Raw genomic sequence first — 55,715 nt, forward strand, 5'->3', positions numbered from 1 at the left:
TACTAATTGCCCGTGAGGCTTGACCATATAACACCCAAGCAATTTGCAACTGCAGATTGTGGTGGTGAAGACGAAAGACCCGAAAGTTCGCAACTTCACAAGATCACATATCCGAATTGGCTGGGTTGTCTGCTACTAATTGCCCGTGAGGCTTGACCATATAACACCCAAGCAATTTGCAACTGCAGATTGTGGTGGTGAAGACGAAAGACCCGAAAGTTCGCAACTTCACAAGATCACATATCCGAATTGGCTGGGTTGTCTGCAAAGACAGACCGGCAACCGAATTTCTTGACGACCATAGAGCATTGGAACCACCTGATCCCATCCCGAACTCAGTAGTGAAACGATGCATCGCCGATGGTAGTGTGGGGTTTCCCCATGTGAGAGTAGGTCATCGTCAAGATTCATTTCGCAAAACCCCTATCTGCACATGCAGGTAGGGGTTTTGTCTTTGTGCGGTAAAAAATCCTGCCTTCCCGTAGGCGCCGGCTTGCTGGCGAACACCGGTAGCGCCGCTGCCAACCCCGCGCACCCCGCTTCGCCAGCAAGGCTGGCTCCTGCGGGTTGAACGGTAGCCCTTTTCCTATGCAAGCTCTCGAGGCGTGGCTATCATGCCAGCCTAATTCCAAGTCGAGACTGGCATGCTGAAGTTGTTGAATCTCCTCAAGGATGGCCGGTTCCATTCCGGAGAAGCTCTGGGGGCCGCCCTTGGAGTGAGTCGCAGCGCCGTATGGAAGCAGCTGCAGCACCTTGAGAGCGAACTGAATCTGACTATTCACAAGGTCCGTGGGCGTGGCTATCAGCTGGCAGTGCCGCTGAATTTGCTGGAATCACACGCGATCGCCGCTTTCTCGCAGGGCGCGCAGTGGCCTGTCTTCATCCATGAAGAGATCGATTCAACCAACGCTGAGGGGTTGAGGCTTGCCGGAAAAGGGCAGGCCGCTCCTTTCCTGGTTCTCGCAGAGCGCCAGAGCGCAGGGCGGGGCCGGCGTGGGCGTGAGTGGGTCAGCCCGTTCGCGGAGAATCTCTATTACAGCCTGGTGCTGCGCATCGATGGCGGTATGCGTCAGCTTGAAGGCCTGAGCCTGGTCGTGGGGCTGGCAGTGATGCGCACCCTGCAGGCTTTCGGTCTTGCAGATGTCGGGCTCAAATGGCCGAACGATGTCCTGGCCGGCGGCCGAAAGATCACCGGCATCCTGTTGGAACTGGTGGGTGACCCTGCGGATGTGTGTCATGTGGTGCTAGGGATAGGCATCAACGTGAACATGCAGTCCAGCGACCAGATCGACCAGCAGTGGACGTCCATGCGCAGTGAAACTGGGCGGGTCGTCGACCGTAATCAGCTAGTAGCGCTGCTCAGTCAGCAGCTGCAGCATGAACTGGCGCGCCACCGACGTTATGGCTTCGCCGCTTTCCAGGAAGAATGGGAGCAGGCGCATCTGTGGCAGGGGCGGAAGGTATCGCTTGTTGCCGGTACTACTCGTATCGATGGCGTCGCGCTGGGTGTGGATGGTCAGGGTGGGTTGCGCCTTGAGGTTGATGGTGTGGAGAAGAGCTTCAGCGGTGGTGAGCTCAGTTTGAGGTTGCGTAATGATTCTTGAGCTCGATTGCGGTAACAGCTTTATCAAATGGCGTGTTATCCACGCTGCTGATGCTGCGATTACGGGAGGCGGTATCGTCGACTCCGACCAGTCTCTGCTCGCTGCCGTCGCTTCGCTGCCATCGCTGCGTCTTGCAGGGTGCCGGATGGTCAGCGTTCGCAGCGAGGAAGAAACAGCAGCGCTTTGCTCCCAGCTTGAGCAGGCCTTCGCGATCAAGGTAATGGTTGCTCAGCCGGCGCATGAGATGGCCGGAGTAAGTAATGGCTACGAGGACTTCCAGCGCCTGGGCATGGACCGTTGGCTAGGTGCGCTGGGTGCCTATCACTTGGCAAAAGGTGCGTGTCTCGTCATTGATCTTGGCACCGCAGCCAAAGCTGACTTCGTGGCTGCCAATGGTAAACACCTGGGTGGGTACATTTGCCCGGGTATGCCGTTGATGCGCAGCCAGTTGCGTACGCATACCCGGCGCATCCGTTACGACGATGCCTCTGCCGAGCGCGCCTTGAGCAGTCTTGCTCCTGGGCGCTCTACCGTCGAAGCGGTGGAGCGGGGTTGTGTGCTGATGCTCCAGGGTTTTGCTCGTACCCAGGTCGAGCAGGCGAAGGCGTTGTGGGGCGATGACTTTACGGTCTTCCTCACCGGCGGCGATGCGCCATTGGTGCGTGAGGCTGCTCCGCAGGCGCGTATCGTGCCAGACCTGGTATTCGTTGGCTTGGCCATGGCCTGCCCCCTGAGTTGAGGTGTGTATGCGCTGGTTGTTTCTGCTACTGATCGTGCTGAACGTCTTCTATTACGTGTGGCATCAGCAGGAAGCTCCTCTCAAGGCCAAGGAGGTCGCGCCACTTTCCTTGTATAAAGGTAGCCAGCAAGAGATTCGCCTGTTGCGTGAAACCGGGGTTTCCGCACCGGCGAGGCGTCGGGATGAGTGCCTGGTGGTCGGGGGTGTCCCGCAGCGAGAACAGCTCGACGCCCTGCGTCAGCGCCTGCTGACGCTCGATATCACTGCCACGCCTATTACGGGGCAGCTGCCGGGTGCCGATGGTTTCTGGCTCAAGGTCGCTCCTGAAAGCGAGCGTTTGCTGGATCAATCCGTGCTCTCGGTTCTTTCCAAGGATTTCAAAGACTTAAAACACAAAATAATTTTGTGCGAGGGTATTGCAACTGCTGAATAGCTTGATAGAATGGCGCCCGCTTCACAGGGAACGCCACTCAGGTGGCAGAGCTGGAAGCGGTGTCAAAGTGGCTAAGTTTCAGATTTGATTGAAAAAATTTGAAAAAAAGCTTGACACTGAGGCGGCATCTGAATAGAATGCCGGCCACATCTGGAGGGATTCCCGAGCGGTCAAAGGGGACGGACTGTAAATCCGTTGCGAGAGCTTCGAAGGTTCGAATCCTTCTCCCTCCACCAGTTTTAGCGAGAGCCGCAAGCTCCGCGGGTATAGTTTAGTGGTAGAACCTCAGCCTTCCAAGCTGATGATGCGGGTTCGATTCCCGCTACCCGCTCCAAGTTTGCAGGGTTTTGCGCAATGTGTTTCGCTCTTGTAGCTCAGTTGGTAGAGCACACCCTTGGTAAGGGTGAGGTCAGCGGTTCAAGTCCGCTCAAGAGCTCCATATAAACAAGGCAGATATGAAAATATCTGCCTTTGTTTTATCAGCGGTGTGACTATTTTCTTCTGCGGAGGATTGTATCGATGGCTAAGGAAAAGTTTGATCGTTCCCTACCTCACGTGAACGTTGGCACTATCGGCCACGTTGACCACGGTAAGACCACTCTGACTGCAGCGCTGACTCGCGTCTGCTCCGAAGTTTTCGGTTCGGCCGTCGTTGAGTTCGACAAGATCGACTCGGCTCCGGAAGAAAAAGCACGTGGTATCACCATCAACACCGCGCACGTCGAGTACAACTCGAACATTCGTCACTACGCTCACGTTGACTGCCCAGGTCACGCTGACTACGTGAAGAACATGATCACCGGTGCTGCCCAGATGGACGGCGCGATCCTGGTTTGCTCGGCCGCCGATGGTCCGATGCCACAAACCCGTGAGCACATCCTGCTGTCCCGTCAGGTTGGCGTTCCGTACATCGTGGTGCCCAGGTCACGCTGACTACGTGAAGAACATGATCACCGGTGCTGCCCAGATGGACGGCGCGATCCTGGTTTGCTCGGCCGCCGATGGTCCGATGCCACAAACCCGTGAGCACATCCTGCTGTCCCGTCAGGTTGGCGTTCCGTACATCGTGGTCTTCCTGAACAAGGCTGACCTGGTAGACGACGCTGAGCTGCTGGAACTGGTCGAGATGGAAGTTCGCGACCTGCTGTCCACCTACGACTTCCCAGGCGACGACACCCCGATCATCATCGGTTCGGCTCGTATGGCGCTGGAAGGTAAAGACGACAACGAAATGGGCACTACCGCTGTCAAGAAGCTGGTAGAAACTCTGGATGCCTACATCCCTGAGCCAGTTCGTGCCATCGACCAGCCGTTCCTGATGCCGATCGAAGACGTATTCTCGATCTCGGGTCGTGGTACCGTTGTTACCGGCCGTATCGAGCGTGGTATCGTCCGCGTTCAAGACCCGCTGGAAATCGTTGGTCTGCGTGACACCACCACCACCACCTGCACCGGCGTTGAGATGTTCCGCAAGCTGCTGGACGAAGGTCGTGCTGGCGAGAACTGCGGCGTCCTGCTGCGTGGTACCAAGCGTGACGACGTTGAGCGTGGCCAGGTTCTGGTCAAGCCAGGTTCGGTCAAGCCGCACACCAAGTTCACCGCAGAAGTCTACGTCCTGTCGAAGGAAGAAGGCGGTCGTCACACTCCGTTCTTCAAAGGCTACCGTCCTCAGTTCTACTTCCGTACCACTGACGTGACCGGTAACTGCGAACTGCCGGAAGGCGTTGAAATGGTAATGCCAGGCGACAACATCCAGATGACTGTCACCCTGATCAAGACCATCGCAATGGAAGACGGTCTGCGTTTCGCCATCCGTGAAGGCGGTCGTACCGTCGGCGCCGGCGTCGTAGCAAAAATTATCGAATAAGTAGTTGATTTACTTGATCAGGCCGGTATAATGGCCGGCCTGATACAGCGTTACAGGTCAGTAGCTCAATTGGCAGAGCGACGGTCTCCAAAACCGTAGGTTGGGGGTTCGATTCCCTCCTGACCTGCCATTCACCTCGGTGTGATTGGCTTTCTTCTTACAGGATCCTCCTTGATGACCCCCAAAACTGAAGCCCAAGAATCGCGTTTTGATCTGTTCAAGTGGCTGGCTGTCGTAGCTTTGGTGGTTGTTGCTGTCGTGGGTAATCAGTACTACTCGGCATCTCCGATCCTGTATCGCGTTCTCGCACTTCTTGCTCTGGCTGCGGTTGCAGGCTTCGTTGCTCTGCAGACTGCGAAGGGCAGGTCGTTTTTTGCGTTGGCGAAGGAAGCTCGTACCGAGATCCGTAAAGTCGTGTGGCCGACCCGCCAGGAAACCACGCAGACCACGCTGATTGTCGTGGCTGTTGTTTTGGTTATGGCACTGCTGCTGTGGGGTCTTGATTCCCTGCTCGGCTGGGCGGTCTCCTTGATTGTTGGCTAAGGGTGTCCCGTGGCTAAGCGTTGGTACGTAGTGCATGCTTACTCGGGTTACGAGAAGCATGTGATGCGCTCCCTGGTTGAGCGCGTCAAGCTGGCAGGCATGGAAGACGAGTTCGGCGAGATCTTGGTCCCGACCGAAGAAGTCGTTGAAATGCGTAACGGCCAGAAGCGCAAAAGTGAGCGCAAGTTCTTCCCTGGCTATGTGCTGGTTCAGATGGAAATGAACGAAGGGACTTGGCACCTTGTCAAGGATACCCCTCGGGTCATGGGTTTCATCGGTGGTACCGCAGACAAGCCTGCGCCGATCACTGATAAAGAAGCTGAGGCCATCCTGCGTCGCGTAGCCGACGGCAGCGACAAGCCGAAGCCGAAGACGCTGTTCGAGCCCGGTGAAGTGGTTCGCGTCATTGACGGTCCGTTCGCTGACTTCAATGGCAGTGTCGAAGAAGTTAACTACGAAAAGAGCCGTCTGCAGGTTGCAGTGCTCATTTTCGGTCGCTCTACTCCGGTGGAGCTCGAGTTCAGCCAGGTCGAGAAGGTCTAGCCGAACGAAGCATCCCATACCCCGCAGCCCTATGTGCTGCGGGGTTTTGTCGTCACTGGGATAAAACGCAAGTCATCCGGGGAGCCATCTGGCGTTCGTACCCGATTTTGGAGTAGCTCATGGCTAAGAAGATTCAGGCTTACATCAAGCTGCAAGTAAAGGCCGGCCAGGCCAACCCAAGCCCACCCGTTGGTCCAGCACTGGGCCAACACGGTGTGAACATCATGGAATTCTGCAAGGCCTTCAACGCCCGTACTCAGGGTCAAGAGCCAGGTCTGCCGACTCCAGTGATCATCACTGTCTACAGTGACCGTAGCTTCACCTTCGAGACCAAGAGCACCCCTGCCTCGGTTCTGCTGAAGAAAGCTGCTGGCCTGACCAGCGGTTCGGCTCGCCCGAACACCGTCAAGGTCGGTACCGTTACCCGTGCTCAGCTGGAAGAGATCGCCAAGGCTAAACAAGCCGATCTGACTGCCGCTGACCTGGACGCTGCTGTACGCACCATCGCCGGCTCCGCCCGTAGCATGGGCCTGAACGTGGAGGGTGTGTAATGGCTAAGCTGACCAAGCGCCAAAAGGCTATCGCCGAAAAAATCGAAGCAGGCAAGGCCTACAACTTCGAAGAAGCTGCAGCCCTGCTGGCTTCGCTGCCGACTGCCAAGTTCGTAGAATCCTACGACATCGCCGTTAACCTCGGTGTTGACCCGCGTAAATCCGACCAGGTCGTTCGTAGCGCTACCGTGCTGCCGCACGGCACTGGCAAGACCGTTCGCGTTGCTGTCTTCACCCAGGGTCCAGCTGCTGAAGCCGCTCTGGCTGCCGGCGCTGACCGCGTAGGTATGGACGATCTGGCCGCCGAAATGAAAGGCGGCGACCTGAACTATGACGTCGTCATCGCATCGCCTGATGCCATGCGCGTTGTGGGTCAGCTGGGTCAGGTCCTGGGTCCTCGCGGCCTGATGCCTAACCCGAAAGTCGGTACCGTAACCCCAGACGTAGCCACTGCCGTGAAAAACGCCAAGGCTGGTCAGGTTCGCTACCGTACCGACAAAAACGGTATCATCCACACCTCCGTTGGCAAAGTCGGCTTCGAAGCTGGCAAGCTGAAGGAAAACGTTGAGGCCCTGATCGCTGATCTGAAGCGTATCAAGCCGGCTTCTTCGAAAGGTATCTACGTCAAGCGCGTTACCCTGAGCACCACCATGGGCCCAGGTCTGATCATCGATCAGAGCTCGCTGAACGTGTAAGAACATGGCGGCGCGACCTGTCGCGCCGCCAGCAAAAATTGGGGTCCCTGCCTGGCGGGGGCTATCCAAGACCGTAGGCGGCGCAAGCCTTAAACCAACAGCCTACGCAGATGGTGCTCCCGATTCGTTTACGAATCAGACACCAAAACGACATCCGGCCTCGGCCAGATGAAACGGTAGAAACCAGGAGTAAACCCGTGGCAATTAAACTCGAAGACAAGAAGGCCATCGTCGCTGAAGTCAACGAGGCTGCCAAAGTCGCTCTGTCCGCTGTCGTGGCTGATGCCCGTGGTGTGACTGTAAGCGCAATGACCGGACTCCGTAAAGAGGCCCGCGAAGCTGGCGTATACGTGCGTGTCGTACGTAACACCCTGCTCAAGCGCGCTGTTGAAGGCACCGAATTTTCGATCCTCAACGACGCGTTCAAAGGCCCGACCCTGATTGCTTTCTCCAACGAACACCCGGGCGCTGCTGCTCGTCTGTTCAAGGAGTTCGCCAAGGGTCAGGACAAGTTCGAGATCAAGGCAGCTGCGTTTGACGGCAATTTCATTGCCGCCAACCAGATCGATGTACTGGCTACCTTGCCGACCCGTGACGAAGCTATCGCACGTCTGATGAGCGTTATTCAAGGCGCTACCAGCAAGCTGGCTCGTACTCTGGCGGCCGTTCGCGACCAGAAAGAAGCTGCTGCTGCCTAAGGCCGCGTAACCTCTTTCAAAATCATATGTTTAATTTGATGGCTGCGTAGGCTGTCACCCCAATACAGGATTTAAGTCATGTCCCTGACTAACGAGCAAATCATCGAAGCAATCGGCCAGAAAACCGTTCTGGAAGTTGTTGAGCTGATCAAAGCTATGGAAGAAACCTTCGGCGTTACCGCTGCTGTTGCCGCTGCTGGCCCAGCTGCTGCTGCTGCCGTTGTTGAAGAGCAGACCGAGTTCAACGTTGTCCTGGTTGAAGCTGGCGACAAGAAAGTGAACGTGATCAAAGCCGTTCGCGAACTGACCGGTCTGGGCCTGAAAGAAGCCAAAGAGAAAGTCGACGGCGCTCCTCAGGTTGTAGCTGAAGGCGTTTCGAAAGAAGCCGCTGAAGACGCTAAGAAGAAGCTGGAAGAAGCAGGCGCTAAAGTCGAGCTGAAGTAATTTCGACTTTGCGATGCCAGCCTGAGCGTTAAGCGAAAGGCTGATGGCTGGTGGCTTATGCCACCGGCCTTTTTCCGTTATTGGCGGCCGACCAGGTCGGCCCCGATAACGAGCGGCAACCACCATAAGGGTGGCGCAAACCATGGGGTTTGCACGATTTTCTGGCTGCTCCCGCCGGGAGATGCCAAACAAGCAGGTGACCAAGCTGGGGAATGCTGATGGCTTACTCATACACTGAGAAAAAACGTATCCGCAAGGACTTTAGCAAGTTGCCGGACGTCATGGACGTGCCTTACCTCCTGGCTATCCAGCTGGATTCGTATCGCGAATTCCTGCAGGCCGGAGCATCCAAGGACCAGTTCCGCGACATCGGCCTGCATGCGGCCTTCAAATCGGTATTCCCGATCATCAGCTACTCCGGCAATGCTGCCCTGGAGTACGTCGGCTACCGCCTGGGCGAGCCGGCCTTCGATGTGAAGGAATGTGTCCTGCGTGGTGTGACCTTCGCGGTCCCGCTGCGTGTGAAGGTGCGCCTGATCATCTTCGACAAGGAATCGTCGAACAAAGCGATCAAGGACATCAAAGAGCAAGAAGTCTACATGGGTGAAATCCCCCTGATGACTGAGAACGGTACCTTCGTTATCAACGGTACCGAGCGTGTGATCGTCTCCCAGCTGCACCGTTCGCCAGGTGTGTTCTTCGACCACGACCGTGGCAAGACCCACAGCTCGGGCAAGCTGCTGTACTCCGCGCGCATCATCCCTTACCGCGGTTCGTGGCTGGACTTCGAGTTCGACCCGAAAGACTGCGTGTTCGTGCGTATCGACCGTCGCCGCAAACTGCCGGCCTCGGTACTGCTGCGCGCCCTGGGTTACAGCACTGAAGAAGTGCTCAACACCTTCTACACCACCAACGTCTTCCACATCTCCGGCGAAAAACTGAGCCTGGAGCTGGTGCCGCAGCGTCTGCGTGGTGAAGTCGCGGTCATGGACATCCATGACGGCAGCGGCAAGGTCATCGTCGAGCAAGGCCGTCGCATCACCGCGCGCCACATCAACCAGCTGGAAAAGGCTGGTGTGAAAGAGCTGGACGTGCCGCTGGAGTACATGCTGGGCCGCACCACTGCCAAGGCGATCGTGCACCCAGCCACCGGCGAGATCCTGGCCGAGTGCAACACCGAGCTGACCACCGACTTGCTGGTCAAGATCGCCAAGGCTCAGGTCGTTCGCATCGAAACGCTGTACACCAACGACATCGACTGCGGTCCGTTCATCTCGGACACCCTGAAGATCGACACCACCAGCAACCAGCTGGAAGCCCTGGTCGAGATCTACCGCATGATGCGTCCAGGCGAGCCGCCAACCAAGGACGCCGCCGAGACCCTGTTCAACAACCTGTTCTTCAGCGCCGAGCGTTACGACCTGTCCGCCGTTGGCCGCATGAAGTTCAACCGTCGTATCGGTCGCACCGAGATCGAAGGTTCGGGCGTGCTGAGCAAGGAAGATATCGTCGAGGTCCTCAAGACCCTGGTCGATATCCGTAACGGCAAAGGCATCGTCGACGACATCGACCACCTGGGTAACCGTCGCGTCCGTTGCGTCGGCGAGATGGCCGAGAACCAGTTCCGTGTTGGCCTGGTGCGTGTAGAGCGCGCGGTCAAAGAGCGTCTGTCGATGGCCGAAAGCGAAGGCCTGATGCCGCAGGACCTGATCAACGCCAAGCCGGTTGCGGCGGCGGTGAAAGAGTTCTTCGGTTCCAGCCAGCTCTCGCAGTTCATGGACCAGAACAACCCGCTCTCCGAGATCACCCACAAGCGCCGCGTCTCCGCACTCGGCCCTGGTGGTCTGACCCGTGAGCGCGCCGGCTTCGAAGTCCGTGACGTACACCCGACCCACTACGGCCGTGTGTGCCCGATCGAAACGCCGGAAGGCCCGAACATCGGTCTGATCAACTCCCTGGCAGCCTATGCCCGCACCAACCAGTACGGCTTCCTGGAAAGCCCGTACCGCGTGGTGAAGGAAGGCGTGGTCAGCGACGACATCGTGTTCCTGTCCGCCATCGAAGAGGCCGATCACGTGATCGCCCAGGCTTCGGCCGCGATGAACGACAAGAAGCAGCTGATCGATGAGCTGGTAGCCGTTCGTCACCTGAACGAATTCACCGTCAAGGCGCCGGAAGACGTCACCCTGATGGACGTTTCGCCGAAGCAGGTTGTTTCGGTTGCAGCGTCGCTGATTCCGTTCCTCGAGCACGACGACGCCAACCGTGCATTGATGGGTTCGAACATGCAGCGTCAGGCTGTACCGACCCTGCGCGCCGACAAGCCGCTGGTAGGTACCGGCATGGAGCGCAACGTCGCCCGTGACTCCGGTGTCTGCGTGGTTGCTCGCCGCGGTGGTGTGATCGACTCGGTCGACGCCAGCCGTATCGTCGTTCGCGTAGCCGACGACGAAGTCGAGACCGGCGAAGCCGGTGTGGACATCTACAACCTGACCAAGTACACCCGTTCGAACCAGAACACCTGCATCAACCAGCGCCCGCTGGTTAGCAAAGGTGACGTGGTCGCACGTGGCGACATCATGGCCGACGGCCCGTCCACCGACATGGGTGAACTGGCACTGGGTCAGAACATGCGCATCGCGTTCATGGCGTGGAACGGCTTCAACTTCGAAGACTCCATCTGCCTGTCCGAGCGTGTGGTTCAGGAAGACCGCTTCACCACGATCCACATCCAGGAACTGACCTGTGTGGCCCGTGACACCAAGCTTGGCCCAGAGGAAATCACCGCGGACATCCCGAACGTGGGTGAAGCTGCGCTGAACAAGCTGGACGAAGCCGGTATCGTCTACGTAGGTGCCGAAGTCGGCGCCGGCGACATCCTGGTCGGCAAGGTCACCCCGAAAGGCGAGACCCAGCTGACGCCGGAAGAAAAACTGCTGCGCGCGATCTTCGGTGAGAAGGCCAGCGACGTCAAAGACACCTCCCTGCGCGTACCGACCGGTACCAAGGGTACTGTCATCGACGTACAGGTCTTCACCCGTGATGGCGTCGAGCGCGACAGCCGCGCCCTGGCCATCGAGAAGATGCAGCTGGACGAGATCCGCAAGGACCTCAACGAAGAGTTCCGCATCGTCGAAGGCGCAACCTTCGAGCGTCTGCGTTCGGCTCTGAACGGCCAGGTGGTCGACGGTGGTGCGGGCCTGAAGAAAGGCACCGTGATCAGCGACGACGTGCTCAACGGTCTGGAGCACGGCCAGTGGTTCAAGCTGCGCATGGCTGAAGATGCACTGAACGAGCAGCTGGAAAAGGCTCAGCAGTACATCGTCGACCGTCGCCGTCTGCTGGACGACAAGTTCGAAGACAAGAAGCGCAAGCTGCAGCAGGGCGATGACCTGGCACCGGGCGTACTGAAGATCGTCAAGGTCTACCTGGCCATCCGCCGTCGCATCCAGCCGGGTGACAAGATGGCCGGTCGTCACGGTAACAAAGGTGTGGTCTCGGTGATCATGCCGGTCGAAGACATGCCGCACGACGCCAACGGTACCCCGGTCGACGTCGTACTCAACCCGCTGGGCGTACCTTCGCGTATGAACGTCGGTCAGATCCTCGAAACCCACCTGGGCCTCGCGGCCAAGGGCCTGGGCGAGAAGATCGATCGCATGATCGAAGAACAGCGCAAGGCTGCCGAACTGCGTGGCTTCCTCACCGAGATCTACAACGAGATCGGTGGTCGTCAGGAGAACCTGGAAGAGTTCACCGACGCAGAAATCATGGCCCTGGCAAACAACCTGAAGAAAGGCGTGCCTATGGCCACTCCAGTCTTCGACGGTGCCAAGGAACGTGAAATCAAGGCCATGCTGAAACTGGCAGACCTGCCGGAAAGCGGCCAGATGCAGCTGTTCGACGGCCGTACCGGCAACAAGTTCGAGCGTCCTGTGACCGTCGGTTACATGTACATGCTCAAGCTGAACCACTTGGTGGACGACAAGATGCACGCGCGTTCCACTGGTTCCTACAGCCTGGTTACCCAGCAGCCGCTGGGTGGTAAGGCGCAGTTCGGTGGTCAGCGTTTCGGGGAAATGGAAGTGTGGGCGCTGGAAGCATACGGCGCGGCATACACCCTGCAAGAAATGCTCACAGTGAAGTCGGACGACGTGAACGGCCGTACCAAGATGTACAAGAACATCGTGGATGGCGATCACCGTATGGAGCCGGGCATGCCCGAGTCCTTCAACGTGTTGATCAAAGAGATCCGTTCGCTCGGTATCGATATCGATCTGGAAACCGAATAACACGTGACGCGAAGGGGAGTGGGGCAGGTAATGCCCGCTCCCTGCTCCGCCAGGAGGAAAGGCCTTGAAAGACCTACTGAATTTGCTGAAAAACCAGGGTCAAGTCGAAGAGTTCGACGCCATCCGCATCGGTCTGGCGTCGCCTGAAATGATCCGTTCGTGGTCGTTCGGTGAAGTCAAAAAGCCGGAAACCATCAACTACCGTACGTTCAAGCCAGAGCGTGACGGCCTGTTCTGCGCCAAGATCTTTGGCCCAGTCAAGGACTACGAGTGCCTGTGCGGCAAGTACAAGCGCCTCAAGCACCGCGGTGTTATCTGCGAGAAGTGCGGCGTTGAAGTCGCGCTGGCCAAGGTTCGTCGTGAGCGCATGGCGCACATCGAACTGGCCTCGCCGGTCGCCCACATCTGGTTCCTGAAGTCGCTGCCGTCCCGTATCGGCCTGCTGATGGACATGACCCTGCGTGATATCGAGCGCGTGCTCTACTTCGAGAGCTATGTCGTTATCGACCCGGGCATGACCACCCTCGAGAAGGGCCAGCTGCTCAACGACGAGCAGTACTTCGAAGCGCTGGAAGAGTTCGGTGACGACTTCGACGCCCGCATGGGTGCCGAGGCTGTCCGCGAGCTGCTGCACGCGATCGACCTGGAGCACGAGATTGGCCGCCTGCGCGAAGAGATTCCGCAAACCAACTCGGAAACCAAGATCAAGAAGCTGTCCAAGCGCCTGAAGCTGATGGAAGCTTTCCAGGGCTCGGGCAACCTGCCTGAGTGGATGGTCCTGACCGTCCTGCCAGTGCTGCCGCCGGACCTGCGTCCTCTGGTGCCGCTGGATGGTGGCCGCTTCGCGACCTCCGACCTGAACGACCTGTATCGTCGGGTGATCAACCGTAACAACCGTCTGAAGCGCCTGCTCGACCTGTCGGCACCCGACATCATCGTGCGCAACGAAAAGCGCATGCTGCAGGAAGCGGTCGACGCCCTGCTCGACAACGGCCGTCGCGGTCGTGCCATCACTGGCTCGAACAAGCGTCCGCTGAAGTCGCTGGCAGACATGATCAAAGGTAAGCAAGGTCGCTTCCGTCAGAACTTGCTCGGCAAGCGCGTGGACTACTCCGGTCGTTCGGTAATTACCGTAGGCCCGACCCTGCGTCTGCACCAGTGCGGTCTGCCGAAGAAGATGGCCCTCGAGCTGTTCAAGCCGTTCATTTTCGGCAAGCTGGAAATGCGTGGTCTGGCGACCACCATCAAGGCCGCCAAGAAGATGGTCGAGCGCGAGCTGCCAGAGGTCTGGGACGTGCTCGCTGAGGTGATCCGCGAACACCCCGTGCTGCTCAACCGTGCACCGACCCTGCACCGTCTGGGTATCCAGGCCTTTGAACCGGTACTGATCGAAGGTAAGGCTATCCAGCTGCACCCGCTGGTCTGCGCCGCGTACAACGCCGACTTCGACGGTGACCAGATGGCCGTTCACGTGCCGCTGACGCTGGAAGCCCAGCTCGAAGCGCGCGCGCTGATGATGTCGACCAACAACATCCTGTCGCCAGCCAACGGTGAGCCAATCATCGTTCCGTCGCAGGACGTGGTACTGGGTCTGTACTACATGACCCGCGAAGCCATCAACGCCAAGGGCGAAGGTCGCGTGTTCGCCGACCTGCAGGAAGTCGACCGCGTATTCCGCGCCGGCGAAGCCGCCCTGCACGCGAAAATCAAGGTCCGTATCAACGAGACCGTGAAAGACCGTGATGGCAGCATCACCAAGAACACCCGCATCGTCGACACCACCGTCGGCCGCGCGCTGCTGTTCCAGGTTGTACCGGCAGGCCTGCCCTACGACGTGGTCAACACGCCGATGAAGAAGAAGGCGATCTCCAAGCTGATCAACCAGTGCTATCGCGTGGTTGGCCTGAAAGAGACCGTGATCTTCGCTGACCAGCTGATGTACACCGGTTTTGCCTACTCGACCATTTCCGGCGTTTCGATCGGTGTTAACGACTTCGTTATCCCGGACGAGAAAGCCCGCATCATCAACAGCGCCACCGATGAAGTGAAGGAAATCGAGAGCCAGTACGCCTCCGGCCTGGTTACCCAGGGCGAGAAGTACAACAAGGTCATCGACTTGTGGTCCAAGGCGAACGACGAAGTGTCCAAGGCGATGATGGCCAACCTCTCGAAAGAGAAGGTCATCGACCGCGAGGGCAAGGAAGTCGAGCAAGAGTCCTTCAACTCGATGTACATGATGGCCGACTCCGGTGCCCGTGGTTCCGCGGCCCAGATCCGTCAGCTGGCCGGTATGCGTGGCCTGATGGCCAAGCCGGACGGCTCGATCATCGAGACGCCGATCACCGCGAACTTCCGTGAAGGTCTGAGCGTACTGCAGTACTTCATCTCGACCCACGGTGCTCGTAAGGGTCTGGCGGATACCGCACTGAAGACTGCGAACTCGGGTTACCTGACTCGCCGTCTGGTGGACGTGGCGCAAGACTTGGTCGTGACCGAGATCGACTGCGGCACCGACCATGGCCTGCTGATGACCCCGCACATCGAAGGCGGCGACGTTGTCGAGCCGCTGGGTGAGCGTGTTCTGGGCCGTGTCATCGCCCGTGACGTGTTCAAGCCAGGCACCGAGGACGTCATCGTTCCTGCCGGTACGCTGGTTGATGAGCAGTGGGTCGAGTTCATCGAGCTGAACAGCATCGACGAAGTGGTCGTGCGTTCGCCGATCAGCTGCGAAACCCGCTACGGCATCTGCGCCAAGTGCTACGGTCGCGACCTGGCTCGCGGTCACCAGGTGAACATCGGTGAAGCTGTCGGCGTTATCGCTGCACAGTCGATCGGTGAGCCGGGTACCCAGCTGACCATGCGTACGTTCCACATCGGTGGTGCTGCAAGCCGTACCTCGGCTGCCGACAGCGTCCAGGTGAAGAACGGCGGTATGGTGCGTCTGCACAACCTGAAGCAGGTCGAGCGCGCCGATGGCAACCTGGTTGCCGTATCGCGTTCCGGCGAGCTGGCCATTGCCGACGAATTCGGCCGTGAGCGTGAGCGTTACAAGCTGCCTTACGGTGCGGTGATTTCGGTCAAGGAAGGTGAGAAGGTCGAAGCTGGCGCCATCGTCGCCAAGTGGGACCCGCACACCCACCCGATCGTTACCGAACTCAAAGGTACCGTGACCTTCGTGGGCATGGAAGAAAACATCACCATCAAGCGCCAGACCGACGAACTGACCGGCCTGACCAACATCGAGGTGATGGACGTCAAGGATCGCCCTGCCGCAGGCAAGGAAATCCGTCCGGCGATCAAGATGGTCGACGCCAATGGCAAGGACCTGTACCTGCCAGGTACCGACGTACCGGCCCAGTACTTCCTGCCGGCCAACGCCCTCGTCGGTGTGGCTGACGGTGCCCAGATCGGCGTCGGTGACGTTATCGCGCGTATCCCGCAAGAAACGTCGAAGACCCGTGACATCACCGGTGGTCTGCCGCGCGTTGCCGACTTGTTCGAAGCGCGTCGTCCGAAAGAAGCCTCGATTCTGGCTGAAGTCAGCGGCACCATCGCGTTCGGTAAAGAGACCAAGGGCAAGCGTCGTCTGGTCATCACCCCGACCGACGGTAGCGATCCGTACGAAGAGCTGATTCCGAAGTGGCGCCACCTGAACGTCTTCGAAGGCGAACAGGTAAACCGCGGCGAAGTTATCTCCGACGGCCCGAGCGATCCGCACGACATCCTGCGTCTGCTGGGTGTGAGCGCGCTGGCGAAGTACATCGTCAACGAGATCCAGGACGTTTACCGCCTGCAGGGCGTGAAGATCAACGACAAGCACATCGAGACCATCCTGCGTCAGATGCTGCGCAAGGTCGAGATCTCCGAGTCCGGCGATTCCAGCTTCATCAAGGGCGACCAGATGGAACTGACTCAGGTTCTGGTAGAGAACGAGCGTCTCGCCAGCGAAGACAAGTTCATCTCGAAGTTCACCCGTGTGCTGCTGGGTATCACCAAGGCCTCGTTGTCGACCGAATCGTTCATCTCCGCGGCTTCCTTCCAGGAAACCACCCGCGTACTGACCGAGGCGGCGGTAACCGGCAAGCGCGATTACCTGCGCGGCCTGAAAGAGAACGTGGTCGTGGGTCGTCTGATCCCGGCCGGTACCGGTCTGGCCTACCACAGCGAGCGCAAGCGTCGCCGTGATGCCGACAAGCCGCTGCGTGTAAGCGCCAGTGAGGTGGAAGCCGCACTGACCGAAGCGCTGAACTCCAGCGGTAACTAAGTACAGGGCAGAGCCCCGGCACGCTTCGAGCGGTCATCGGTGACATGAATTGTTGCCGATGGCCGGGCGGGGAGGGCCGGGGCTTCGTCTTGACTGGGTGCAAGATCCTCTTTAGACTTTTGTACCCTTAAATTTGGTGAGGCTCCGTCTCGCCAATTTTTGGCTTTCTTGCAAGACAATAGAGTCGCAAGACAATCAGTGGAGCTAGTAGATGGCAACTATCAACCAGCTGGTACGTCAGCCGCGTAAGCGTTCGGTCGAGAAGTCCGACGTTCCTGCGCTGCAGAACTGCCCGCAGCGTCGTGGCGTGTGCACCCGCGTGTACACCACCACGCCGAAAAAACCTAACTCGGCACTGCGTAAAGTATGCCGTGTGCGTCTGACCAACGGTTTCGAGGTTTCCTCGTACATCGGTGGTGAAGGCCACAACCTGCAAGAGCACAGCGTCGTCCTGATCCGTGGCGGCCGTGTAAAAGACTTGCCAGGTGTTCGTTACCACACCGTTCGCGGCTCTCTGGATACTTCGGGCGTCAAAGGCCGTAACCAGGGTCGTTCGAAGTACGGTACCAAGCGTCCGAAGTAATCGGCCGTTTGCAAACATCCTATTTTTTGAGTCGATAAGAGTAAGGTCGGGCAGGGGTCGAAGACCCACGTCCCGGGCTAACCTGAAGACCGTTTGAGGGCTTATCATGCCAAGACGTCGTGTAGCAGCAAAACGTGAGATCCTTGACGATCCGAAGTACGGATCCCAGATCCTCGCCAAGTTCATGAACCACGTGATGGAAAGCGGCAAGAAGGCCGTAGCCGAGCGCATCGTTTACGGTGCCCTGGATACCGTCAAAGCACGCAAGAACAGCGACCCCCTGGAAATCTTCGAGAAAGCTCTCGACGCCATCGCTCCGCTGGTCGAAGTAAAGTCCCGCCGTGTCGGCGGTGCCACTTACCAGGTTCCGGTTGAAGTTCGTCCATCCCGTCGTAACGCTCTGGCAATGCGCTGGCTCGTAGACTACGCCCGCAAGCGCGGCGAGAAGTCGATGGCTCTGCGCCTGGCCGGCGAACTGCTGGATGCTGCCGAAGGCAAGGGTGCTGCAGTCAAGAAGCGTGAAGACGTGCACCGTATGGCTGAAGCCAACAAAGCGTTCTCGCACTACCGCTTCTAATTCAAGCATCAATCATTTTGCGAGGGCTTTATGGCTCGTACTACAGCAATTAACCGCTACCGTAACATCGGTATCTGCGCGCACGTTGACGCGGGCAAGACTACCACTACCGAGCGGATCCTGTTCTACACAGGTCTGAGCCACAAGATGGGCGAGGTGCACGACGGCGCCGCGACCACCGACTGGATGGTGCAGGAGCAGGAGCGCGGTATCACCATTACCTCCGCTGCCGTTACCACCTTCTGGAAAGGTTCTGTTGGTCAGTACGACAACTACCGCGTAAACGTCATCGATACCCCCGGCCACGTTGACTTCACCATTGAAGTTGAGCGTTCGCTGCGCGTACTCGACGGCGCGGTCGTTGTGTTCTGCGGTACCTCCGGCGTTGAGCCGCAGTCCGAAACCGTATGGCGTCAGGCCAACAAGTACGGCGTTCCACGTGTTGTCTACGTGAACAAGATGGACCGTGCCGGTGCCAACTTCCTGCGCGTTGTTGGCCAGATCAAGAACCGTCTGGGTCACACCCCGGTTCCGGTCCAGCTGGCCATCGGTTCGGAAGATAACTTCCAGGGTCAGGTCGACCTGATCAAGATGAAGGCTATCTACTGGAACGAAGACGACAAAGGCACCACCTATCGCGAGGAAGAAATTCCTGCCGATATGCTGGAGCTGGCTGAAGAGTGGCGCGCCAACATGGTCGAAGCCGCTGCCGAAGCCAACGAAGAGCTGATGAACAAGTACCTTGAAGAAGGTGAGCTGACCGTCGAAGAGATCAAGGCAGGCCTGCGCGCGCGCACCCTGGCCAGCGAGATCGTTCCGGCTGTCTGCGGTTCGTCGTTCAAGAACAAGGGTGTTCCCCTGGTTCTCGACGCCGTCATCGACTACCTGCCTGCGCCGACCGAGATCCCTGCAATCCAGGGTATCAACCCGGACGACAAAGAGCTGGACAAAGAAGACCCGGCTGTTCGTAAAGACGTGCGTCACGCAGACGACGACGAGCCGTTCTCGGCTCTGGCGTTCAAGATCGCGACCGACCCGTTCGTGGGTACTCTGACCTTCGTTCGCGTCTACTCGGGCGTTCTGACCTCCGGTGACTCGGTCATCAACTCGGTCAAAGGCAAGAAAGAGCGCGTTGGTCGTATGGTGCAGATGCACGCCAACCAGCGTGAAGAGATCAAGGAAGTGCGCGCTGGCGACATCGCAGCACTGATCGGCATGAAGGACGTAACCACGGGCGAAACCCTGTGCAACGCCGACAAGCCAATCATCCTTGAGCGTATGGACTTCCCTGAGCCGGTTATTTCGCTCTCCGTTGAGCCGAAAACCAAGGCTGACCAGGAGAAGATGGGTATTGCACTGGGCAAGCTGGCCCAGGAAGACCCGTCGTTCCGCGTCAAGACCGATGAAGAAACCGGCCAGACCATCATCTCGGGCATGGGCGAGCTGCACCTGGACATCCTCGTTGACCGCATGAAGCGCGAGTTCAACGTCGAAGCCAACATTGGTAAGCCTCAGGTTTCGTACCGCGAGAAGATCACCAAGTCCGGCGTCGAGATCGAAGGCAAATTCGTTCGTCAGTCGGGTGGTCGTGGTCAGTTCGGTCACTGCTGGATCCGTTTCTCGGAGCCAGAAGTCGACGAGAAAGGCAACATCACCGAAGGTCTGGTGTTCTCCAACGAAGTCGTTGGTGGTGTGATTCCCAAGGAATTCATCGCCCCGATCCAGAAGGGTATCGAAGAGCAGATGAAAAACGGCGTTGTTGCCGGTTATCCTCTGATCGGCCTGAAGGCCACGGTATTCGACGGTTCGTACCACGACGTCGACTCCAACGAAATGGCGTTCAAAATCGCTGCTTCGATGGCAACCAAGCAACTGGCCCAGAAGGGCGGTGGCGTGGTTCTCGAGCCGATCATGAAGGTCGAAGTTGTAACCCCGGAAGACTACCTGGGTGACGTGATGGGTGACCTGAACCGTCGTCGTGGTCTGGTCCAGGGTATGGATGAGTCGGTCTCTGGCCGCGTCGTCCGCGCTGAAGTTCCGCTCGGGGAAATGTTCGGTTACGCAACCGACGTTCGTTCCATGTCTCAGGGTCGCGCAAGCTACTCCATGGAATTCTCCAAGTACGCTGAAGCTCCGTCGAACATCGTCGAAGCTCTCATTAAAAAACAAGGCTGATTCAGCCCCTTTAGGCTAGGAGTTCACTGTCGTGGCTAAAGAAAAATTTGATCGTTCCCTTCCGCACGTCAACGTTGGCACCATCGGTCACGTTGACCACGGTAAAACCACTCTGACCGCTGCTCTGACCCGCGTCTGCTCCGAAGTTTTCGGTTCGGCCGTCGTTGAGTTCGACAAGATCGACTCGGCTCCGGAAGAAAAAGCACGTGGTATCACCATCAACACCGCGCACGTCGAGTACAACTCGAACATTCGTCACTACGCTCACGTTGACTGCCCAGGTCACGCTGACTACGTGAAGAACATGATCACCGGTGCTGCCCAGATGGACGGCGCGATCCTGGTTTGCTCGGCCGCCGATGGTCCGATGCCACAAACCCGTGAGCACATCCTGCTGTCCCGTCAGGTTGGCGTTCCGTACATCGTGGTGCCCAGGTCACGCTGACTACGTGAAGAACATGATCACCGGTGCTGCCCAGATGGACGGCGCGATCCTGGTTTGCTCGGCCGCCGATGGTCCGATGCCACAAACCCGTGAGCACATCCTGCTGTCCCGTCAGGTTGGCGTTCCGTACATCGTGGTCTTCCTGAACAAGGCTGACCTGGTAGACGACGCTGAGCTGCTGGAACTGGTCGAGATGGAAGTTCGCGACCTGCTGTCCACCTACGACTTCCCAGGCGACGACACCCCGATCATCATCGGTTCGGCTCGTATGGCGCTGGAAGGCAAAGACGACAACGAAATGGGCACTACCGCTGTCAAGAAGCTGGTAGAAACTCTGGATGCCTACATCCCTGAGCCAGTTCGTGCCATCGACCAGCCGTTCCTGATGCCGATCGAAGACGTATTCTCGATCTCGGGTCGTGGTACCGTTGTTACCGGCCGTATCGAGCGTGGTATCGTCCGCGTTCAGGATCCGCTGGAAATCGTTGGTCTGCGTGACACCACCACCACCACCTGCACCGGCGTTGAGATGTTCCGCAAGCTGCTGGACGAAGGTCGTGCTGGCGAGAACTGCGGCGTCCTGCTGCGTGGTACCAAGCGTGACGACGTTGAGCGTGGCCAGGTTCTGGTCAAGCCAGGTTCGGTCAAGCCGCACACCAAGTTCACCGCAGAAGTCTACGTCCTGTCGAAGGAAGAAGGCGGCCGTCACACTCCGTTCTTCAAAGGCTACCGTCCTCAGTTCTACTTCCGTACCACTGACGTGACCGGTAACTGCGAACTGCCGGAAGGCGTTGAAATGGTAATGCCAGGTGACAACATCCAGATGACTGTCACCCTGATCAAGACCATCGCAATGGAAGACGGTCTGCGCTTCGCCATCCGTGAAGGCGGTCGTACCGTCGGTGCCGGCGTCGTAGCCAAAATCATCGAGTAATCTCTCGACCGATTGAAAAAACCCCCGCTCAGCGGGGGTTTTTTTTATTGGGTTGACACTAAATTGGGGCGTCTATAGAATCACGCCTCCTTTTAGCGGGCGTAGTGCGTCCGTTGGGAACAGCCTGGAGTCTGAAATCCAATGCAAAATCAGCAAATCCGTATCAGGTTGAAGGCTTTCGACCATCGCCTGATCGACCAATCCACCCAGGAAATCGTGGAAACCGCGAAACGTACTGGTGCACAAGTGCGTGGTCCAATTCCACTGCCTACCCGCAAAGAGCGTTTCACCGTTCTGGTCTCCCCGCACGTCAACAAAGACGCGCGTGACCAGTACGAGATTCGCACTCATAAGCGTGTTCTGGACATTGTCCAGCCAACGGATAAAACCGTTGACGCGCTGATGAAGCTTGATCTGGCGGCCGGTGTGGAAGTGCAGATCAGCCTCGGCTAAGACTTCGGTCTGGTCGTGTAACGCTCTGAAATGGGCGGCCATAGCGGGTGAAAGCCCCGTACACTCATGAGGTTTACAACATGACTATTGGTGTAGTCGGTCGAAAAGCGGGTATGACCCGTATTTTCACCGAAGAAGGTGTCTCCATTCCGGTCACGGTCATTGAGATCGAGCCGAATCGCGTCACCCAGTTCAAAACCGAAGAAACTGATGGCTACCGTGCAGTGCAAGTCACTGTCGGCGAGCGTCGTGCTTCGCGCGTGACCGCCGCTCAGGCAGGCCACTTTGCCAAGGCCAACGTTGCCGCTGGTCGCGGTGTCTGGGAGTTCCGTCTTGAAGAAGGCGATTTCCAGGCTGGCGATCTGATCAAAGCTGAACTCTTCACTGCAGGCCAGCTGGTAGACGTAACCGGTCAGTCCAAAGGTAAAGGCTTCGCCGGTACCATCAAGCGTTGGAACTTCCGTGGTCAAGACAATACCCACGGTAACTCCGTATCGCACCGTGTCCCTGGCTCCATCGGCCAGTGCCAGACTCCTGGTCGTGTATTCAAGGGCAAGAAGATGTCCGGTCACATGGGCGCTGAGCGCGTGACTGTGCAGTCCCTGGAAGTAGTACGCGTAGACGCTGAACGCAACCTGCTGCTGATCAAGGGTGCCGTTCCAGGCGCTACTGGCGGCGACGTGGTTGTGCGTCCGGCTGTCAAGGCTCGCGGGTAAGGGGAAACTGACATGCAACTTAATGTAAATGACGCTCAGGCGATCGAAGTTTCCGAACTGACTTTCGGTGGCGAATTCAACGAGACGCTGGTTCACCAGGCAGTCGTAGCCTACATGGCTGGCGGTCGTCAGGGCACCAAGCAGCAGAAGACCCGTTCTGACGTGGCCGGTGGCGGTAAGCGCCCATGGCGTCAGAAAGGTACTGGCCGTGCTCGTGCCGGTACTACCCGTGGTCCGATCTGGCGTGGCGGTGGTGTAACCTTCGCAGCTCGTCCTCAGGATCACTCGCAGAAGCTCAACAAGAAGATGTACCGCGCAGCCCTGCGCTCCATCCTCGCTGAGCTGGTGCGTAGCGACCGTCTGGTCGTGGTTCAGGACTTCGCTGTTGAAGCCCCGAAAACCAAAGACCTGCTGAACAAGCTGAACGGCATGGGTCTGAGCGACGTACTGATCGTTTCGGACGCAGTTGATCAGAACCTGTACCTGGCTGCTCGCAACCTGCCGCACGTCGACGTACGTGACGTTCAAGGTTCTGACCCGGTCAGTCTGATCGCATACGAGAAAGTGTTGATCACTGTCTCGGCCGTGAAGAAATTCGAGGAGCTGCTGGGATGAACCAGGAACGCGTATTCAAAGTCCTCCTTGGCCCGCACGTTTCCGAGAAGGCTACCGTTCTGGCTGAGAAAAAAGGCCAGTTCGTATTCAAGGTTGCTACCGATGCAACCAAGCTGGAAATCAAGAAAGCTGTCGAAGGCCTGTTCAACGTAAAAGTTGAAAACGTGTCGACTGTTAACGTTCTGGGTAAAACCAAGCGTACCGCACGTGGTCTGGGCAAGCGTAATGACTGGAAGAAGGCGATCGTCTCCCTTCAGCCAGGCCAAGATCTCGATTTCAGCAGCAGTGCTGAGTAAGGAAGGGGTGCATCATGGCAATCGTTAAATGCAAACCGACTTCCCCTGGCCGCCGTTTTGTGGTCAAGGTGGTCAACAAGGAGCTGCACAAAGGCGCTCCTCACGCACCGCTGATCGAGAAAAAATCGAAGTCTGGTGGTCGTAACAACAATGGCCGCATCACCACGCGTCACGTGGGTGGTGGTCATAAGCAGCACTACCGTCTGGTCGACTTCCGTCGCAACGACAAGGATGGCATCCCAGCCACCGTCGAGCGTATCGAATACGACCCGAACCGTACTGCTCACATCGCCCTGCTGTGCTACGCAGACGGTGAGCGTCGCTACATCATCGCCCCTAAAGGCGTGAGCGCTGGCGACCAGCTGATCGCAGGTGCCCTGGCCCCAATCAAGGCCGGTAACTCCCTGCAGCTGCGCAACATCCCAGTAGGTAGCACCATTCACGGCATCGAACTGAAGCCGGGTAAAGGTGCTCAGATCGCTCGTTCCGCTGGTGCTTCGGCTCAGCTGATCGCTCGCGAAGGTGTCTACGTGACCCTGCGTCTGCGCTCTGGTGAAATGCGTAAAGTCCTGGCTGAGTGCCGTGCGACCCTGGGCGAAGTCTCGAACTCCGAGCACAGCCTGCGTTCGCTGGGTAAAGCTGGTGCCAAACGCTGGCGCGGCGTTCGCCCAACCGTTCGTGGTGTTGCCATGAACCCGGTTGACCACCCGCATGGTGGTGGTGAAGGTCGTACCTCCGGTGGTCGTCATCCGGTATCGCCATGGGGCTTCCCAACCAAGGGTGCTAAAACCCGTGGTAATAAGCGTACCGACAACATGATCGTCCGTCGTCGCAAGTAACTAGAGGGATACGACAGTGCCACGTTCTCTGAAAAAAGGTCCTTTTATCGATCTTCACCTGTTGAAGAAGGTCGAAGTGGCGGTGGAGAAGAACGATCGCAAGCCAGTTAAAACCTGGTCGCGCCGTTCGATGATCCTGCCACAAATGGTCGGTCTGACCATCGCGGTACACAACGGTCGCCAACACGTCCCAGTTCTCGTGAACGAAGACATGGTCGGCCACAAACTGGGCGAGTTCGCCGGTACCCGCACCTACCGCGGGCACGTGGCTGACAAGAAAGCCAAGCGTTAAGGGGTAAGGAAATGGAAGTAGCCGCTAAGTTGTCGGGCGCTCGCATCTCCGCCCAGAAAGCCCGCTTGGTCGCCGACCAGATCCGCGGGAAGAAGGTGGGCGAAGCGCTCAACCTGTTGGCCTTCAGCAGCAAAAAAGCCGCTGAAATCATGAAGAAAGTCCTCGAGTCGGCCGTTGCCAACGCCGAACACAACGAAGGCGCAGACGTTGATGACCTGAAGGTCTCCACCGTCTTCGTCAACGAAGGGCGTTCGCTGAAGCGCATCATGCCGCGTGCCAAAGGCCGCGCTGATCGCATCGTCAAGCGGTCTTGCCATATCACTGTCAAGGTTGCGGACAAGTAACGGAGTCGATCAGATGGGTCAGAAAGTACATCCCACTGGCATTCGCCTGGGAATCGTCAAGGAGCACACCTCCGTCTGGTACGCAGACGGCGCGACTTACGCAGATTACCTGTTGAAGGATCTGCAAACTCGTGAGTACCTCCAAGACAAACTAAAAAGCGCGTCCGTAAGCCGTATCGATATCCATCGTCCGGCCCAAACTGCACGCATCACCATCCACACCGCTCGTCCCGGTATCGTTATCGGCAAGAAAGGTGAAGATGTTGAGAAACTGCGTCAGGACCTGACCAAGCAGATGGGTGTGCCTGTGCACATCAACATCGAAGAGATCCGCAAGCCGGAACTCGACGCCATGCTGGTTGCTCAGAGCGTTGCCCAGCAGCTGGAGCGCCGCGTTATGTTCCGTCGCGCCATGAAGCGCGCCGTGCAGAACGCCATGCGTATTGGTGCCAAAGGCATCAAGATCCAGGTGAGCGGTCGTCTCGGCGGTGCCGAGATCGCACGTACCGAGTGGTATCGCGAAGGTCGTGTGCCTCTGCACACCCTGCGTGCCGATATCGACTACAACACCTACGAAGCTCACACCACCTACGGTGTGATCGGTGTGAAGGTTTGGATCTTCAAAGGCGAAGTTATTGGTGGTCGCCAGGAAGAGCTGAAGCCGCAAGCACCAGCGCCTCGTAAAAAAGCTGCTAAGTAAGGGGTACGCCAAATGTTGCAACCAAAGCGTACAAAATTCCGCAAGCAGATGACTGGCCACAACCGTGGTCTGGCACTGCGCGGTAGCAAGGTCAGCTTCGGCGAATTCGCTCTGAAAGCTGTTGCTCGCGGTCGTCTCACCGCCCGCCAGATCGAGTCGGCACGTCGTGCCCTGACCCGTCACGTTAAGCGTGGCGGCAAGATCTGGATCCGTGTCTTCCCGGACAAGCCGGTTACCAAGAAGCCTCTTGAAGTGCGTATGGGTAAAGGTAAAGGTTCCGTGGAATACTGGGTTGCCCAGATTCAGCCAGGCAAAGTCCTGTACGAAATCGAGGGTGTTTCTGAAGAGCTGGCGCGCGAAGCTTTCGCCCTGGCTGCTGCAAAGCTGCCACTCGCCACCTCCTTTGTTAAGCGGACGGTGATGTGATGAAAGCGAATGACCTTCGTGAAAAATCGGCACAGCAACTGAATGAGCAACTGCTCGGCTTGCTGCGCGACCAGTTCAATCTGCGTATGCAGAAAGCAACTGGCCAGTTGGGGCAGTCGCACCTGCTCTCGCAAGTTAAGCGTGACATCGCTCGCGTGAAAACTGTGCTCAACCAGCAGGCAGGTAAGTGATCATGGCTGAAGCTGAAAAAACCGTCCGTACGCTGACTGGCCGTGTCGTCAGCGACAAAATGGACAAGACCATCACCGTTCTGATCGAGCGTCGCGTAAAGCACCCGATCTACGGTAAATACGTTAAGCGTTCGACTAAGCTGCACGCGCACGACGAATCCAACCAGTGCAAGATCGGCGACAAGGTTTCCATCCGTGAAACCCGTCCGCTGGCCAAGACCAAGTCCTGGGCACTGGTTGAAGTCCTCGAACGCGCTGTTGAAGTCTAAGGGCTAGGGGTCGGAGAAATTTTATGATTCAGACTCAATCCATGCTCGATGTGGCCGATAACAGCGGCGCTCGTCGCGTCATGTGCATCAAGGTGCTCGGCGGTTCGCACCGCCGTTACGCCGGCATCGGTGACATCATCAAAGTAACCGTCAAGGAAGCAATTCCGCGCGGTAAGGTCAAAAAAGGCCAGGTGATGACCGCTGTTGTCGTCCGTACCCGTCACGGTGTACGTCGCGCTGACGGTTCCATCATTCGTTTCGACGGTAACGCTGCTGTTCTGCTGAACACCAAGCAAGAGCCGATCGGCACTCGCATCTTCGGGCCAGTGACCCGTGAACTTCGTACCGAGAAGTTCATGAAGATCGTCTCGCTCGCCCCTGAAGTGCTCTAAGGAGATCCGACATGCAAAAGATTCGTCGTGACGACGAGATCATCGTGATCGCCGGCAAAGACAAAGGTAAGCGCGGTAAGGTGCTGAAGGTTCTGGCTGATGACCGTCTGGTCATCGGTGGTGTGAACCTGGTCAAGCGTCATACCAAGCCTAACCCGATGGCGGGCGTCCAGGGCGGTATCGTCGAAAAAGAAGCGCCTCTGCACGCTTCCAACGTTGCTATCTTCAACAGCGAAACCAACAAGGCTGACCGCGTTGGCTTCAAAGTAGAAGAAGGCAAGAAAATTCGTGTCTTCAAGTCGACCCAAAAAGCGGTTGATGCTTGAACACTGCTAGGTAGAAGACCATGGCACGACTGAAAGAGATTTACCGGAACGAAATCGCTCCTAAGCTTAAGGAAGAACTTAAGCTGTCGAACGTGATGGAAGTTCCGCGCGTTACCAAAATCACCCTGAACATGGGTCTGGGCGAAGCGATCGGCGACAAGAAAGTCATCGAGCACGCTGTTGCTGACCTGGAAAAGATCACCGGTCAAAAGCCGGTCGTGACTTTCGCTCGTAAATCCATCGCGGGCTTCAAAGTCCGTGAAGGCTGGCCGATCGGCGTCAAGGTGACCCTGCGTAGCGACAAGATGTACGAATTCCTGGACCGCCTGCTGGCGATCTCCCTGCCTCGGGTTCGCGACTTCCGCGGCCTGAATGCCAAGTCCTTCGACGGTCGTGGCAACTACAGCATGGGCGTGAAAGAGCAGATCATCTTCCCGGAAATCGATTACGACAAGATCGATGCTCTGCGCGGTTTGGACATCACCCTGACCACCACTGCTCGTTCGGACGACGAAGGCCGCGCTCTGCTGCGTGCTTTCAAGTTCCCGTTCCGCAACTGATTGGAGTAGGAAAATGGCCAAGAAGAGCATGAAGAACCGCGAGCTGAAGCGTCAGCTCACGGTAGCCAAGTACGCCAAAAAGCGTGCCGCGCTGAAAGCGACCATCGTCGACATGAACGCCTCTCCTGAAGAGCGTTTCGCCGCCGTTGTCGCCCTGCAGAAGCAACCACGTGACGCCAGCGCTGCGCGCCTGCGTAACCGTTGCCGCCTGACCGGTCGTCCGCACGGCGTGTACCGCAAGTTCGGCCTCGGCCGTAACAAGCTGCGCGAAGCCGCCATGCGTGGTGATGTGCCAGGTCTGGTCAAAGCTAGCTGGTAATACAGCTGGCGTGACCTCCGGCGGAAGGGGAGCGATCTTCCGACCGCCGGTGACCTCGCAACGAAACAAGCCCCTATATGGGGCTTGTTTCGTTTCTACCTTGTGTCTAGAATGACCGGCTCACCTGAGCCTGGGTTTTTTGCCCTGCCTGCTCGGGTGGTTGTGATAGCCGCAAGGCTAATAATTCTTGTATCAGGAGCATCTAGCCCATGAGTATGCAGGACCCGTTAGCGGACATGCTAACTCGCATCCGTAATGCCCAGATGGCTGAAAAGTCTGTCGTAAGCATGCCTTCCTCCACCCTGAAGGTCGCGGTTGCCAAAGTACTGAAAGACGAAGGTTACATCGCTGGCTACGAAGTTAGCGGCGAAGCCAAGCCTTCCCTGTCGATCGAACTGAAGTACTTCGAAGGCCGTCCGGTCATCGAGGAACTGAAGCGTACCAGCCGTCCTGGCCTGCGCCAGTACAAGGCCGTTACCGAGCTGCCGAAAGTACGTGGCGGCCTGGGCGTGTCTATTGTCTCCACCAACAAAGGTGTGATGACTGACCGCGCTGCGCGCGCTGCCGGTGTCGGCGGCGAAGTTCTGTGCACAGTGTTCTAAGGGGAGATAGGCATGTCTCGCGTCGCTAAGAACCCCGTTAAGCTGCCAGCTGGCGTCGAAGTCAAATTCGCCGGCCAACAGCTTTCGGTGAAGGGTGCCAAGGGCACTCTCGAACTGAACGTTCACTCGTCTGTTGAAGTTACCGAAGAAGCTGGTGAGCTGCGTTTCGTCGCTCGCAACGGTGACCAGCAAGCTCGCGCCATGGCCGGTACCACCCGCGCCCTGGTGAACAACATGGTCCACGGCGTAAGCCAAGGCTTCGAGCGCAAGCTCCAGCTGGTCGGTGTTGGTTACAAGGCTCAGGCCAAGGGCACCGTCCTGAACCTGGCTCTGGGCTTCTCGCACCCAGTGGATTACGAACTGCCAGCCGGTATCACCGCTGAAACCCCAAGCCAGACCGACATCCTGATCAAGGGTATCGACAAGCAGCTGGTGGGTCAGGTAGCCGCTGAAGTCCGCGGTTTCCGTCCGCCAGAGCCTTACAAGGGCAAGGGTGTGCGTTACGCGGATGAAGTAGTCCGTCGTAAAGAAGCCAAGAAGAAGTAGGGCCTAGCAAATGACCGACAAAAAAGTTATTCGACTGCGTCGCGCTCGCAAAGCACGCCTGAAAATGCACGAGCTCGAAGCCGTGCGTCTGTGCGTGTTCCGCTCCTCGCAGCACATCTATGCCCAGGTCATTTCGGCCGACGGCAGCAAGGTTCTGGCAAGCGCCTCGACCTTGGACAAAGAACTGCGTGATGGCGCCACTGGCAACATCGACGCGGCCACTAAGGTTGGCAAGCTGGTAGCTGAGCGTGCGAAAGCCGCCGGTGTATCTCAAGTTGCCTTTGACCGTTCCGGCTTCAAGTACCACGGCCGCGTCAAGGCGCTGGCTGATGCTGCTCGTGAAGGCGGGCTGGAGTTCTAAGTTATGGCAAATAACGATCAAAAGCGCGACGAAGGCTACATCGAGAAGCTGGTTCAAGTTAACCGCGTAGCCAAAACCGTAAAAGGCGGCCGTATCTTCACCTTCACCGCGCTGACCGTGGTAGGTGATGGCAAGGGTCGCGTTGGTTTCGGTCGCGGCAAATCGCGCGAAGTACCAGCTGCTATCCAGAAAGCCATGGAAGCTGCTCGTCGCAACATGATTCAGGTTGACCTGAAAGGCACCACCCTGCAGTACGCCACCAAGGCCGCCCACGGCGCCTCGAAGGTCTACATGCAGCCTGCCTCGGAAGGTACCGGTATCATCGCCGGCGGCGCAATGCGTGCCGTCCTGGAAGTTGCTGGCGTACAGAACGTCCTGGCCAAGTGCTACGGCTCGACCAACCCGGTGAACGTGGTTCACGCCACCTTCAAGGGTCTGAAAGCCATGCAATCCCCTGAGTCCATTGCTGCCAAGCGCGGCAAGACTGTTGAGGAGATCTTCTGATCATGGCAACCGTAAAAGTTACGCTGATCAAGAGCGTCTCGGGCCGTATCCCTAACCACAAGCTGTGCGTCAAGGGTCTGGGTCTGCGTCGCATCGGTCACACTGTAGAAGTCCAGGATACTCCCGAGAACCGCGGGATGATCAACAAGGCTTACTACATGCTGAAGGTCGAGGGTTAATCGATGAAACTCAATGATCTGAGTCCAGCGCCGGGTTCCCGTCGCGAGAAGCACCGTCCGGGCCGTGGTATCGGTAGCGGTCTGGGTAAGACCGGTGGCCGTGGTCACAAAGGTCAGACCTCCCGTTCCGGTGGTTCGATTGCTCCAGGCTTCGAAGGCGGTCAACAGCCGCTGCACCGTCGCCTGCCGAAGTTCGGCTTCGTTTCCCTCAAGGCCATGGACCGCGCTGAAGTGCGTCTGTCCGAGCTGGCCAAGGTGGAAGGCGACCTGATCACCGTTCAGTCCCTCAAGGACGCCAACGTGATCGGTCAGCACGTACAGCGTGTGAAAATCATGCTGTCGGGCGAAGTCACTCGCGCAGTCACCCTCAAGGGTATCGCCGTCACCAAAGGTGCACGTGCGGCTATCGAAGCAGCTGGCGGCAAGTTCGAGGAATAAATGGCTAAGCAAGGTGCTCTCTCTTCGCTCGGTAAGGGCGGGATGTCGGAACTCTGGGCTCGTCTGCGCTTTCTGTTCATGGCGATCATCGTCTATCGGATTGGCGCGCACATCCCGGTACCAGGCATTAACCCGGACCGTCTTGCGGATCTGTTCCGGCAGAATGAGGGGACCATTCTTAGCTTGTTCAACATGTTTTCCGGCGGTGCGCTGGAGCGCATGAGCATCTTTGCACTGGGGATCATGCCGTACATTTCGGCGTCGATCATCATGCAGCTCATGACCGCTGTCAGCCCGCAGCTGGAGCAGTTGAAGAAGGAAGGTGAAGCTGGCCGTCGCAAGATCAGCCAGTACACCCGCTACGGCACCGTAATCCTGGCGCTGGTCCAAGCCATTGGCATGTCCATTGGCCTGGCCAACCAGGGCGTGGCGTTTTCTGCTGGCCTCGGCTTCCATGTCGTCGCCGTCTCCACCTTCGTGGCAGGCGCGATGTTCATGATGTGGCTGGGTGAGCAGATCACCGAGCGCGGTGTGGGCAACGGTATCTCGATGTTGATCTTCGCAGGTATCGTTGCCGGTCTTCCGAGAGCAATCGGGCAGTCTTTCGAGTCTGCGCGCACGGGCGATATCAACATCTTCGCCCTGGTCGCTATCGGTTTGCTGGCAGTAGCGATTATCGGCTTCGTGGTGTTCATTGAGCGTGGTCAGCGTCGTATCGCCGTTCACTACGCCAAGCGTCAGCAGGGCCGCAAGGTCTTCGCTGCGCAGACCAGCCACCTGCCGCTGAAGGTGAACATGGCGGGCGTAATCCCGGCCATTTTCGCGAGCAGCATCTTGCTGTTCCCGGCTTCGCTGGGTGCCTGGTTCGGTCAGTCCGAAGGTATGGGCTGGCTGCAGGACATCTCGCAGTCGATCGCTCCTGGTCAGCCGTTGAACATTCTGCTGTTTAGTGCAGGGATCATCTTCTTCTGCTTCTTCTACACAGCGTTGATGTTCAACCCGAAAGACGTAGCGGAAAACCTGAAGAAGTCCGGTGCCTTTATTCCGGGTATCCGTCCTGGTGAGCAGTCGGCGCGCTACATTGATGGCGTCCTGACTCGTCTGACCATGTTCGGTGCTCTTTACATGATGGCCGTGTGCCTTCTGCCCCAGTTCCTGGTGGTGGCAGCAAACGTGCCGTTCTACCTTGGCGGGACCTCGTTGCTGATTGTGGTAGTGGTTGTGATGGACTTCATGTCCCAAGTACAATCGCACCTCGTTTCGCACCAGTACGAATCCCTGATGAAGAAAGCCAACCTGAAAGGCTACGGCGGCAGCGGTCTGCTGCGCTGATCTAGCCCCTTAAGGTTCGAGGAGTCGGTAATGAAAGTTCGTGCATCGGTGAAAAAGCTGTGCCGCAACTGCAAGATCATTCGTCGCGAAGGTATCGTGCGCGTGATCTGCAGCGCGGAACCGCGTCACAAGCAGCGCCAAGGCTGAGTGTGATCCGCGTTTCAAACCCAGCAGCTAGTGTGCTGCTGGGTTGATTATTCGTTTCTACAGCGATATTATCTCGCGCCCTATTTCTTGGCTTCCGGGGCGTAGGTAGCTGTCAATTGGAGTCCCACTGAATGGCCCGTATTGCAGGCGTCAACATTCCAGATAACAAGCATACTGTTATCTCGCTGACCTACATCTATGGTGTCGGTCGCACAACTGCACAGAAGATCTGTGCAGACGCTGGTGTCAACCCAGCCGCTAAGATCAAGGATCTGAGCGACGAGCAAATCGAAACCCTGCGTGGCGAAGTCGCGAAGTTCACCACCGAAGGTGACCTGCGTCGTGACATCAACATGAAGATCAAGCGCTTGATGGACCTGGGTTGCTACCGCGGCCTGCGTCATCGTAAAGGTCTGCCGGTTCGCGGTCAGCGCACCAAGACCAACGCACGCACCCGTAAGGGCCCGCGTAAGCCGATCCGCAAGTAATCGCCCAGGAATATAGACATGGCAAAACCTGCTGCTCGTCCTCGTAAGAAAGTCAAAAAGACAGTGGTTGATGGCATCGCCCACATCCATGCGTCTTTCAACAACACCATCGTGACCATCACCGACCGTCAGGGCAACGCACTGTCCTGGGCTACTTCCGGTGGTTCGGGTTTCCGTGGTTCGCGCAAATCCACCCCGTTCGCAGCCCAGATCGCTGCTGAGCGTGCTGGTCAAGCTGCGCTGGAATATGGTCTGAAAAACCTCGACGTCAACGTCAAGGGTCCAGGTCCAGGTCGTGAGTCCGCCGTTCGTGCACTGAACAGCTGTGGCTACAAGATCGCCAGCATCACCGACGTGACGCCAATCCCGCATAACGGGTGCCGTCCGCCGAAGAAGCGCCGCGTGTAATCAGGAGACAGAGAAATGGCACGTTACATTGGTCCAAAATGCAAACTGTCTCGCCGTGAAGGCACTGACCTGTTCCTGAAGAGCGGCGTTCGCGCTCTGGAATCGAAGTGCAACATCGAAGCAGCCCCAGGTATCCACGGCCAGCGCCGTGGCCGTCAGTCCGACTACGGTACCCAGCTGCGCGAGAAACAAAAAGTCCGTCGTATCTACGGTGTACTGGAGCGTCAATTCCGCGGTTACTACCAAGCGGCTGCCTCGAAGAAAGGCGCCACCGGTGAGAACCTGCTGCAGATGCTCGAGTGCCGTCTGGACAACGTCGTCTACCGTATGGGCTTCGGTTCCACCCGTTCCGAGTCCCGTCAGCTGGTTTCGCACAAAGCGATCAGCGTCAACGGCAAGACCGTGAACATTCCATCCTACCAAGTTCGTCCGGGTGACGTGGTCGCGGTTCGCGAGAAGTCGCTGAACCAGCTGCGCATTGTTCAAGCCCTTGAACTGTGCTCTCAGCGTGGCCGCGTTGAGTGGGTAGACGTGGATGCTGCTAAAAAGTCGGGCGTTTTCAAGAACGTTCCTGCTCGCAGCGACCTGTCCGCCGACATCAACGAAAACCTGATTGTCGAGCTCTACTCCAAGTAAGGGCTAGAAAATAGGTGCATCCATGCAGATTTCGGTAAATGAGTTTCTGACACCCCGCCACATTGATGTGCAGGTTGTCAGTCCAACCCGCGCCAAGATCACGCTCGAGCCTCTCGAGCGTGGCTTCGGCCATACCCTGGGCAACGCGCTGCGCCGCATCCTGTTGTCCTCCATGCCTGGCTGTGCAGTAGTCGAGGCCGAGATCGATGGCGTACTCCATGAGTACTCCGCGATCGAAGGTGTACAGGAAGACGTCATTGAAATCCTGTTGAACCTGAAAGGCCTGGCTATCAAGCTGCACGGTCGTGACGAAGTTACGCTGACCTTGTCGAAAAAGGGTTCGGGGGTGGTTACCGCTGCCGATATTCAGCTGGATCACGATGTCGAGATCGTCAACCCCGATCACGTAATCGCGAACCTGGCGTCCAACGGCGCCCTGAACATGAAGCTCACTGTAGCTCGTGGTCGCGGTTACGAGCCGGCCGACTCCCGTCAGACCGACGAAGACGAAAGCCGCAGCATTGGCCGTCTCCAGCTGGACGCTTCGTTCAGCCCGGTGCGTCGTATCGCCTACGTGGTCGAGAACGCCCGTGTTGAACAGCGTACCAACCTGGACAAGCTGGTCATCGATCTGGAAACCAACGGTACCCTGGATCCTGAAGAGGCCATCCGTCGTGCCGCGACCATCCTGCAACAGCAGCTGGCCGCGTTCGTCGACCTCAAAGGTGACAGCGAGCCGGTTGTGGTCGAGCAGGAAGACGAGATCGATCCGATCCTGCTGCGCCCGGTTGACGACCTGGAACTGACCGTACGTTCGGCCAACTGCCTCAAGGCGGAGAACATCTACTACATCGGCGACCTGATTCAGCGTACCGAAGTAGAGCTGTTGAAGACTCCTAACCTGGGCAAGAAGTCCCTGACTGAAATCAAGGACGTCCTGGCCTCCCGTGGTCTGTCTCTCGGCATGCGCCTCGACAACTGGCCGCCTGCAAGCCTTAAGAAAGACGACAAGGCGACTGCCTGATCGTCGTAATCACCGAACGTTGTGTTTGGTAAGGAATGAATCATGCGTCATCGTAAAAGTGGACGTCACCTGAGCCGTACCAGCTCTCACCGCAAAGCTATGTTCCAGAACATGGCTGTGTCGCTGATCGAGCACGAGCTGATCAAAACCACCCTGCCGAAAGCCAAGGAACTGCGCCGCGTTGCCGAGCCGCTGATCACCCTGGCCAAGGAAGACAGCGTTGCCAACCGCCGTCTGGCCTTCGACCGTACTCGTTCGAAGTCCGCTGTTGGCAAACTGTTCAACGATCTGGGCAAGCGCTACGCCACCCGTCAGGGCGGCTACCTGCGTATCCTGAAGTGCGGTTTCCGCGCTGGCGACAACGCGCCTATGGCGTACGTCGAGCTGGTTGATCGTCCAGTTGGTGGTGCTGTAGAAGCCGCCGAGTAAGACGTTCTGTCTGCTACAAAGAACCGGGCCTAGTGCCCGGTTTTTTGTTGCCTGATGAATTGTCATTTTCTATTGATTCAAGTCATTCAATGAATTTGTTCCTGTAACGCTGCTCGACAATACTCTCTCCAAGCCGATTAGCCGGCCGTTCAAGCCCCATAAGGAGAGCCCATGAGCAAGATTCTCACCACCGCCAGCGGTGCACCTGTAGCCGATAACCAGAACTCCCGTTCCGCCGGCCCGCGCGGCCCGCTGCTGCTCGACGATTTCCACTTGCTCGAGAAGCTCGCTCATTTCAATCGTGAGAACATTCCTGAGCGGCGCGTGCACGCCAAAGGCTCTGGCGCCTACGGCACCTTTACCGTCACCCGCGATATCACCGCCTACACCAGTGCCAAGCTGTTCAGCGTCGTCGGCAAGCAGACCGAGACTTTCCTGCGTTTCTCCACCGTCGGCGGCGAGCGCGGTTCGGCTGACACCGAGCGTGATCCGCGCGGCTTCGCAGTCAAGTTCTACACCGAGGAAGGCAACTGGGACATCGTCGGCAACAACACCCCCGTGTTCTTCATTCGTGACCCGCTGAAATTCCCGGACTTTATCCACACCCAGAAGCGCCACCCGCAGAGCAACCTGAAGAACGCACAGATGATGTGGGACTTCTGGTCGCATTCGCCCGAGGCGCTGCACCAGGTCACCATTCTGTTCTCCGACCGTGGCATCCCGGATGGCTACCGGCACATGCACGGCTTCGGCAGCCACACCTACAGCCTGATCAACGACAAGGGCGAGCGCACTTGGGTCAAATGGCACTACAAGACCCAGCAGGGCATCAAGAACCTGGCGCCGGCCGAAGCCGCGCGCCTGGCCGGTACCGACCCTGATTACGCCCAGCGCGACCTGTTCGAGGCCATCGAGCGTGGCGACTACCCGCGCTGGACCGTGTGCATTCAGGTGATGAGCGAAGCCGAGGCGGCGAACCGCCAGGAGAACCCGTTCGATGTGACCAAGACCTGGTCGCAGAAGGACTATCCGCTGATCGAGGTCGGTGTGCTGGAGCTCAACCGCAACCCGCTCAACTACTTCGCCGAAGTCGAGCAGGCCACCTTCGGCCCGAGCAACATGGTCCCGGGCGTTGGGCTGTCACCGGATCGAATGCTGCAAGGCCGGGTGTTCGCCTACGCCGATGCCCACCGCTACCGTGTGGGCACCAACCACCAGCATCTGCCGGTGAACGCAGCGCGCAGCCCGGTGCACAGCTACCAGCGCGATGGCTCGATGGCCATGGGCAGCTACGGCAGCGCACCGAACTATGAACCCAACAGCTACAGCGATGCCCCCAAGCAATCGCCGCGGCACGCCGAACCTTCGCTGGCATTGAGTGGTGCGGCCGATCGCTACGATCACCGCGAAGACACCGACTACTACAGCCACGCCGGAGCGCTGTTCCGCCTGATGAGCGACGACCAGCAGGCACTGTTGATCAGCAACATCGCAGGCACCATGGCCGGTGTCAGCGAAGACGTCATCCAGCGTCAATTGCAGCACTTCTTCAAGGCCGATCCGGCCTATGCGGAGGGTATTGCCAAAGCCTTGGGCATAACCCTCGCCTAACTCGAAGTGATAAGAAGAACCGCCCTCATTTGGGCGGTTTTTCAATGAAAATCACTACGGTTTAGCCGATTTTTTGCAGGCAATTGCGCATTTTCCCGTGACCATGGGCAAAAGCTGGTTCACACTATGAGGCATTGAAGCATTCACAGGGAGAAGCAGGGCGATGCAAGGTCACCCGGACGTAATCAACTACCTCGTCATGTTGCTGAAGGGCGAACTGGCAGCACGCGATCAATACTTCATCCACTCGCGGATGTACGAAGACTGGGGCCTTGGCAAGCTCTACGAACGCATCAACCACGAAATGGAAGAAGAGACGCAGCACGCCGATGCCCTGATGCGCCGCATCCTCATGCTCGAAGGCACCCCCGACATGCGCGCTGACGATCTGGAAGTGGGCAAGACCGTGCCCGAGATGATCGAGGCCGACCTCAAGCTCGAGTACAAGGTCCGCGCCGCGCTGTGCAAGGGTATCGAGCTGTGCGAACTGCACAAGGACTACATCAGCCGCGACATCCTGCGGGCGCAGTTGGCCGATACAGAAGAAGATCACACCTACTGGCTTGAGAAACAGCAGGGCCTGATCAAGGCGATCGGCCTGGAGAACTACCTGCAGTCGCAGATGTAAGTTATCCACAGCTAAAAAAAAGCCCCTGTCACTCACATGACAGGGGCTTTTTCATGGGCGCAAGGTCAGGCCCGATCGCGCTCCAGCAGCGGTTTCAGGTAATGCCCGGTATACGACTGCTTCTGCTCCACCAGCTCCTCAGGCGTGCCGCAGGCAATGATCTGCCCACCCTTGGAGCCGCCCTCAGGCCCCAGGTCCACCAACCAGTCCGCCGTCTTGATCACGTCCAGGTTGTGCTCGATCACCACCACGGTGTTGCCGTGGTCGCGCAGGCGGTGCAGCACGTCCAGCAACTGCTGGATATCAGCGAAGTGCAAACCTGTGGTCGGCTCGTCGAGGATATACAGGGTCTTGCCGGTATCGCGCTTGGACAGCTCGCGGGACAGCTTCACCCGCTGCGCCTCGCCGCCCGACAGCGTGGTGGCCGACTGCCCCAGCTTGATATACGACAACCCCACGTCCATCAGCGTCTGCAGCTTGCGCGCCAGCGCCGGCACCGCGTCGAAGAACGCCCGGGCATCCTCGATGGTCATCTCCAGCACCTCGTGGATGTTCTTGCCCTTGTACTTGATCTCCAGGGTTTCGCGGTTGTAGCGCTTGCTCTTGCACACGTCGCACGGCACGTAGATGTCCGGCAGGAAGTGCATTTCCACTTTGATCAGGCCATCGCCCTGGCACGCCTCGCAGCGCCCGCCCTTGACGTTGAACGAAAACCGCCCCGGCCCGTAGCCACGCGAGCGCGACTCCGGCACCCCGGCGAACAACTCGCGGATCGGCGTGAAGATGCCGGTATAGGTTGCCGGGTTGGAGCGCGGCGTGCGGCCGATCGGGCTCTGGTCGATATCGACCACCTTGTCCAGGTGTTGCAGGCCGTCGATGCTGTTGTGCGCCGCCGGCTCCAAGGTGCTCGCGCCATTGAGCGCAGTGGCCGCCAAGGGGAACAGGGTGTTGTTGATCAGCGTCGACTTGCCCGAGCCGGACACGCCGGTCACGCAGGTCAACAGGCCGATCGGCACTTCCAGGTCGACGTTCTGCAAGTTGTTGCCGCGCGCGCCCTTGAGCTTGAGCGACAGCTTCTTGTTGCGCGGGGTGCGCTTGGCCGGCACGACGATCTTCTTGCGCCCGGACAGGTACTTGCCGGTCAGCGAGTCGGGGTGTGCCATCACCTCGTCGGGGGTACCTTCGGCGACGATCTGCCCACCGTGCACACCGGCACCCGGGCCGATGTCCACCACGTAGTCGGCCAGGCGAATGGCGTCCTCGTCGTGCTCCACCACAATCACCGTATTGCCCAGGTCGCGCAGGTGATTGAGCGTGGCCAGCAAGCGATCGTTGTCCCGTTGATGAAGACCGATGGACGGCTCGTCGAGGATGTACATCACCCCCACCAGGCCGGCACCGATCTGGCTGGCCAGGCGGATTCGCTGCGCCTCGCCGCCGGACAGGGTGTCGGCGCTGCGGTCGAGGGTCAGGTAGTCCAGGCCGACGTTGACCAGGAACTGCAGGCGCTCGCAGATCTCTTTCAGGATCTTCGCCGCGATTTCGCCACGGCGGCCAGTCAGGGTCAGGTCGCTGAAGTAGTTGCTGGCATCGCCGATCGGCAGGTTGGTGACCGCCGGCAGGGTTTTCTCGCCCACCCACACATGCCGTGCCTCGCGGCGCAGGCGGGTGCCACGGCAGTCGGGGCAGGGCTGGGTGCCGAGGAACTTGGCCAGCTCCTCGCGCACGGTGGCCGACTCGGTCTCGCGGTAGCGGCGCTCGAGGTTCGGCACGATGCCTTCGAACGGGTGCGAGCGCTTGACGATATCGCCCCGGTCGTTGAGGTACTTGAAGTCGACGCTCTGCTTGCCGCTGCCGTGCAGGATGACCTTCTGGTCTTCGGCCGACAGCTCGCCGAACGGCTGTTCAAGGCTGAAGCCATAGTGCGCGGCCAGCGAGCCGAGCATCTGGAAGTAATAGACGTTGCGCCGGTCCCAGCCGCGTATCGCGCCCTCGGCCAAGGTGAGCTCGGCATTGACCAGGCGCTTGGTGTCGAAGAACTGCTTCACCCCCAGGCCATCGCAGGTCGGGCAGGCGCCAGCCGGGTTGTTGAAGGAGAACAGCTTGGGTTCCAGCTCGCTGATCGCATGGCCGCAGATCGGGCAGGCGAAGCGCGCGGAGAAGATCGTCTCTTCGCCTTCCTCGTCATCCATCGGCGCCACCAGGGCGATGCCGTCGGCCAGCTTGAGCGCGGTCTCGAACGACTCGGCCAGGCGCTGCTGCAGGTCGGCGCGCACCTTGAAGCGGTCCACCACCACATCGATGCTGTGCTTCTTCTGCTTGTCCAGCTTGGGCAGTTCGTCGAGTTCGTAGAGCTTGCCGTTGACCCGCGCACGGACGAAGCCCTGGGCGCGCAGTTCGTCGAACACCGCCAGGTGCTCGCCCTTGCGCTCGCGGATCACCGGCGCCAGCAGCATCAGCTTGCTGCCCTCGGGGTTCTCCAGCACCAGGTCGACCATCTGGCTGATCGTTTGCGCTTCCAGCGGGATGTCGTGGTCCGGGCAGCGTGGCGTGCCCACCCGCGCATAGAGCAGGCGCAGGTAGTCGTAGATCTCGGTGATGGTGCCCACGGTCGAGCGCGGGTTGTGCGAAGTCGACTTCTGCTCGATGGAGATCGCTGGCGACAGGCCTTCGATGGTGTCGACATCGGGTTTTTCCATCATCGACAGGAACTGCCGGGCATAGGCCGACAGCGATTCCACATAGCGGCGCTGGCCTTCGGCGTACAGCGTGTCGAACGCCAGCGAGGACTTGCCGGAGCCGGACAGGCCGGTGATCACGATCAGCTTGTCCCGCGGTAGCGTGAGGTCGATGTTCTTTAGGTTGTGGGTACGTGCCCCACGGATCAGGATCTTGTCCACTACGGCCTCGCTCGGCGGGCATAAACAAGGAAGTATACGGCGCGCTGCCAGTACGCGGCAAAGCGTCGCGCAGATGCCGTCAGGGCGTCGGACTGATAGAATCGCCGCCGGTTCACACGAGGTTAATCCATGCACGACACCCACAACGAGCGCATGAGTGGCAGCGAAACCCGCGCCGCAAGCGGCCTAGCCCTGGTCTTTGCCTTTCGTATGCTGGGCATGTTCATGGTACTGCCCGTTCTCGCCACCTACGGCATGGACCTGGCCGGCGCCACCCCCGCGCTGATCGGCCTGGCCATCGGCGCCTACGGCCTCACCCAGGCCGTGCTGCAGATTCCTTTCGGGGTGATCTCCGACCGCATCGGCCGCCGCCCGGTGATCTACCTGGGCCTGGTGATCTTCGCCCTCGGCAGCGTGCTGGCGGCCCAGGCTGACTCGATCTGGGGCGTGATCGCCGGGCGCATCCTGCAGGGCGCCGGGGCGATTTCCGCGGCGGTCATGGCGCTGCTGTCCGACCTCACCCGCGAACAGCACCGCACCAAGGCCATGGCCATGATCGGCATGAGCATCGGCCTGTCGTTCGCCGTGGCGATGGTCGTCGGGCCGTTGCTGACCCGCGCCTTCGGCTTGTCAGGATTGTTCCTCGCCACCGCAGGACTCGCCCTGGTCGGGATCGCCCTGATTGCCTTCGTCGTGCCCAACACCCACAGGACATTGCAGCACCGCGAGTCCGGCGTCGCCCGCCAGGCCCTCGGCCCGACCCTGCGCCATCCGGACCTTCTGCGCCTGGATGTGGGCATCTTCGTGCTGCATGCCATCCTCATGGCCAGCTTCGTCGCACTGCCGCTGGCCTTCGTCGAGCGCGGCGGTCTGCCCAAGGAGCAGCACTGGTGGGTGTACCTGACCGCGTTGCTCGTTTCATTTTTTGCAATGGTCCCGTTCATCATCTACGGCGAGAAGAAGCGCAAGATGAAACGCGTGCTGGTCGGTGCGGTCAGTGTATTGCTGCTGGTGGAGGTGTTCTTCTGGCAATGGGCTGACAACTTGCGCGGACTGGTGATCGGCACCGTGGTATTCTTTACCGCATTCAACCTGCTGGAGGCATCCTTGCCTTCGCTGGTGAGCAAGGTGTCGCCCGCCGGCGGCAAAGGGACGGCGATGGGGGTGTACTCCACCAGCCAGTTCCTCGGCGCCGCGCTGGGAGGAATCATCGGTGGCTGGTTGTTCCAGCACGGTGGCCTGAGCATGGTGTTTCTTGGTTGTGCGGCCCTGTGCGCCGTGTGGTTGGTGACTGCACTGCGCATGAACGAGCCACCCTACGTGACCAGCCTGCGCATGCCGCTGACACCAGAGGCGGTCCGGGAAGCCGGGCTGACCGAACGCCTGCTGGCCGTGCCGGGTGTGACCGACGCCGTGGTGGTGGCAGAAGAAGCCGCCCTGTACATCAAACTGGATACGAAAATTTTGGACCGTGCGACCCTCGAGCGTCTGGTGAACCCAGCCTCTTCGGCGTGCGAAGCCTAGGAGAACGTTATGGCCCGTGGGGTTAACAAAGTCATTCTGGTCGGCACCTGCGGTCAGGATCCCGAAGTCCGCTACCTGCCCAACGGTAACGCCGTGACCAACCTGAGCCTGGCCACCAGCGAGCAGTGGACCGACAAGCAGTCGGGGCAGAAGGTCGAGCGTACCGAGTGGCACCGTGTGTCCATGTTCGGCAAGGTCGCCGAGATCGCCGGCGAGTACCTGCGCAAAGGCTCGCAGGTGTACATCGAAGGCAAGCTGCAGACCCGCGAGTGGGAAAAAGACGGCATCAAGCGCTACACCACCGAGATCATCGTCGACATGCAGGGCACCATGCAGCTGCTCGGCGGCCGTCCGCAAAACCAGCAGCAGGGCGGTGACCCGTACACCCAGGGTGGCGGTCAGCAGCAGTACAACCAGGGTGGCGGCCAGCAGCAGTACAACCAGGGTGGCGGCCAGCAGCAGTACAACCAGGCCCCACGCCAGCAGGCCCCGCGCCCGCAGCAGGCGCCGCAGCGTCCTGCACCCCAGCAGCCGGCCCCGCAGCCAGCCGCTGACTTCGACAGCTTCGACGACGATATTCCGTTCTAAGCACCAATTGCACAAACCCCTGAAAGTTACTTTGAGGGGAGTGCTCAGCGGGTTGACGTAGAATCCCTGGCTCTTAACGAGCCAGGGATTTTTATTTGCCTGAATGGTGTGCTCTTTTAGTGTGCTGCTGGCCTTGAAGCGCATAGCGGCGCGGGTTCAAGCGGGGTGGCCCCGAGCCACGCATGCGTTTTGCCTCTGACATTTGGGTTTGGTAGAGTCCGCGCTGCGGTTCAGATGCAGGGTATCCCCATGGGGAGCATGGGCGCCGCGCAATAAGAAAGTGCCAATAAGTTCCATCACGCCAACATCGAGATACTCATGCAAATTGTCATCCCAATGTCGGGATTTGGGGAGCGCTTCCGTCGCGCAGGCTACACCGTACCCAAGCCTCTAGTTGAAATTGATGGAAAACCGATCATTGGGCATGTAATCGACATGTTTCCGGGTGAGCACGACTTTCTGTTCATCTGCAATGAAGACCATCTGCGTCATCCTGAATATCAGATGGAGGCCACGCTTCGCCGCCTGTGCCCAACGGGTCGTATCGAGTCGATCCCGGCTCACAAGCTGGGGCCGATCAATGCAGTGCGCCAGGTCGAGCACTTGCTGGACCCGGAACGGCCCGTGGTCGTCAACTACTGTGATTTCACCTGCTACTGGGACTGGCCTCACTTCAAGCAGTTCGTCAGAAGCAGTGGCTGCGCCGGGGCCATTCCGGCCTACAAGGGGTTTCATCCGCACAGTCTGGGCAGTACCAATTACGCTTACATTCGCGAGGCGAATGGCTGGATCACCGACATTCAGGAAAAGCAGCCCTACACGGATAACCGCATGGACGAATACGCCTCCAGCGGTACCTACTACTTCTCCTCGGCGCGCCTGATGAGCAAGTCGTTCAGGCACGCCATGGACGAGGATCTCAACGTCGGCGGTGAGTACTACGTCAGCCTGGCGTACAAAGCGTTGTTCAAGGACGCCCTGCCGGTTGCGGTGTACCCCTTGCAGCACTTCATGCAGTGGGGCACGCCTGATGATGTCGCCGAGTACCTGGGCTGGTCCAAGGCCTTCCGGGGCATGGCTGAGGTTGTGCAAGGGGCAGCGGCAAGAGGCAGCCTGGTCATCCCGATGGCGGGCCTGGGGCAGCGTTTCGCGCGGGAAGGTTATGACCTCACCAAGCCGCTGATCCCGGTTTCGGGAAAACCCATGGTCATCCAGGCAACGGATGACTTGCCGAAGGGCGAGCATCACGCCTTCGTATTGCGCCAGGACATGCCGGGTGTCGAACACATCAGCGCGACGCTCAGCAGCACATATCCACAGGCCGTCATCAAGTCTATCCCGGGTGTCACCGAGGGCCAGGCCTGTACCGCGCTGATCGGGCTCGACGCATTGGCCGAGACGGTTGCAGATGTTGCTGGCCCCGTGACGTTTGGTGCATGCGACAACGGCGCACTCTACTCGATGTCCAGGTTGCAGGCATTGATGGACGACGCCAGCGTCGACGTCATTGTCTGGGGTGTGCGCGGCCACGCCAATGCCGTGCGCCATCCACAGATGTTCGGCTGGATTGACAGTGAGCAAGGGCTGATCAAGCGGATTTCGGTCAAGACACCGCTCGGCCAGCCCGCTACGGATCCCGTGGTGCTGGGGACGTTCACCTTCCGGGAAGCCGAAGGGTTCAGGCGTGTCGTCGACCGTCTGATCGACGCGAATGACCGAATCAACGGCGAGTTCTACATCGACTCCTGTATCAACCATGCCATTGCGCTGGGGCTCAAGTGCGTCCTGTTCGAAGTCGACGCATTCCTGTCCTGGGGCACCCCCAATGACCTGCGTACGTTTGAGTACTGGCAGTCATGCTTCCACAAGTGGGCAAGCCACCCATACCGTCTCGAGCTCGACACCCGAGTGCCCGAGGCAAGCGTCGCGACACTTGAGGAACACTACCGGGCGCAGGTCCCCGTCGTGCCAGGCCCACAGGCATGATGAGGCGAGAGGCTCTGGTGTTCCTGGTGGTGGGGAGCCTGACGGTGCTGGTCGATTTCCTGAGCTATCGCGGTCTGGCCAGCGCTGGGTGGTTGCCTGTCGACTGGGCAAAAGGTGTCGGTTTTCTGGTGGGCACCGTGTTCGCCTACTTTGCCAACCGCTTCTGGACGTTCAATGCCAAGGTGCCCGCGCAGGGTAGTGTGGGGCGATTCGTGTGCCTGTATGCCTGCACCCTGTTGGCAAACATAGCCATCAACCGCCTCGCGCTGTCGACGCTGGGGGGCATCGTTCCGCTCGCCTTCGTCCTGGCGACAGGGGTATCGGCAGTGCTCAACTTCCTGGGCATGAAGTTCTTTGTCTTCAAGACAAGTAGTCCCGAGGGGGCGCTATGAGATTCTCGCTGGTCATTCCTTGCTACAACGAAGCGGCCAACCTTCCCTTGCTGCTGGAGCGCTGCAAGGCGCTGGGGGCCACGCCCGGGGTAGAAGTCATCCTGGTCGACAACGGCTCATCCGACAACACGCCCGAGGTGCTGAGCACACTGCTGCCGGCCTATCCGGGCTGTCGGAGCATTCGCGTGGAGCAGAACCAGGGCTATGGCTTCGGTATTCTCAGTGGGCTGCGCGCAGCCAAGGGTGAAATGCTCGGCTGGACCCACGCCGACATGCAGACCGACCCGCAAGATGCCCTGCTGGGCCTCGCGCTGGTGGAGCGGCATGGCCAGCACGTGTTCATCAAAGGGCGTCGCCATGGACGGCCATTGGCGGACACGTTGTTCACCATTGGCATGAGTGTCTTCGAAACGGTGTTGCTGCGCCAACCGCTCTGGGATATCAACGCGCAGCCCACGCTGTTCAGCCGGCGCTTCTTCGAAACCTGGGAGACGCCCCCGCATGATTTCTCCCTGGACCTGTATGCCTATTACCTGGCCCGGCAGCAGAAATACGCTGTGCATCGTTTCCCCGTTCATTTCGGTGAGCGGGCCCACGGGGTGTCTCACTGGAATGTCAATTGGGCCGCCAAACGCAAGTTTATCGCACGTACAGTCGATTTCAGTCTGAAACTTCGAAGGACGCTGAAGCCATGAAGATTATCGCTCACAGAAGGAACACGCTCCCTGAGCTTGATGCTACGGACCGCCGTTATGGTGTCGAAGTGGATATCCGCAGTTTCGGGAACAAACTGGTTATTCACCATGACCCCTTCATCGACGGTGTTTCCTTTGAAGAGTGGCTTGGCAATTACCAGCACCAGACGCTTATCCTCAACGTCAAGGAAGAAGGGCTGGAGGCCCGCCTCATCGAACTGATGAAGGCAAGCCACATCCAGGATTACTTCTTCCTCGACCAGTCCTTCCCGTTCCTCGTCAAGTGGGCGCGACTGGGTGAACGCAACTGTGCCGTGCGGGTCTCGGAGTTCGAATCCATCGAGACGGCATTGTCCCTCGCCGGCAAGGTCGACTGGGTGTGGGTCGACTGCTTCACGCATTTCCCACTGCAGCGCGAAGATGCGCAGCGGCTGAAGGCTGCCGGCTTCCGTCTGTGCCTGGTCTCTCCCGAACTGCAGGGCCGTGATGCCGAACTTGAGATCCCGCAGATGGCCAGGCTGCTGGTCGAGCGAGGTATCCAGATGGACGCGGTTTGCACCAAACGTGCCGATCTGTGGGAAGGGTTGGTTGCCCAACCATGAAACAGCTGCTTTGCAATCCTCTATTCATCGTTGGGCTGGTACTTCGTTGCACCCTGATATTCCTGGTCTCTGCCCCGGCGGTGCTGGAGTGGTATGCCCCCTTCATGGCGGTGACCACCGAGCCGTTCACGCTGTTGCCCTGGACCGCCTGGCTGTCGGCTGAAGGATCGATCATCGCGTTCCCCTACGGCTACGTGATGTGGCTGTTCCTCTTGCCGCTGACCGCGCTGTGCAAATTGCTTGGCGCCCCATTGGCCATTGGTTACGGGATCAGCCTGCTGATTGCCGACCTGGCGCTGTTTGCGCTGTTGCAGCGGTTCCTGCCAGACCGAAGGCAACTGCTGTTGTTCGCCTACTGGCTGTCACCGCTGGTCATCGTGCCCACGTATGTGATGGGGCTCAATGATGTAGTGCCCGTTGCGCTGCTGACACTGTCGTTGCATCTGCTGCGCAAGTTGCAAATGCAGTACGCGGGCATGGCCCTGGTGGCTGCCATTTCAGCGAAGCTCAGCATGTTGATGGCGCTGCCGTTTTTCGTCATCTATCTGCTGCACAACCGCTCGATTCGGCAACTCCTGCCAGCGTTCGTGAAGGGCGGCGCCATCGCGGTGCTGGTGTTGATCGTCCCCTTTGTGCTCTGCGTCGACGGGCCGCGGATGCTGTTCGACAATCCCGAGATGGCCAAGGTCTATTCGCTGGCGTTCGACCTGGGTAATCGGGTGTCGATCTATGTCGTGCCGCTGGTCTACCTGATCACCCTGTATGCCGCCTGGCGCGTGCGACGGCTCAACTACGACCTCTTCAGCAGCATCCTGGGGCTGGTGTTCCTGTTGATCGTACTGGCAACCCCCGCCTCGCCTGGCTGGTTCCTGTGGGCCGTGCCATTCCTGGTGCAGTACCAGGCCAGGAGCGACCGGACGGCCATTTTCCTCACCAGCCTGTTCGCAGGTGTTTTTGCGCTAGGCACGCTACTGGATGCCGCCCAGGTTCTGCTGCCTGAAAATTGGCAGCTGCTGCTGGTCGAGTGGCAGGGTGGGGTCGGCATGGCGCATCACATCACCTCGCTTCTGAACACAGCACTCGTTGCCATCGGCATCATCCTCGCCATACGGATTGCGCGGGAAACCATCCAGCGCAATGACTACTTCCGCTTGAGCCGGCGCCCGTTTGTGATTGGTATCGCAGGCGACTCGGGGGCGGGCAAGGACACCTTCTCCGATGCCGTCAAGCATCTGTTCGGGCAACACTCCGTGGCGACGATTTCGGGGGACGATTATCACCGCTGGGATCGGCACAAGCCGATGTGGCAAGTGATGACGCATTTGAATCCGGTGGCCAATGACCTGGAGGGCTTCTCCCGCGATCTGCTGGCGCTGGCGGATGGCAAGACCATTCATTCGCGGCATTACGACCATTCAACGGGAAAGATGAGCCGGCCCTGTCACATCAAGAGCAATGACTTTGTCATTGCCAGTGGCTTGCACGCTCTGCATATACCCATCCTCAGGGACTGTTACAACCTGAGCATCTACCTGGATATAGACGAGGGGCTGCGGCGTCATTTCAAGCTGGAGCGTGATGTCAAACAGCGTGGGCATAGCCCCGAGAGCGTGCAGCGCTCATTTGAGCGAAGAGCCCCGGACTCGGCCAGTTTCATTCGCCCACAAGCACGCCACGCAGACATCGTGTTGTCCCTGCAACCGATTCATCCGCGCATGCTGGAATCGGTCGATGAACAGCACCCGTTGCGTTTCAAGCTCGTGGTGAGCTCGCGCCATGGCTTCAATGAAATGCTGTTGACGCGTGTCCTGGTGGGGGTCTGTGGGCTGCACGTGGATTATTCCGTGCGTAATCAGGCTGCCGCCACCGAGCTGGTGATCGAGGGTGAGACCTCGGCTGACGACATGGCGATGGCCGCAAAACTGGTGTGCCCGCGGGTGCTCGAGTTTCTGGATATCAAACCTGAATGGCAGGACGGCATGATTGGTGTCATGCAATTGATCACCCTCGCGCATATCAACCAGGCGCTTACCAAACGGTTCATGTGATGAAAATCTACCAAAACGCGCGCTTCGATCGACTTCCGGATGCCATCCTCTTCGATACCGACAACACGCTGTATCACTACGACCCCGCGCATGAAGCAGCACAGCATGCGGTGAGGGAGAAAGTGGTCGATGCGTTCTCGATCACCCGCGAAGAGTTTGACACTGCCTTCAAGGAAGCGCGCCGACAGGTCAAGGAGCGGTTGAAGCACACCGCGTCCTCCCACAGCCGCCTGCTGTACCTTCAGCGCATGCTGGAGATCCTTGGGCTTGGCTCGCAGGTGTTGCTGGCATTGGATTTCGAACAAACGTACTGGCGTACGTTCCTGTCCAACGCCACGCTGTTCGACGGGGTCAAGGATGTGCTGGACGACCTGCGCCTGCTGGGGGTCCCTACGGCTATCGTTACCGATCTCACCGCCCAGATTCAGTTTCGGAAGGTCGTTTACTTTGGGCTGGACCACTACTTCGACTACATCGTGACCAGTGAAGAGGCCGGTTTCGATAAGCCGCACGCGGCGCCGTTTCAGATCGCACTGGAAAAAATGCGCCCCAAGGGCGAGCGCATCTGGATGATTGGTGACAACCCGGTCAACGACATCCAGGGTGGCAGGCAGAAGATCAATGCGGTCACGCTGCAGAAGGTTCACGCCGGCGTCGAGCTGGGCACAGGCGAGAATGCCCCGGATGCGTCATTCAGCAGTTTCAATGACCTGCGCAAGCTGATTGCGAAAATGGGGGAGCTGCGGTGATGTCGGAGCCATGTGCAGTCGCGGATGAAGTCCGTGAGTACAGTGCGAAGCTCGGCGCTCAGCCCCTGCTCGTGCAGGGGGCCGGCGGCAACGTTTCCTGGAAGGATGGCGAAGTCCTGTGGGTGAAAGCTTCCGGTACCTGGCTGGCAGATGCGCTGAACCAGCCCATCTTTGTCTCCGTTGACTTGCACCAGCTGCGCAAGGGACTGGCGGTGCAAGATTTCGGTATCAAGCCTGTCGTGCTGGATGACGCAGGCCTGAGGCCATCGATAGAAACCCTGCTGCACGCGCTCATGCCGCAACGCATTGTTGTGCATGTGCATGCAATTGATGTGCTTGCGCACCTGGTCAGGGCAGATTTCCCCACGTCACTCAATCACGCGTCGTTGCCGGGGATGACATGGGCGGCTGTTGGCTATTACAAGCCCGGTGCCGCGCTCGCCCAGGCGGTAGCCGAGGCGTTGGCCAGTACGCCGGATGCCAATGTGGTGTTTCTCCAAAGCCATGGCGTGGTCGTGGCTGGCGATACGGTGGCGGAAATAGCTGCCATCCTCGAGACACTGACAAACAAGTTGAGCACTGTCCCGAGGCCAGTACTTCCGTTGGGCCTTATGGAGCACTTGCCCCTGAGTGATGCAAGGGGCAATTGGAAACCGGCCAGTGACCCCCTGCTGCATCAGTTGTCCATTGACCCGGTGCTGTTCAGGCGGACGCAGCAAGACTGGGCGCTTTATCCCGACCATGTCGTGTTCCTGGGGCCGAGTGCCGTTACGATCGATACCCCCGCTGCGATAGGCAGCCTCAGCGGGCTGCCAGAAATTCTATTCATTCGCGGCGTCGGTACTTTTGTGGCACCAGGTTTCAACGCGGCCAAACAAGCCCAACTGCGTTGCTACTACGATGTGGTCACCAGGCAGGCAGCTGACGAGTCCCTGAGGGGGCTCGAAGAGCAAGAAATCTGCGAACTGCTGGATTGGGATGCTGAACGCTATCGCCAGCAGCTGGCTAAATAATCAATAACTGCTCTGGGTAGATGTGATGTCTGAAAAGTGTCTGCGGCGCTATAGCCGATTGTGCTATCTGCTGGTCGCGCTGGTAGTCGTGTTCTTGTTTGTCGAAAACTTTGTGTTCTCCAGCGGTTTCGACATCCTGGGCTTTCGGGCTTATGACGATGTAGGCTTTCAGGCAAGCCTGCGGCGCATGCACCTGCTGCTGCAGGCTCGAGACTGGTCGGGGTTTCTCCTGCTGAATGACTATGCCTATGGATGGGTCTACTGGGCCTTCATGGCGCTGATCACGTATCCCTTCTTCCTGCTTGAGCAAAGTTATTCCCTGGTTTGGCCGTTGATTGTGATTCCTCGGCAGGTTTCGTTGGTGTTCGCGGTCCTCAGCATGTGGGTGATGCACACATTGCTCAGGCGGTTTGATGTGCCCAGGTGGGCGTGTGCCAGTGCGGTCCTGATTTTCATATTGTTTCCGTCGCTCGGCTACTTTTCACTGCGCTTCGGCACGGTCAACGCCGTTACATTCTTCTCGCTGCTCACCCTGTCCTGCGCATTCACCCAGGCCAAGCTGACCCCTGCTGGAGGGGTGCGGGTGGCATTGAGTCTCGCAATCGCGGGCGCAATAAAACTCAGTGGCCTGCTCATTGCGCCGCTCATTGCGGCGTTGGTGTTACGGCGCATCGAAAGACGGCGAGCGTTAGCGACAATCGTGCCTGCCGCGGTGATTTTTTGTGTGGCATTGGTTGTCCTGACCAATCCGTCATTCTTGTGGATACCCAGCGAGCCTCACTATTGGACCGACTATATCGGGCAGTTGCAGAAGTTCTTGGAAGTCACACGGGTGCCTTCAGGGCCTGCTAATCCCCTGGCCCGATTCTATTCTGGCGTCTTCGTGACCTTTGGAGGGATGCTGGCGATGGGCACACTGGCGGTTGGCTGGTACTTTGCTGTACGCGCAGACCGTTCAAGGCGTTTTGACATGCTGGCCGTACTCGCGCTTTTCATCCTGGCCGCTGGCTACCTGGTCATTTCCGTGAAAAACGTAGGCAGTGTGGGCTCCTACTTCACTGGTGTGTCCTTCGTGCTGCTGCTTGGGGTCATAGGCTATGCCCGAGTCAATAGGGGCATCTACGTACTTGGGGCGGTGATTGTGCTCCTGGCTGCACAGCAGGTGTACATGGTTCATTCTTCACTTCGCAAGGCGGAGGAAGGAACCAGTCACGCCAGCTTCTTTGTAAAGCGCATCACGGTCCAGTCCGATACCGCGCTTGCGCGTGCGGTAAAGCATTGCATTGAAGAGCACAGTGCCGGTGCTCCGGTCGGGCAAATCTTCATGGATTTCACATTGCCGATGTTCATGAATAGTCTTAGTGATCCGCAGACCTGTGTTTCGTTGGCCTGGAACAATTTGTCTCCGGCAGGTAAGTACTGTGGGCGTCCGATTGACTTTATGGTGCTGGATACCGAGAAGGCTGTCGGCGCCTTGCCGGATGATAAGTTCAATGAAAAAGTCAGTATGACCAACGGCGCCACGGCGCAAGCCTATCGACAGGATCGGCATTATCGGCAACAGATTCTCCAGGGCGGCGAGTTCGATGGCCGTCAGTTCACACTGGTCTGCGATATTGGGCGCGCACGCGTACTCAAGGCTGTCGCTCAGTGAGCGGGGCAGCCAGATGCTTGGCTCATCTGCTGGGGCGCGCGCCCGAACAGGCAAGGAAGATGCATTGCACCTTGCTGTTTGAGCGTGTGACGTTGCTCTATTGCTGAACGCCGCTGCTTGATCAATTGCTGTTGAACGATGCTGGCATATTGACGCCAAATATCTTGGCTTCGTCAGGCGCAACTGGTAGCGTGCGCGCCACAACGCACAGGGGGTGTGCGCAGGTCATCACAGGGAGCAGCACATGACAGCCGCCAGTACCGTCATTACCGGCATCGAACTCGAGCAATTGCTGGACCGCCTCGACGGCGTCCTCCAGGACCACGGCGCGGCCGCGCTGCTGGAGCAGCTCAAGGCCACGCCGCTGCACGCCGACTCGATCGGCTCGATCGAGCGCCTGCATGTGCTGTGGGTCAACGCCGGTGACCTGCACGCAGCCACCCGCGTGCTCGAGCTGGACGGCCAACACCTGCTCGAACACTGCGACCCCGCCGCCCGCGCCGAACTGAGCATGTGCCTGCTGCTCAAGCGCCTGCGCCTGGCCAACTACTGCGACGACGAGCCACTGCTGGAGCAACTGCTCGACGAAGCCCAGGCCATGGCCCAGGTCGCGCCCGACTACGACGTCGAGCACTACCGCCGCGCGGCTATCTTCGAGCAGCTCGAACAGCGTTCCCTGGCGCTGGCGCTCAAGGCCATCGATGCCCGCCACGCCCTGACCCTGCTCAACCCCGGGCGTGCCACCCTGCGTGCCTGGGACCAGGCTGACCGCGCCTGCCGCCGGGCCTGGGCGCTGCATAACCACGACCAGCAGGCCGAGGCCCGCGAAGTCGCCCTCGAAGCCGTGGCCGCGCTGCGCCAGGCCGGCCCGGACCAGGACATCGACCAGGGCGACTGGATCTGGCTGGGCAATGGCCTGATTACGCTGATCCCACTGCGCCTGGCCATGTTCGAGCAACCGGTGATGGCGCTGATCGCCGACCTGTCGCAGCCCCAGCGCCGCGAGTGGGAAGTGCGCCTGGCGCGCCTCGCCGCCCGGGCCCTGCACGCCCAGGGCGACCTGCCGGGCGCGCTGCGCATACTGCCGGCCGCGGCCATTGCCCTGGACAGCGATGGCGACAACAGCTTCATCGCCTACGAACTGCCCTGGCTGGTCGAGGCGGGCGAAATCGAACGGGCAGGGCGGCGAGCCTTCCACGAGATCTATGACTTGCGCGCGGCCGCCGCGCCCGTCGCCGCCAGGGTGGTGGCCGAGCGCCTGCTCGCCCAGGACCCGAGCGTCTGGTGGCCACTGTGCGTGATGCGCGCCTGCGACAGTGAAGAAGTGCTGGAGCACTTCCTCGAGTGCCTGCCAGGCCTCGACGAGGCGCCAGCGGGGAAGGGCGCGCTGCTCGAGGCGCTGTACGACGACGGCGAACAGCCCGAGCGGCTCGCGCGTCTGTACGCCCTGGCCCTGGCCGACGCCCAGCGCATCGCCCCGCGCCACCCCTGGATCCTGCGCCTGCAAGCCGTGCGCGATCGTCAGATCGGGCGCATCGACGCGGCCACCGAACTGGCCCTGCTGCAGGAAGCCTTCGCCAGCGGTCAGCTGGACGACCACCGCAGCAGCTATGCCCTGATGCATGCCACGGCCGATGCCCAGGGCCTGTTCGCGGCCTTGCACCTGCCAGCGTTCACCCTGGCCAGCGGCTACGACTACTACAACCACAGCGGCAAGCTGTCGGGGCTGGTCGAACGTTTCATCGAAACCCTGGCCCCCGAGCAGCAGGCCGAAGCCCGGCACTTGAGCGAGAGGGTCCAGCGCGAGGGTTATGAGCGCGGCCAGGCATGCCTGGAGCGCTACTTCGCCACAGGCCACGGCCACCGTGGCGACGGCTGCGCGCACCTGTACTCGATGCTGTGCAACAACCTGGCGATCAACTACCGCTACCTTGAGGGCCATGAGCGCGTCGAGGCGTCCATCGAGCTGCACCAGCGCGGCATCGACGCCAGCCCCTTCGCCGAGCACTACAATGGCCTGCTCAACGCCCAGCTCGCCCTCGACGACCACGCCGCGGTGTGCCAGGCGGCGGAAGCACTGTGGCACTTCGTCCTCGCCCATGGCTACGGCCGTCACGACCCGGACGAATACATCGGCAAGGTCGCCCGGGCGTTGTATTTCCTCGACCGCGACCACGAGATCACCATCTGGCTGCAACGCCTGCTCGACTGGCAGGCCGAGCAGGACATCACCGACCAGCAAGTCGACTACGACGGCCTGCGCTGCCGGATGAAAGTGGCCCTGCACCTGGCCCCCACCCAGCCCGACGCCGCGCTGGCGCTGTGGCAGCGTTACGAGGCGATCATCGTTGGGCACAACGACACGCTGCTGACCTGGGATGCCGGTGATCTGTTCAAGAACCTCGGCCGCAAGGATGAAGCCATCGCCCGCTACACCGCGGCACTGGCCCTGTGCGCCGGCAGCGAGGCGCCCCACGACGTGGCCAACGCCGCCACCCTGCGCGAGATCATCGACGAGATGCAGCAGGTGCCGGTGCAGGCGCCCGCGCCCGCAGCCAAGCGCTGGTGGCAAGTGTGGAAATGATCGCCACCCCGCGCGCCGGCGCCTATGCGCCGCGCAACCTGCTCAACGCCGAAGCGCTCAAGCGCCGCCTGGAGCAACGCAGCCAGGCCAGGGGCGACGACGCAGCGGTGCGCAGCTGGTTGCTCAACCATTTCTACCGCCAGCTGGTCGGCAACTTCGAGCCAGTGCAACGGGTGCACAGCCTCGAGCAGGCCGCGACCTTGTTGCAAGGGCAGGCGGTGCCGGCCTGGGTCGGCCGTCACCTGGAGCAGGCGGCCAAGGCGGACGGTGCGGTGACGCTCGCCTGGCTCGACCCGGAACACCCGGCGGTGCTGGAGCAGGAAGCGATGCTGGTGGAGTTCCTCGGCTCGCGCAAAGGCACGGCGCTGGACGGCAAGCTCGAACGCATCAATTGCCCGCAGGCCCTGGCGCTGTGGCACCAGGAACACGCGCGCATGGCCGCGCGCCAGGCCCAAGGCTGGCGCCAGAGCCGGCCGGAGGCGGTGCGCCGGGTGGTCGAGTGCGACGAGCACGCGCTGGTCGAGCTGCTCCCGGACGGCCCGCACCTGCGTGAGGAAATGGCCTTCGAAAGCTACGTGATGCGCCACTGCCTCGGCCAGTTCGCCGACCGTCGTGCCCTGCACGGTGGCTACGGCGAAAGCTACGCCGAGGCCGTGGAGGCCGGGCGCATGCGCATCTTCAGCCTGCGCGACGGCCAGGGCCAGCCGCACATCACCATCAGCCTGCTGGTCATGGCCGACGGCAGCCTGCGTCTCGACCAGCTCAAGGGCAAGCAGAACCGCCCGCCGGTGGCCCGCTACCTGGACGACGTGCTCACCTGCCTGAACGCGCTGGGCACCGACCGGCAAACACCCGCAGACTGCCTGGCCATCGGCGTGGTGCGCTGCGACGCAGGCTGGTGCCGGCTGGAAGCGGTGACCGACCCCAGCACCCAGGCACGGCTGATCGCCCAGCACCCGCAGTTGTTCGACCGTTTCGCCGCGCCCTCGGCGCTGGTGGAGTGGCTGGTGGCGGCGCGTCAGCCCGAGCAGTTGCGTGCCACGCCGCCGCGTGCCGCCACGCTGCGCTACGCCTTGCGCCACCTGCTCGGCCAGCCCGCACACGACGGCCCGGCCTACGCCACCGAAGGCGTGACCTGGCCCGGCATGACCGCGGCCATGGCCGCTGGCATCGATGACTGGCTATCCACCCACCGCTGAGGCAATTCGCGATGTTGATCTTCCTGGGCATGCTGGTCGCCACCTGGCTCCTTGCACGTTGGTTGCGCCCACGCGCACCGGATTTCGAGCTGTTCAGCCCCCGCAAGCACCTTGCGCTGGCGCTGGCGAGCCCCATGGCCGAAGCCATGCAGGTGGACGGCTTCTACAACAAGCACTGCATGAACTTCACGCAAAGTGCGCAAGATTTCCTGCGCATCCCCTTGCTGCACATCGCCGGCCTGCAAGGCAGTGCCAGCGACGAAGAAATCCAGCGTTACTTTGCCACCGACTTCGAGCGCCAGTGGTTCCGCCTCGACCTGCTC

58 protein-coding genes, 4 tRNA genes, 1 rRNA gene and 4 pseudogenes (1 of these 67 running past the window's edge) are annotated in these 55,715 nt (G+C 59.4%); 66 read left to right on the forward strand and 1 reads right to left on the reverse strand.

Translation table 11 applies throughout. The features are described from left to right. Positions 1–290: 290 nt before the first annotated feature. The 53 genes and pseudogenes from rrf to bfr all read left to right on the forward strand — a co-directional run bounded on the left by rrf (position 291) and on the right by bfr (position 37,458). Positions 291–406, forward strand: a 5S ribosomal RNA gene (gene rrf, locus IX761_RS19465). 238 nt (positions 407–644) lie between these two features. After that, positions 645–1,604, forward strand: coding sequence for a bifunctional biotin--[acetyl-CoA-carboxylase] ligase/biotin operon repressor BirA (gene birA / locus IX761_RS19470; protein WP_194791180.1), 960 nt, complete (start codon positions 645–647; stop codon positions 1,602–1,604). Further along, positions 1,594–2,343: a pantothenate kinase gene (locus IX761_RS19475; protein WP_194791181.1), complete on the forward strand. Its 750-nt coding sequence runs from the start codon at positions 1,594–1,596 to the stop codon at positions 2,341–2,343. The genes birA and IX761_RS19475 overlap by 11 nt, the downstream gene beginning before the upstream one ends. A 7-nt stretch (positions 2,344–2,350) precedes the next feature. After that, entirely contained in the window at positions 2,351–2,776 is a 426-nt protein-coding gene (locus tag IX761_RS19480) for a hypothetical protein (protein ID WP_194791182.1), read from the forward strand. Positions 2,777–2,928: 152 nt separating this feature from the next. Beyond that, positions 2,929–3,012, forward strand: a tRNA-Tyr gene (locus IX761_RS19485). Positions 3,013–3,036: 24 nt separating this feature from the next. Further along, positions 3,037–3,110: transfer RNA gene (locus tag IX761_RS19490), tRNA-Gly, on the forward strand. A gap of 29 nt (positions 3,111–3,139) precedes the next feature. Beyond that, positions 3,140–3,215: transfer RNA gene (locus IX761_RS19495), tRNA-Thr, on the forward strand. Between the two features lie 80 nt (positions 3,216–3,295). Beyond that, positions 3,296–3,682 (forward strand): annotated as a pseudogene (locus IX761_RS19500) (GTP-binding protein); the annotation flags it as partial. A 10-nt stretch (positions 3,683–3,692) separates the two neighbouring features. After that, positions 3,693–4,643 (forward strand): annotated as a pseudogene (tuf, locus tag IX761_RS19505) (elongation factor Tu); the annotation flags it as partial. 54 nt (positions 4,644–4,697) lie between these two features. After that, a tRNA-Trp gene (locus IX761_RS19510) sits at positions 4,698–4,773 on the forward strand. A gap of 44 nt (positions 4,774–4,817) precedes the next feature. After that, the gene (gene secE, locus IX761_RS19515; protein WP_194791183.1) at positions 4,818–5,186 is read left to right on the forward strand and encodes a preprotein translocase subunit SecE; all 369 of its coding nucleotides are present in this window, start codon (positions 4,818–4,820) and stop codon (positions 5,184–5,186) included. A 9-nt stretch (positions 5,187–5,195) separates the two neighbouring features. After that, positions 5,196–5,729 (forward strand): transcription termination/antitermination protein NusG, encoded by a 534-nt coding sequence (gene nusG / locus IX761_RS19520; protein ID WP_110996446.1) that lies wholly within the window; start codon positions 5,196–5,198, stop codon positions 5,727–5,729. A 119-nt stretch (positions 5,730–5,848) separates the two neighbouring features. Continuing rightward, the gene (gene rplK / locus IX761_RS19525) at positions 5,849–6,280 is read left to right on the forward strand and encodes a 50S ribosomal protein L11 (RefSeq protein WP_166891829.1); all 432 of its coding nucleotides are present in this window, start codon (positions 5,849–5,851) and stop codon (positions 6,278–6,280) included. After that, on the forward strand, positions 6,280–6,975 hold the full coding sequence (gene rplA / locus IX761_RS19530) for a 50S ribosomal protein L1 (RefSeq protein WP_194791184.1): 696 nt from the start codon (positions 6,280–6,282) through the stop codon (positions 6,973–6,975). The genes rplK and rplA overlap by 1 nt, the downstream gene beginning before the upstream one ends. Positions 6,976–7,172: 197 nt before the next feature. Further along, positions 7,173–7,673 carry a 50S ribosomal protein L10 gene (rplJ, locus tag IX761_RS19535; protein ID WP_008089133.1) on the forward strand — a complete coding sequence of 167 codons (501 nt, stop codon included), beginning with the start codon at positions 7,173–7,175 and terminating at the stop codon, positions 7,671–7,673. Positions 7,674–7,751: 78 nt separating this feature from the next. After that, positions 7,752–8,117, forward strand: coding sequence for a 50S ribosomal protein L7/L12 (rplL, locus tag IX761_RS19540; RefSeq protein WP_003255496.1), 366 nt, complete (start codon positions 7,752–7,754; stop codon positions 8,115–8,117). A gap of 218 nt (positions 8,118–8,335) precedes the next feature. Further along, positions 8,336–12,409: a DNA-directed RNA polymerase subunit beta gene (gene rpoB, locus IX761_RS19545; RefSeq protein WP_194791185.1), complete on the forward strand. Its 4,074-nt coding sequence runs from the start codon at positions 8,336–8,338 to the stop codon at positions 12,407–12,409. Between the two features lie 64 nt (positions 12,410–12,473). Further along, positions 12,474–16,673 carry a DNA-directed RNA polymerase subunit beta' gene (rpoC, locus tag IX761_RS19550; protein WP_194791186.1) on the forward strand — a complete coding sequence of 1,400 codons (4,200 nt, stop codon included), beginning with the start codon at positions 12,474–12,476 and terminating at the stop codon, positions 16,671–16,673. A 211-nt stretch (positions 16,674–16,884) separates the two neighbouring features. Beyond that, positions 16,885–17,256: a 30S ribosomal protein S12 gene (gene rpsL, locus IX761_RS19555; protein WP_003255492.1), complete on the forward strand. Its 372-nt coding sequence runs from the start codon at positions 16,885–16,887 to the stop codon at positions 17,254–17,256. Between the two features lie 106 nt (positions 17,257–17,362). Further along, on the forward strand, positions 17,363–17,833 hold the full coding sequence (gene rpsG, locus IX761_RS19560) for a 30S ribosomal protein S7 (protein WP_003246741.1): 471 nt from the start codon (positions 17,363–17,365) through the stop codon (positions 17,831–17,833). Positions 17,834–17,863: 30 nt separating this feature from the next. After that, on the forward strand, positions 17,864–20,008 hold the full coding sequence (fusA, locus tag IX761_RS19565; protein WP_194791187.1) for an elongation factor G: 2,145 nt from the start codon (positions 17,864–17,866) through the stop codon (positions 20,006–20,008). Between the two features lie 31 nt (positions 20,009–20,039). Continuing rightward, positions 20,040–20,426 (forward strand): annotated as a pseudogene (locus tag IX761_RS19570) (GTP-binding protein); the annotation flags it as partial. 10 nt (positions 20,427–20,436) lie between these two features. Further along, positions 20,437–21,387 (forward strand): annotated as a pseudogene (gene tuf, locus IX761_RS19575) (elongation factor Tu); the annotation flags it as partial. Between the two features lie 141 nt (positions 21,388–21,528). Then, the gene (gene rpsJ, locus IX761_RS19580; RefSeq protein ID WP_003186070.1) at positions 21,529–21,840 is read left to right on the forward strand and encodes a 30S ribosomal protein S10; all 312 of its coding nucleotides are present in this window, start codon (positions 21,529–21,531) and stop codon (positions 21,838–21,840) included. 80 nt (positions 21,841–21,920) lie between these two features. Continuing rightward, positions 21,921–22,556 carry a 50S ribosomal protein L3 gene (gene rplC / locus IX761_RS19585; RefSeq protein WP_011531887.1) on the forward strand — a complete coding sequence of 212 codons (636 nt, stop codon included), beginning with the start codon at positions 21,921–21,923 and terminating at the stop codon, positions 22,554–22,556. Positions 22,557–22,568: 12 nt separating this feature from the next. After that, positions 22,569–23,171 (forward strand): 50S ribosomal protein L4, encoded by a 603-nt coding sequence (rplD, locus tag IX761_RS19590; RefSeq protein ID WP_003255485.1) that lies wholly within the window; start codon positions 22,569–22,571, stop codon positions 23,169–23,171. Beyond that, on the forward strand, positions 23,168–23,467 hold the full coding sequence (gene rplW, locus IX761_RS19595; RefSeq protein ID WP_003255484.1) for a 50S ribosomal protein L23: 300 nt from the start codon (positions 23,168–23,170) through the stop codon (positions 23,465–23,467). Before rplD ends, rplW begins: the two co-directional genes overlap by 4 nt. Before the next feature lie 14 nt (positions 23,468–23,481). Next, entirely contained in the window at positions 23,482–24,306 is an 825-nt protein-coding gene (gene rplB / locus IX761_RS19600; protein ID WP_003255483.1) for a 50S ribosomal protein L2, read from the forward strand. Between the two features lie 16 nt (positions 24,307–24,322). Continuing rightward, positions 24,323–24,598, forward strand: coding sequence for a 30S ribosomal protein S19 (rpsS, locus tag IX761_RS19605; RefSeq protein WP_003255482.1), 276 nt, complete (start codon positions 24,323–24,325; stop codon positions 24,596–24,598). A gap of 11 nt (positions 24,599–24,609) precedes the next feature. After that, the gene (gene rplV, locus IX761_RS19610) at positions 24,610–24,942 is read left to right on the forward strand and encodes a 50S ribosomal protein L22 (RefSeq protein ID WP_003103908.1); all 333 of its coding nucleotides are present in this window, start codon (positions 24,610–24,612) and stop codon (positions 24,940–24,942) included. A gap of 13 nt (positions 24,943–24,955) precedes the next feature. Then, positions 24,956–25,642: a 30S ribosomal protein S3 gene (gene rpsC, locus IX761_RS19615; RefSeq protein ID WP_011531889.1), complete on the forward strand. Its 687-nt coding sequence runs from the start codon at positions 24,956–24,958 to the stop codon at positions 25,640–25,642. 12 nt (positions 25,643–25,654) lie between these two features. Further along, positions 25,655–26,068, forward strand: coding sequence for a 50S ribosomal protein L16 (gene rplP, locus IX761_RS19620; protein WP_009397508.1), 414 nt, complete (start codon positions 25,655–25,657; stop codon positions 26,066–26,068). After that, the gene (gene rpmC / locus IX761_RS19625; RefSeq protein WP_186519372.1) at positions 26,068–26,259 is read left to right on the forward strand and encodes a 50S ribosomal protein L29; all 192 of its coding nucleotides are present in this window, start codon (positions 26,068–26,070) and stop codon (positions 26,257–26,259) included. Before rplP ends, rpmC begins: the two co-directional genes overlap by 1 nt. Before the next feature lie 2 nt (positions 26,260–26,261). Further along, the gene (rpsQ, locus tag IX761_RS19630) at positions 26,262–26,528 is read left to right on the forward strand and encodes a 30S ribosomal protein S17 (protein WP_008089812.1); all 267 of its coding nucleotides are present in this window, start codon (positions 26,262–26,264) and stop codon (positions 26,526–26,528) included. A gap of 23 nt (positions 26,529–26,551) precedes the next feature. Next, complete coding sequence (gene rplN / locus IX761_RS19635) at positions 26,552–26,920, forward strand: 50S ribosomal protein L14 (protein WP_008089810.1); 369 nt, start codon at positions 26,552–26,554, stop codon at positions 26,918–26,920. An 11-nt stretch (positions 26,921–26,931) separates the two neighbouring features. Continuing rightward, on the forward strand, positions 26,932–27,246 hold the full coding sequence (gene rplX, locus IX761_RS19640) for a 50S ribosomal protein L24 (RefSeq protein ID WP_023629180.1): 315 nt from the start codon (positions 26,932–26,934) through the stop codon (positions 27,244–27,246). A gap of 20 nt (positions 27,247–27,266) precedes the next feature. Beyond that, positions 27,267–27,806: a 50S ribosomal protein L5 gene (gene rplE, locus IX761_RS19645; protein ID WP_003255474.1), complete on the forward strand. Its 540-nt coding sequence runs from the start codon at positions 27,267–27,269 to the stop codon at positions 27,804–27,806. 13 nt (positions 27,807–27,819) lie between these two features. Then, positions 27,820–28,125: a 30S ribosomal protein S14 gene (gene rpsN / locus IX761_RS19650; RefSeq protein ID WP_194791188.1), complete on the forward strand. Its 306-nt coding sequence runs from the start codon at positions 27,820–27,822 to the stop codon at positions 28,123–28,125. A 209-nt stretch (positions 28,126–28,334) separates the two neighbouring features. Beyond that, the gene (rpsH, locus tag IX761_RS19655; RefSeq protein WP_194791189.1) at positions 28,335–28,727 is read left to right on the forward strand and encodes a 30S ribosomal protein S8; all 393 of its coding nucleotides are present in this window, start codon (positions 28,335–28,337) and stop codon (positions 28,725–28,727) included. A gap of 12 nt (positions 28,728–28,739) precedes the next feature. Next, entirely contained in the window at positions 28,740–29,273 is a 534-nt protein-coding gene (gene rplF / locus IX761_RS19660; RefSeq protein WP_038707244.1) for a 50S ribosomal protein L6, read from the forward strand. Between the two features lie 10 nt (positions 29,274–29,283). After that, positions 29,284–29,634: a 50S ribosomal protein L18 gene (rplR, locus tag IX761_RS19665; protein ID WP_023629183.1), complete on the forward strand. Its 351-nt coding sequence runs from the start codon at positions 29,284–29,286 to the stop codon at positions 29,632–29,634. A gap of 3 nt (positions 29,635–29,637) precedes the next feature. Beyond that, the gene (gene rpsE / locus IX761_RS19670) at positions 29,638–30,138 is read left to right on the forward strand and encodes a 30S ribosomal protein S5 (RefSeq protein ID WP_011531894.1); all 501 of its coding nucleotides are present in this window, start codon (positions 29,638–29,640) and stop codon (positions 30,136–30,138) included. A gap of 2 nt (positions 30,139–30,140) precedes the next feature. Then, complete coding sequence (rpmD, locus tag IX761_RS19675; protein WP_011531895.1) at positions 30,141–30,317, forward strand: 50S ribosomal protein L30; 177 nt, start codon at positions 30,141–30,143, stop codon at positions 30,315–30,317. 3 nt (positions 30,318–30,320) lie between these two features. Then, entirely contained in the window at positions 30,321–30,755 is a 435-nt protein-coding gene (rplO, locus tag IX761_RS19680) for a 50S ribosomal protein L15 (protein ID WP_011531896.1), read from the forward strand. Next, positions 30,756–32,087: a preprotein translocase subunit SecY gene (gene secY / locus IX761_RS19685; RefSeq protein ID WP_003255459.1), complete on the forward strand. Its 1,332-nt coding sequence runs from the start codon at positions 30,756–30,758 to the stop codon at positions 32,085–32,087. Between the two features lie 30 nt (positions 32,088–32,117). Then, positions 32,118–32,234, forward strand: coding sequence for a 50S ribosomal protein L36 (gene rpmJ / locus IX761_RS19690; protein WP_011531897.1), 117 nt, complete (start codon positions 32,118–32,120; stop codon positions 32,232–32,234). A gap of 131 nt (positions 32,235–32,365) precedes the next feature. After that, entirely contained in the window at positions 32,366–32,722 is a 357-nt protein-coding gene (rpsM, locus tag IX761_RS19695; RefSeq protein WP_003255457.1) for a 30S ribosomal protein S13, read from the forward strand. 18 nt (positions 32,723–32,740) lie between these two features. After that, a complete protein-coding gene (gene rpsK / locus IX761_RS19700) occupies positions 32,741–33,130 on the forward strand; it encodes a 30S ribosomal protein S11 (RefSeq protein WP_003255454.1) in 390 nt (129 codons plus the stop codon). Positions 33,131–33,145: 15 nt separating this feature from the next. After that, on the forward strand, positions 33,146–33,766 hold the full coding sequence (gene rpsD, locus IX761_RS19705; protein ID WP_194791190.1) for a 30S ribosomal protein S4: 621 nt from the start codon (positions 33,146–33,148) through the stop codon (positions 33,764–33,766). Positions 33,767–33,788: 22 nt separating this feature from the next. Next, positions 33,789–34,790 (forward strand): DNA-directed RNA polymerase subunit alpha, encoded by a 1,002-nt coding sequence (locus IX761_RS19710; RefSeq protein WP_003255452.1) that lies wholly within the window; start codon positions 33,789–33,791, stop codon positions 34,788–34,790. Positions 34,791–34,832: 42 nt separating this feature from the next. Continuing rightward, complete coding sequence (rplQ, locus tag IX761_RS19715; protein ID WP_003255451.1) at positions 34,833–35,219, forward strand: 50S ribosomal protein L17; 387 nt, start codon at positions 34,833–34,835, stop codon at positions 35,217–35,219. A gap of 171 nt (positions 35,220–35,390) precedes the next feature. Further along, positions 35,391–36,830: a catalase gene (locus tag IX761_RS19720; protein WP_194791191.1), complete on the forward strand. Its 1,440-nt coding sequence runs from the start codon at positions 35,391–35,393 to the stop codon at positions 36,828–36,830. A gap of 163 nt (positions 36,831–36,993) precedes the next feature. Further along, positions 36,994–37,458: a bacterioferritin gene (gene bfr / locus IX761_RS19725; RefSeq protein WP_194791192.1), complete on the forward strand. Its 465-nt coding sequence runs from the start codon at positions 36,994–36,996 to the stop codon at positions 37,456–37,458. 65 nt (positions 37,459–37,523) lie between these two features. Here the strand turns inward: bfr and uvrA are convergent, their stop codons facing one another. Then, positions 37,524–40,358: an excinuclease ABC subunit UvrA gene (uvrA, locus tag IX761_RS19730; protein ID WP_194791193.1), complete on the reverse strand. Its 2,835-nt coding sequence runs from the start codon at positions 40,356–40,358 to the stop codon at positions 37,524–37,526. Positions 40,359–40,487: 129 nt separating this feature from the next. On the opposite strand from uvrA, the gene IX761_RS19735 reads away from it, so the two are divergent. From IX761_RS19735 to IX761_RS19795, 13 genes are all read left to right on the forward strand, one after another. After that, on the forward strand, positions 40,488–41,882 hold the full coding sequence (locus tag IX761_RS19735) for an MFS transporter (RefSeq protein WP_194791194.1): 1,395 nt from the start codon (positions 40,488–40,490) through the stop codon (positions 41,880–41,882). A gap of 9 nt (positions 41,883–41,891) precedes the next feature. After that, positions 41,892–42,470 carry a single-stranded DNA-binding protein gene (locus IX761_RS19740; RefSeq protein ID WP_194791195.1) on the forward strand — a complete coding sequence of 193 codons (579 nt, stop codon included), beginning with the start codon at positions 41,892–41,894 and terminating at the stop codon, positions 42,468–42,470. Between the two features lie 318 nt (positions 42,471–42,788). Further along, positions 42,789–44,456, forward strand: a complete 1,668-nt coding sequence (locus IX761_RS19745; protein WP_194791196.1) for a sugar phosphate nucleotidyltransferase — start codon at positions 42,789–42,791, stop codon at positions 44,454–44,456. A gap of 17 nt (positions 44,457–44,473) precedes the next feature. Then, positions 44,474–44,848 carry a GtrA family protein gene (locus IX761_RS19750; RefSeq protein WP_194791197.1) on the forward strand — a complete coding sequence of 125 codons (375 nt, stop codon included), beginning with the start codon at positions 44,474–44,476 and terminating at the stop codon, positions 44,846–44,848. Next, complete coding sequence (locus IX761_RS19755; RefSeq protein WP_194791198.1) at positions 44,845–45,543, forward strand: glycosyltransferase family 2 protein; 699 nt, start codon at positions 44,845–44,847, stop codon at positions 45,541–45,543. Before IX761_RS19750 ends, IX761_RS19755 begins: the two co-directional genes overlap by 4 nt. Beyond that, the gene (locus IX761_RS19760) at positions 45,540–46,145 is read left to right on the forward strand and encodes a phosphatidylinositol-specific phospholipase C/glycerophosphodiester phosphodiesterase family protein (RefSeq protein ID WP_194791199.1); all 606 of its coding nucleotides are present in this window, start codon (positions 45,540–45,542) and stop codon (positions 46,143–46,145) included. The genes IX761_RS19755 and IX761_RS19760 overlap by 4 nt, the downstream gene beginning before the upstream one ends. After that, positions 46,142–48,193, forward strand: a complete 2,052-nt coding sequence (locus tag IX761_RS19765) for a uridine kinase (protein ID WP_194791200.1) — start codon at positions 46,142–46,144, stop codon at positions 48,191–48,193. The genes IX761_RS19760 and IX761_RS19765 overlap by 4 nt, the downstream gene beginning before the upstream one ends. Beyond that, a complete protein-coding gene (locus IX761_RS19770; protein ID WP_194791201.1) occupies positions 48,193–48,942 on the forward strand; it encodes an HAD family hydrolase in 750 nt (249 codons plus the stop codon). Before IX761_RS19765 ends, IX761_RS19770 begins: the two co-directional genes overlap by 1 nt. After that, complete coding sequence (locus tag IX761_RS19775) at positions 48,942–49,955, forward strand: class II aldolase/adducin family protein (protein WP_194791202.1); 1,014 nt, start codon at positions 48,942–48,944, stop codon at positions 49,953–49,955. The genes IX761_RS19770 and IX761_RS19775 overlap by 1 nt, the downstream gene beginning before the upstream one ends. A gap of 25 nt (positions 49,956–49,980) precedes the next feature. After that, the gene (locus IX761_RS19780; protein WP_194791203.1) at positions 49,981–51,609 is read left to right on the forward strand and encodes a hypothetical protein; all 1,629 of its coding nucleotides are present in this window, start codon (positions 49,981–49,983) and stop codon (positions 51,607–51,609) included. Positions 51,610–51,853: 244 nt separating this feature from the next. Next, positions 51,854–54,193 (forward strand): hypothetical protein, encoded by a 2,340-nt coding sequence (locus IX761_RS19785; protein ID WP_194791204.1) that lies wholly within the window; start codon positions 51,854–51,856, stop codon positions 54,191–54,193. Then, positions 54,190–55,392, forward strand: coding sequence for a PcfJ domain-containing protein (locus IX761_RS19790; RefSeq protein ID WP_228533751.1), 1,203 nt, complete (start codon positions 54,190–54,192; stop codon positions 55,390–55,392). The genes IX761_RS19785 and IX761_RS19790 overlap by 4 nt, the downstream gene beginning before the upstream one ends. A gap of 11 nt (positions 55,393–55,403) precedes the next feature. Beyond that, a protein-coding gene (locus tag IX761_RS19795) for a DUF1266 domain-containing protein (RefSeq protein ID WP_194791206.1) crosses the window boundary here: on the forward strand, positions 55,404–55,715 show its beginning. Its footprint extends 345 nt past the window's final position; the window shows 312 of its 657 coding nt (coding positions 1–312); its start codon is at positions 55,404–55,406; the stop codon falls past the right edge of the window.

This window comes from Pseudomonas sp. UFMG81 (assembly GCF_015354575.1).
Classification (GTDB): Bacteria; Pseudomonadota; Gammaproteobacteria; order Pseudomonadales; family Pseudomonadaceae; genus Aquipseudomonas.

Coding starts and splice junctions, on each gene's coding strand:
- birA (WP_194791180.1), top strand. CDS start 645: ATGCTGAAGTTGTTGAATCTCCTCAAGGATGGCCGGTTCCATTCCGGA.
- IX761_RS19475 (WP_194791181.1), top strand. CDS start 1,594: ATGATTCTTGAGCTCGATTGCGGTAACAGCTTTATCAAATGGCGTGTT.
- IX761_RS19480 (WP_194791182.1), top strand. CDS start 2,351: ATGCGCTGGTTGTTTCTGCTACTGATCGTGCTGAACGTCTTCTATTAC.
- secE (WP_194791183.1), top strand. CDS start 4,818: ATGACCCCCAAAACTGAAGCCCAAGAATCGCGTTTTGATCTGTTCAAG.
- rplK (WP_166891829.1), top strand. CDS start 5,849: ATGGCTAAGAAGATTCAGGCTTACATCAAGCTGCAAGTAAAGGCCGGC.
- rplA (WP_194791184.1), top strand. CDS start 6,280: ATGGCTAAGCTGACCAAGCGCCAAAAGGCTATCGCCGAAAAAATCGAA.
- rplL (WP_003255496.1), top strand. CDS start 7,752: ATGTCCCTGACTAACGAGCAAATCATCGAAGCAATCGGCCAGAAAACC.
- rpoB (WP_194791185.1), top strand. CDS start 8,336: ATGGCTTACTCATACACTGAGAAAAAACGTATCCGCAAGGACTTTAGC.
- rpsL (WP_003255492.1), top strand. CDS start 16,885: ATGGCAACTATCAACCAGCTGGTACGTCAGCCGCGTAAGCGTTCGGTC.
- rpsG (WP_003246741.1), top strand. CDS start 17,363: ATGCCAAGACGTCGTGTAGCAGCAAAACGTGAGATCCTTGACGATCCG.
- fusA (WP_194791187.1), top strand. CDS start 17,864: ATGGCTCGTACTACAGCAATTAACCGCTACCGTAACATCGGTATCTGC.
- rpsJ (WP_003186070.1), top strand. CDS start 21,529: ATGCAAAATCAGCAAATCCGTATCAGGTTGAAGGCTTTCGACCATCGC.
- rplC (WP_011531887.1), top strand. CDS start 21,921: ATGACTATTGGTGTAGTCGGTCGAAAAGCGGGTATGACCCGTATTTTC.
- rplD (WP_003255485.1), top strand. CDS start 22,569: ATGCAACTTAATGTAAATGACGCTCAGGCGATCGAAGTTTCCGAACTG.
- rplW (WP_003255484.1), top strand. CDS start 23,168: ATGAACCAGGAACGCGTATTCAAAGTCCTCCTTGGCCCGCACGTTTCC.
- rplB (WP_003255483.1), top strand. CDS start 23,482: ATGGCAATCGTTAAATGCAAACCGACTTCCCCTGGCCGCCGTTTTGTG.
- rplV (WP_003103908.1), top strand. CDS start 24,610: ATGGAAGTAGCCGCTAAGTTGTCGGGCGCTCGCATCTCCGCCCAGAAA.
- rpsC (WP_011531889.1), top strand. CDS start 24,956: ATGGGTCAGAAAGTACATCCCACTGGCATTCGCCTGGGAATCGTCAAG.
- rplP (WP_009397508.1), top strand. CDS start 25,655: ATGTTGCAACCAAAGCGTACAAAATTCCGCAAGCAGATGACTGGCCAC.
- rpmC (WP_186519372.1), top strand. CDS start 26,068: ATGAAAGCGAATGACCTTCGTGAAAAATCGGCACAGCAACTGAATGAG.
- rpsQ (WP_008089812.1), top strand. CDS start 26,262: ATGGCTGAAGCTGAAAAAACCGTCCGTACGCTGACTGGCCGTGTCGTC.
- rplN (WP_008089810.1), top strand. CDS start 26,552: ATGATTCAGACTCAATCCATGCTCGATGTGGCCGATAACAGCGGCGCT.
- rplX (WP_023629180.1), top strand. CDS start 26,932: ATGCAAAAGATTCGTCGTGACGACGAGATCATCGTGATCGCCGGCAAA.
- rplE (WP_003255474.1), top strand. CDS start 27,267: ATGGCACGACTGAAAGAGATTTACCGGAACGAAATCGCTCCTAAGCTT.
- rpsN (WP_194791188.1), top strand. CDS start 27,820: ATGGCCAAGAAGAGCATGAAGAACCGCGAGCTGAAGCGTCAGCTCACG.
- rpsH (WP_194791189.1), top strand. CDS start 28,335: ATGAGTATGCAGGACCCGTTAGCGGACATGCTAACTCGCATCCGTAAT.
- rplF (WP_038707244.1), top strand. CDS start 28,740: ATGTCTCGCGTCGCTAAGAACCCCGTTAAGCTGCCAGCTGGCGTCGAA.
- rplR (WP_023629183.1), top strand. CDS start 29,284: ATGACCGACAAAAAAGTTATTCGACTGCGTCGCGCTCGCAAAGCACGC.
- rpsE (WP_011531894.1), top strand. CDS start 29,638: ATGGCAAATAACGATCAAAAGCGCGACGAAGGCTACATCGAGAAGCTG.
- rpmD (WP_011531895.1), top strand. CDS start 30,141: ATGGCAACCGTAAAAGTTACGCTGATCAAGAGCGTCTCGGGCCGTATC.
- rplO (WP_011531896.1), top strand. CDS start 30,321: ATGAAACTCAATGATCTGAGTCCAGCGCCGGGTTCCCGTCGCGAGAAG.
- secY (WP_003255459.1), top strand. CDS start 30,756: ATGGCTAAGCAAGGTGCTCTCTCTTCGCTCGGTAAGGGCGGGATGTCG.
- rpmJ (WP_011531897.1), top strand. CDS start 32,118: ATGAAAGTTCGTGCATCGGTGAAAAAGCTGTGCCGCAACTGCAAGATC.
- rpsM (WP_003255457.1), top strand. CDS start 32,366: ATGGCCCGTATTGCAGGCGTCAACATTCCAGATAACAAGCATACTGTT.
- rpsK (WP_003255454.1), top strand. CDS start 32,741: ATGGCAAAACCTGCTGCTCGTCCTCGTAAGAAAGTCAAAAAGACAGTG.
- rpsD (WP_194791190.1), top strand. CDS start 33,146: ATGGCACGTTACATTGGTCCAAAATGCAAACTGTCTCGCCGTGAAGGC.
- IX761_RS19710 (WP_003255452.1), top strand. CDS start 33,789: ATGCAGATTTCGGTAAATGAGTTTCTGACACCCCGCCACATTGATGTG.
- rplQ (WP_003255451.1), top strand. CDS start 34,833: ATGCGTCATCGTAAAAGTGGACGTCACCTGAGCCGTACCAGCTCTCAC.
- IX761_RS19720 (WP_194791191.1), top strand. CDS start 35,391: ATGAGCAAGATTCTCACCACCGCCAGCGGTGCACCTGTAGCCGATAAC.
- bfr (WP_194791192.1), top strand. CDS start 36,994: ATGCAAGGTCACCCGGACGTAATCAACTACCTCGTCATGTTGCTGAAG.
- IX761_RS19735 (WP_194791194.1), top strand. CDS start 40,488: ATGCACGACACCCACAACGAGCGCATGAGTGGCAGCGAAACCCGCGCC.
- IX761_RS19740 (WP_194791195.1), top strand. CDS start 41,892: ATGGCCCGTGGGGTTAACAAAGTCATTCTGGTCGGCACCTGCGGTCAG.
- IX761_RS19745 (WP_194791196.1), top strand. CDS start 42,789: ATGCAAATTGTCATCCCAATGTCGGGATTTGGGGAGCGCTTCCGTCGC.
- IX761_RS19755 (WP_194791198.1), top strand. CDS start 44,845: ATGAGATTCTCGCTGGTCATTCCTTGCTACAACGAAGCGGCCAACCTT.
- IX761_RS19760 (WP_194791199.1), top strand. CDS start 45,540: ATGAAGATTATCGCTCACAGAAGGAACACGCTCCCTGAGCTTGATGCT.
- IX761_RS19765 (WP_194791200.1), top strand. CDS start 46,142: ATGAAACAGCTGCTTTGCAATCCTCTATTCATCGTTGGGCTGGTACTT.
- IX761_RS19770 (WP_194791201.1), top strand. CDS start 48,193: ATGAAAATCTACCAAAACGCGCGCTTCGATCGACTTCCGGATGCCATC.
- IX761_RS19775 (WP_194791202.1), top strand. CDS start 48,942: ATGTCGGAGCCATGTGCAGTCGCGGATGAAGTCCGTGAGTACAGTGCG.
- IX761_RS19780 (WP_194791203.1), top strand. CDS start 49,981: ATGTCTGAAAAGTGTCTGCGGCGCTATAGCCGATTGTGCTATCTGCTG.
- IX761_RS19785 (WP_194791204.1), top strand. CDS start 51,854: ATGACAGCCGCCAGTACCGTCATTACCGGCATCGAACTCGAGCAATTG.
- IX761_RS19790 (WP_228533751.1), top strand. CDS start 54,190: ATGATCGCCACCCCGCGCGCCGGCGCCTATGCGCCGCGCAACCTGCTC.